Source organism: Okeania sp. KiyG1, from assembly GCF_014132355.1.
GTDB lineage: Bacteria > Cyanobacteriota > Cyanobacteriia > Cyanobacteriales > Microcoleaceae > Okeania.
The window spans coordinates 1-57,671 of the sequence record NZ_BLZO01000059.1; the positions used below are offsets into that span (position 1 = coordinate 1).

At 35.6% G+C, this 57,671-nt stretch carries 49 protein-coding genes and 5 pseudogenes (1 of these 54 running past the window's edge); 24 read left to right on the forward strand and 30 right to left on the reverse strand.

All coding sequences use genetic code 11. The features are described 5' to 3' along the window. Positions 1 to 306: 306 nt before the first annotated feature. Together SAGCYANO_RS11780 and SAGCYANO_RS11785 are read right to left on the reverse strand one after the other, a co-directional pair. The gene (locus SAGCYANO_RS11780; RefSeq protein ID WP_202220252.1) at positions 307 to 504 is read right to left on the reverse strand and encodes a hypothetical protein; all 198 of its coding nucleotides are present in this window, start codon (positions 502 to 504) and stop codon (positions 307 to 309) included. A 372-nt stretch (positions 505 to 876) separates the two neighbouring features. Further along, positions 877 to 1,743 carry a methyltransferase domain-containing protein gene (locus tag SAGCYANO_RS11785; RefSeq protein ID WP_202220253.1) on the reverse strand — a complete coding sequence of 289 codons (867 nt, stop codon included), beginning with the start codon at positions 1,741 to 1,743 and terminating at the stop codon, positions 877 to 879. A gap of 768 nt (positions 1,744 to 2,511) precedes the next feature. On the opposite strand from SAGCYANO_RS11785, the gene SAGCYANO_RS11790 reads away from it, so the two are divergent. From SAGCYANO_RS11790 to SAGCYANO_RS11820, 7 genes and pseudogenes are all read left to right on the forward strand, one after another. Beyond that, positions 2,512 to 2,703, forward strand: coding sequence for a hypothetical protein (locus SAGCYANO_RS11790; protein WP_202220254.1), 192 nt, complete (start codon positions 2,512 to 2,514; stop codon positions 2,701 to 2,703). 113 nt (positions 2,704 to 2,816) lie between these two features. Next, positions 2,817 to 4,147, forward strand: a pseudogene (locus SAGCYANO_RS11795) (TrkH family potassium uptake protein). A gap of 218 nt (positions 4,148 to 4,365) precedes the next feature. Beyond that, positions 4,366 to 4,539, forward strand: a complete 174-nt coding sequence (locus tag SAGCYANO_RS11800; protein WP_202220255.1) for a hypothetical protein — start codon at positions 4,366 to 4,368, stop codon at positions 4,537 to 4,539. Positions 4,540 to 4,754: 215 nt separating this feature from the next. Beyond that, on the forward strand, positions 4,755 to 5,453 hold the full coding sequence (locus SAGCYANO_RS11805; RefSeq protein WP_202220256.1) for a TrkA family potassium uptake protein: 699 nt from the start codon (positions 4,755 to 4,757) through the stop codon (positions 5,451 to 5,453). A gap of 632 nt (positions 5,454 to 6,085) precedes the next feature. Further along, positions 6,086 to 7,133: pseudogene (locus SAGCYANO_RS11810) on the forward strand (homogentisate phytyltransferase). Between the two features lie 205 nt (positions 7,134 to 7,338). Further along, a complete protein-coding gene (locus SAGCYANO_RS11815; protein WP_202220257.1) occupies positions 7,339 to 7,530 on the forward strand; it encodes a hypothetical protein in 192 nt (63 codons plus the stop codon). Between the two features lie 131 nt (positions 7,531 to 7,661). Continuing rightward, positions 7,662 to 7,871 (forward strand): hypothetical protein, encoded by a 210-nt coding sequence (locus SAGCYANO_RS11820; protein ID WP_202220258.1) that lies wholly within the window; start codon positions 7,662 to 7,664, stop codon positions 7,869 to 7,871. A gap of 219 nt (positions 7,872 to 8,090) precedes the next feature. On the opposite strand, the gene SAGCYANO_RS11825 is transcribed toward SAGCYANO_RS11820, so the two are convergent. From SAGCYANO_RS11825 to SAGCYANO_RS11860, 8 genes are all read right to left on the reverse strand, one after another. Then, a complete protein-coding gene (locus SAGCYANO_RS11825; RefSeq protein WP_202220259.1) occupies positions 8,091 to 8,663 on the reverse strand; it encodes an ABC transporter substrate-binding protein in 573 nt (190 codons plus the stop codon). Between the two features lie 41 nt (positions 8,664 to 8,704). Then, positions 8,705 to 11,167 (reverse strand): tetratricopeptide repeat protein, encoded by a 2,463-nt coding sequence (locus SAGCYANO_RS11830; RefSeq protein WP_202220260.1) that lies wholly within the window; start codon positions 11,165 to 11,167, stop codon positions 8,705 to 8,707. Beyond that, the gene (locus tag SAGCYANO_RS11835; RefSeq protein ID WP_202220261.1) at positions 11,164 to 11,685 is read right to left on the reverse strand and encodes an ATP-binding protein; all 522 of its coding nucleotides are present in this window, start codon (positions 11,683 to 11,685) and stop codon (positions 11,164 to 11,166) included. The genes SAGCYANO_RS11830 and SAGCYANO_RS11835 overlap by 4 nt, the downstream gene beginning before the upstream one ends. Positions 11,686 to 11,693: 8 nt before the next feature. Beyond that, positions 11,694 to 11,897: a hypothetical protein gene (locus tag SAGCYANO_RS11840; RefSeq protein ID WP_202220262.1), complete on the reverse strand. Its 204-nt coding sequence runs from the start codon at positions 11,895 to 11,897 to the stop codon at positions 11,694 to 11,696. 22 nt (positions 11,898 to 11,919) lie between these two features. After that, entirely contained in the window at positions 11,920 to 12,117 is a 198-nt protein-coding gene (locus SAGCYANO_RS11845) for a hypothetical protein (RefSeq protein ID WP_202220263.1), read from the reverse strand. Between the two features lie 9 nt (positions 12,118 to 12,126). Beyond that, positions 12,127 to 12,336 (reverse strand): hypothetical protein, encoded by a 210-nt coding sequence (locus SAGCYANO_RS11850; protein ID WP_202220264.1) that lies wholly within the window; start codon positions 12,334 to 12,336, stop codon positions 12,127 to 12,129. Positions 12,337 to 12,358: 22 nt separating this feature from the next. Continuing rightward, positions 12,359 to 12,556, reverse strand: coding sequence for a hypothetical protein (locus SAGCYANO_RS11855; protein WP_202220265.1), 198 nt, complete (start codon positions 12,554 to 12,556; stop codon positions 12,359 to 12,361). An 81-nt stretch (positions 12,557 to 12,637) separates the two neighbouring features. Continuing rightward, positions 12,638 to 13,795, reverse strand: coding sequence for an AAA family ATPase (locus tag SAGCYANO_RS11860; protein WP_237396071.1), 1,158 nt, complete (start codon positions 13,793 to 13,795; stop codon positions 12,638 to 12,640). 525 nt (positions 13,796 to 14,320) lie between these two features. Between SAGCYANO_RS11860 and SAGCYANO_RS11865 the strand changes: the two genes are divergently transcribed. The 4 genes from SAGCYANO_RS11865 (at position 14,321) to SAGCYANO_RS11880 (ending at position 18,896) form a co-directional block, all read left to right on the forward strand. After that, positions 14,321 to 14,524, forward strand: a complete 204-nt coding sequence (locus tag SAGCYANO_RS11865; RefSeq protein WP_202220266.1) for a hypothetical protein — start codon at positions 14,321 to 14,323, stop codon at positions 14,522 to 14,524. 352 nt (positions 14,525 to 14,876) lie between these two features. Continuing rightward, positions 14,877 to 17,096, forward strand: a complete 2,220-nt coding sequence (locus tag SAGCYANO_RS11870) for a LodA/GoxA family CTQ-dependent oxidase (protein WP_237396073.1) — start codon at positions 14,877 to 14,879, stop codon at positions 17,094 to 17,096. Further along, a complete protein-coding gene (locus SAGCYANO_RS11875; RefSeq protein ID WP_202220268.1) occupies positions 17,097 to 18,152 on the forward strand; it encodes an NAD(P)/FAD-dependent oxidoreductase in 1,056 nt (351 codons plus the stop codon). 210 nt (positions 18,153 to 18,362) lie between these two features. Then, positions 18,363 to 18,896 carry a hypothetical protein gene (locus SAGCYANO_RS11880; protein WP_202220269.1) on the forward strand — a complete coding sequence of 178 codons (534 nt, stop codon included), beginning with the start codon at positions 18,363 to 18,365 and terminating at the stop codon, positions 18,894 to 18,896. A gap of 364 nt (positions 18,897 to 19,260) precedes the next feature. Here SAGCYANO_RS11880 and SAGCYANO_RS11885 read toward each other — a convergent pair whose 3' ends face one another. Together SAGCYANO_RS11885 and SAGCYANO_RS11890 are read right to left on the reverse strand one after the other, a co-directional pair. Continuing rightward, positions 19,261 to 19,923 carry a hypothetical protein gene (locus SAGCYANO_RS11885; protein ID WP_202220270.1) on the reverse strand — a complete coding sequence of 221 codons (663 nt, stop codon included), beginning with the start codon at positions 19,921 to 19,923 and terminating at the stop codon, positions 19,261 to 19,263. Between the two features lie 637 nt (positions 19,924 to 20,560). Then, the gene (locus SAGCYANO_RS11890) at positions 20,561 to 23,497 is read right to left on the reverse strand and encodes an ATP-binding protein (RefSeq protein WP_202220271.1); all 2,937 of its coding nucleotides are present in this window, start codon (positions 23,495 to 23,497) and stop codon (positions 20,561 to 20,563) included. A gap of 1,395 nt (positions 23,498 to 24,892) precedes the next feature. Here SAGCYANO_RS11890 and SAGCYANO_RS11895 point away from each other — a divergent pair. The 3 genes and pseudogenes from SAGCYANO_RS11895 to cobA all read left to right on the forward strand — a co-directional run bounded on the left by SAGCYANO_RS11895 (position 24,893) and on the right by cobA (position 28,604). Then, positions 24,893 to 25,171 carry a competence protein CoiA family protein gene (locus SAGCYANO_RS11895; RefSeq protein WP_202220272.1) on the forward strand — a complete coding sequence of 93 codons (279 nt, stop codon included), beginning with the start codon at positions 24,893 to 24,895 and terminating at the stop codon, positions 25,169 to 25,171. A gap of 745 nt (positions 25,172 to 25,916) precedes the next feature. Then, positions 25,917 to 26,441, forward strand: a pseudogene (locus SAGCYANO_RS11905) (competence protein CoiA family protein); the annotation flags it as partial. A gap of 585 nt (positions 26,442 to 27,026) precedes the next feature. Beyond that, positions 27,027 to 28,604 carry a uroporphyrinogen-III C-methyltransferase gene (gene cobA, locus SAGCYANO_RS11910; RefSeq protein ID WP_202220274.1) on the forward strand — a complete coding sequence of 526 codons (1,578 nt, stop codon included), beginning with the start codon at positions 27,027 to 27,029 and terminating at the stop codon, positions 28,602 to 28,604. A gap of 487 nt (positions 28,605 to 29,091) precedes the next feature. On the opposite strand, the gene SAGCYANO_RS11915 is transcribed toward cobA, so the two are convergent. From SAGCYANO_RS11915 to SAGCYANO_RS11985, 12 genes and pseudogenes are all read right to left on the reverse strand, one after another. Continuing rightward, complete coding sequence (locus SAGCYANO_RS11915) at positions 29,092 to 29,274, reverse strand: hypothetical protein (RefSeq protein ID WP_202220275.1); 183 nt, start codon at positions 29,272 to 29,274, stop codon at positions 29,092 to 29,094. A 1,015-nt stretch (positions 29,275 to 30,289) separates the two neighbouring features. Then, positions 30,290 to 30,706, reverse strand: coding sequence for a DUF2809 domain-containing protein (locus SAGCYANO_RS11920; protein ID WP_202220276.1), 417 nt, complete (start codon positions 30,704 to 30,706; stop codon positions 30,290 to 30,292). 474 nt (positions 30,707 to 31,180) lie between these two features. Then, complete coding sequence (locus SAGCYANO_RS11925) at positions 31,181 to 31,474, reverse strand: hypothetical protein (RefSeq protein ID WP_202220277.1); 294 nt, start codon at positions 31,472 to 31,474, stop codon at positions 31,181 to 31,183. Between the two features lie 1,265 nt (positions 31,475 to 32,739). After that, entirely contained in the window at positions 32,740 to 32,949 is a 210-nt protein-coding gene (locus SAGCYANO_RS11930; RefSeq protein ID WP_202220278.1) for a hypothetical protein, read from the reverse strand. 256 nt (positions 32,950 to 33,205) lie between these two features. Beyond that, complete coding sequence (locus tag SAGCYANO_RS11935) at positions 33,206 to 33,382, reverse strand: hypothetical protein (protein WP_202220279.1); 177 nt, start codon at positions 33,380 to 33,382, stop codon at positions 33,206 to 33,208. Between the two features lie 277 nt (positions 33,383 to 33,659). Continuing rightward, positions 33,660 to 34,853, reverse strand: coding sequence for a lipid-A-disaccharide synthase (lpxB, locus tag SAGCYANO_RS11940; protein WP_202220280.1), 1,194 nt, complete (start codon positions 34,851 to 34,853; stop codon positions 33,660 to 33,662). Between the two features lie 790 nt (positions 34,854 to 35,643). Next, positions 35,644 to 36,147, reverse strand: coding sequence for a hypothetical protein (locus SAGCYANO_RS11945; RefSeq protein ID WP_202220281.1), 504 nt, complete (start codon positions 36,145 to 36,147; stop codon positions 35,644 to 35,646). Next, positions 36,125 to 36,406 carry a hypothetical protein gene (locus SAGCYANO_RS11950; protein ID WP_202220282.1) on the reverse strand — a complete coding sequence of 94 codons (282 nt, stop codon included), beginning with the start codon at positions 36,404 to 36,406 and terminating at the stop codon, positions 36,125 to 36,127. Before SAGCYANO_RS11950 ends, SAGCYANO_RS11945 begins: the two co-directional genes overlap by 23 nt. Before the next feature lie 643 nt (positions 36,407 to 37,049). Then, a pseudogene (locus SAGCYANO_RS44575) lies at positions 37,050 to 38,191 on the reverse strand (IS701 family transposase); the annotation flags it as partial. A gap of 187 nt (positions 38,192 to 38,378) precedes the next feature. Further along, complete coding sequence (lpxA, locus tag SAGCYANO_RS11975; RefSeq protein WP_202220286.1) at positions 38,379 to 39,206, reverse strand: acyl-ACP--UDP-N-acetylglucosamine O-acyltransferase; 828 nt, start codon at positions 39,204 to 39,206, stop codon at positions 38,379 to 38,381. A gap of 3 nt (positions 39,207 to 39,209) precedes the next feature. After that, complete coding sequence (gene fabZ / locus SAGCYANO_RS11980) at positions 39,210 to 39,734, reverse strand: 3-hydroxyacyl-ACP dehydratase FabZ (protein ID WP_202220310.1); 525 nt, start codon at positions 39,732 to 39,734, stop codon at positions 39,210 to 39,212. Between the two features lie 885 nt (positions 39,735 to 40,619). Then, the gene (locus SAGCYANO_RS11985; RefSeq protein ID WP_202220287.1) at positions 40,620 to 41,678 is read right to left on the reverse strand and encodes a UDP-3-O-acyl-N-acetylglucosamine deacetylase; all 1,059 of its coding nucleotides are present in this window, start codon (positions 41,676 to 41,678) and stop codon (positions 40,620 to 40,622) included. Between the two features lie 170 nt (positions 41,679 to 41,848). Here SAGCYANO_RS11985 and SAGCYANO_RS11990 point away from each other — a divergent pair, with 170 nt between their 5' ends. The 9 genes from SAGCYANO_RS11990 (at position 41,849) to SAGCYANO_RS50230 (ending at position 48,507) form a co-directional block, all read left to right on the forward strand. After that, positions 41,849 to 42,832, forward strand: coding sequence for a PstS family phosphate ABC transporter substrate-binding protein (locus SAGCYANO_RS11990; RefSeq protein ID WP_202220288.1), 984 nt, complete (start codon positions 41,849 to 41,851; stop codon positions 42,830 to 42,832). Positions 42,833 to 43,784: 952 nt separating this feature from the next. Next, on the forward strand, positions 43,785 to 44,714 hold the full coding sequence (gene pstC / locus SAGCYANO_RS11995; protein WP_202220289.1) for a phosphate ABC transporter permease subunit PstC: 930 nt from the start codon (positions 43,785 to 43,787) through the stop codon (positions 44,712 to 44,714). Between the two features lie 332 nt (positions 44,715 to 45,046). After that, complete coding sequence (gene pstA / locus SAGCYANO_RS12000; RefSeq protein WP_202220290.1) at positions 45,047 to 45,991, forward strand: phosphate ABC transporter permease PstA; 945 nt, start codon at positions 45,047 to 45,049, stop codon at positions 45,989 to 45,991. 108 nt (positions 45,992 to 46,099) lie between these two features. After that, positions 46,100 to 46,777: a phosphate ABC transporter ATP-binding protein PstB gene (gene pstB / locus SAGCYANO_RS12005; RefSeq protein WP_237396077.1), complete on the forward strand. Its 678-nt coding sequence runs from the start codon at positions 46,100 to 46,102 to the stop codon at positions 46,775 to 46,777. A gap of 251 nt (positions 46,778 to 47,028) precedes the next feature. Next, positions 47,029 to 47,313: a helix-turn-helix domain-containing protein gene (locus tag SAGCYANO_RS12010; protein ID WP_202220291.1), complete on the forward strand. Its 285-nt coding sequence runs from the start codon at positions 47,029 to 47,031 to the stop codon at positions 47,311 to 47,313. A gap of 125 nt (positions 47,314 to 47,438) precedes the next feature. Beyond that, positions 47,439 to 47,615, forward strand: a complete 177-nt coding sequence (locus SAGCYANO_RS12015) for a hypothetical protein (protein WP_202220292.1) — start codon at positions 47,439 to 47,441, stop codon at positions 47,613 to 47,615. After that, positions 47,593 to 48,111 carry an RNA-guided endonuclease TnpB family protein gene (locus SAGCYANO_RS12020; protein ID WP_202220293.1) on the forward strand — a complete coding sequence of 173 codons (519 nt, stop codon included), beginning with the start codon at positions 47,593 to 47,595 and terminating at the stop codon, positions 48,109 to 48,111. Before SAGCYANO_RS12015 ends, SAGCYANO_RS12020 begins: the two co-directional genes overlap by 23 nt. After that, the gene (locus SAGCYANO_RS12025) at positions 48,066 to 48,278 is read left to right on the forward strand and encodes a zinc ribbon domain-containing protein (RefSeq protein WP_237396079.1); all 213 of its coding nucleotides are present in this window, start codon (positions 48,066 to 48,068) and stop codon (positions 48,276 to 48,278) included. The genes SAGCYANO_RS12020 and SAGCYANO_RS12025 overlap by 46 nt, the downstream gene beginning before the upstream one ends. Positions 48,279 to 48,366: 88 nt before the next feature. Continuing rightward, positions 48,367 to 48,507 carry an RpiB/LacA/LacB family sugar-phosphate isomerase gene (locus SAGCYANO_RS50230; RefSeq protein ID WP_375339920.1) on the forward strand — a complete coding sequence of 47 codons (141 nt, stop codon included), beginning with the start codon at positions 48,367 to 48,369 and terminating at the stop codon, positions 48,505 to 48,507. A 124-nt stretch (positions 48,508 to 48,631) separates the two neighbouring features. On the opposite strand, the gene SAGCYANO_RS12035 is transcribed toward SAGCYANO_RS50230, so the two are convergent. The 6 genes from SAGCYANO_RS12035 to SAGCYANO_RS12060 form a co-directional block, all read right to left on the reverse strand. Beyond that, entirely contained in the window at positions 48,632 to 49,600 is a 969-nt protein-coding gene (locus SAGCYANO_RS12035) for a DUF1350 family protein (RefSeq protein ID WP_202220295.1), read from the reverse strand. 478 nt (positions 49,601 to 50,078) lie between these two features. Continuing rightward, positions 50,079 to 51,020 carry a RimK family alpha-L-glutamate ligase gene (locus SAGCYANO_RS12040; RefSeq protein WP_202220296.1) on the reverse strand — a complete coding sequence of 314 codons (942 nt, stop codon included), beginning with the start codon at positions 51,018 to 51,020 and terminating at the stop codon, positions 50,079 to 50,081. Positions 51,021 to 51,351: 331 nt separating this feature from the next. After that, positions 51,352 to 52,044, reverse strand: a complete 693-nt coding sequence (locus SAGCYANO_RS12045; protein WP_202220297.1) for a hypothetical protein — start codon at positions 52,042 to 52,044, stop codon at positions 51,352 to 51,354. A 14-nt stretch (positions 52,045 to 52,058) separates the two neighbouring features. Continuing rightward, positions 52,059 to 52,856 (reverse strand): DUF4795 domain-containing protein, encoded by a 798-nt coding sequence (locus SAGCYANO_RS12050; RefSeq protein WP_202220298.1) that lies wholly within the window; start codon positions 52,854 to 52,856, stop codon positions 52,059 to 52,061. 138 nt (positions 52,857 to 52,994) lie between these two features. Further along, complete coding sequence (locus SAGCYANO_RS12055) at positions 52,995 to 53,237, reverse strand: hypothetical protein (protein ID WP_202220299.1); 243 nt, start codon at positions 53,235 to 53,237, stop codon at positions 52,995 to 52,997. A 1,397-nt stretch (positions 53,238 to 54,634) separates the two neighbouring features. Further along, positions 54,635 to 56,098, reverse strand: a complete 1,464-nt coding sequence (locus SAGCYANO_RS12060; protein ID WP_202220300.1) for an NYN domain-containing protein — start codon at positions 56,096 to 56,098, stop codon at positions 54,635 to 54,637. Between the two features lie 1,269 nt (positions 56,099 to 57,367). Between SAGCYANO_RS12060 and SAGCYANO_RS12065 the strand changes: the two are divergent. After that, positions 57,368 to 57,671: pseudogene (locus SAGCYANO_RS12065) on the forward strand (UbiD family decarboxylase); it runs 1,204 nt beyond the window's last position.

A 57,671-nucleotide genomic window follows, 5' to 3' on the forward strand; every position in this document is an offset into this window, starting at 1 on the left:
ATACTTGTATAATTCTACTAGGTGTCTCTAAAAATATTATTCTGTATTCTTCGCATAAGTATTTCTAAAAAATTTATCAAAAAAACAAAAAAGTAGATAATAAAGTTTTAAATACTTAAAACTGTTTTTTGCTCACTAATTAAGATATTTTCTACACAACTCAAATCTGAGTACTATAGCTATGTTGTTTACTTTTAAGCAACATTTCAATTATTAATTCAAAGGGTATATGCACCATTTTAATCTACTGTTAATTTTCACCCTTGCTTTCCAAACAAATTACTCTAAAACTGATTTTTTGTCAGATTATTCTATACTGGCAACGCGGAAACCCATTTGACACTCATACTGATCTGGTTGAGTATCTGATAACTTAGGAACAGGATGACCACAGCGTAATTGACCACCTTTCCATCGTGGTTGACCACTTCTATCGGCTAACAAACAACCTTGACAAACTTGTTGAGGAGCAACTAGCTGATTTTCCATTAAAATAACTAACATAAATTACACCTCCAGGAATATCCTATGTGGTGTATATATTGTAAGCGATGATTATAGCAGAAGTAGGCATATTGCTACAGAATTTAACATTTACTGAATATGCAGTGATGAAATAAGCTAATGAAGTCAAAAGTTAGATGAAGTCAAAAGTTAAAAGTTAAAAGTCAAAAGTCAAAAGTCAGAAATTAACTCAAAAGTCAGATAAAGTCAAAAGTTAAAAGTCATGGGATGAAGTCAAAAGTCATGCATTAAGATTTTATAGACTCGAAACTTTAATCCCATAGTAATTTCAGGAAATTATTTCATATCTAATATATAGTATGAAAATTTTGACTCACTTCCACTGATTTAAAAAGAATTTATAGTAATCAACTATTTGCTTCCCCGCAATAGACCAAATTTTATTAATCCTCGTTCATATCCACTACTCATTAACTCTAGGGAAAGAGCAGCTTGAATTGTTGTCCAACCACTAAAGAGTAAATTCATAATCACTTTAGGGTCAAAAGCTGATTCAATCACAACATCCCAGAAAGGAGCAGCAGCAGTTGACCAGTCAGTAGTACAGATATTTTGAAAGCCGATATTTTGGGCGATCGCTTCATACTCTGGCAAAGAAATAACATAAGGCAGAGCATAGACGCGATAAATTTCGGCCAGATGTCTCCTTTCATCGTCAGTTAATTGTCCATCGGAGCCACCAACTGGACGATGACACCAAGTAGCCATAATTATAGTTCCACCTGCTTTGAGGACTCTATAGCATTCTTGCAAAAATTTCTGTTTATTAGGCATATGTTCTCCACTTTCGAGAGACCATACTAAGTCAAATGATTCATCAGCAAAGGGCATTTCTAAAGCATTTGCCACTATAAAATTAGTAGATTGACTTAAGTTGGCTACATCAGCTCGTTCTTTAGCTCTTTGGGCCTGGACGGGAGAAAGGGTAATACCTGTGGCAGTGGCATTAAACTTTTCGGCCAAGTACAATGTACTACCGCCTATACCACAACCGACGTCCAGAATAGAGGTAGGAGGCCAAAAATTTGATTTTTCATTTAATGCTCCCCATTGAAGTAGTTCTTCAATCATGTCTATTTGAGCTTGTCGTCTATTTTTTTGCTGCTGACCATCTTGTCCATAATAGCCATGGTGCATATGTTCGCCCCACGCTTGTTCCCAGAGACTGGAGGAAGCATCATAGAATTGTTGAATTTGTTCAATTAAGGTTGAGGTCATTTCAGTTATCAGTTATCAGTTATAAGTTATCAATTATCAGTACCTCTGGCTGTTTGCGCAGCATGACCTAGGAAACCCAGAGGCTTGAAATAATGAAATTTATTCTTTCTTGGTCGATTGGATATGCTGAGGGGACTTCAGCATCCCTCGACCGCTTTTCATCCCCTTCAAAGGCAGGGCTGTTTCAATAAGAGCGAAAAATAGAGAAAGAGATAGAAATATGGGTATAAATGGTAAATTTTGGCACACATAGTCAGGATTTAGGCAAAATTTATCAATTATTCTTGAAGGTCAAAAATACGAATTGTTGTAATTTGAGCCAATTGAATTAGATATTTAGCCAGAGTTTAACGATACTCCAACACTAAAAAATCGACAAATTTAGGCAAATGCGTGGTAAATTTTCCTATTCCCCTACCCCCTCATCTCCTGTTCTCCTTAAATCGTTAACTTACGATACTTTGAAACAGTCCTGCCCTTCAAAGGGGAGGCTTTGGACCTAGTTTTTTGGTCATAATTATTAATCAAGGTTAAGGATTGATTTTTTTGACTATTATATATTTAATATCATGTTCGGTTGAATACTTAATAAATAAGTGATTAGGGAGTAGGGGGTAGGGAGTGGGAAGTAGGAAAAATCAATAAATTTGCTCTGCAATTGAAATGATAGTTTTTCATAACTAATTATCTGGAAATAATATCACACAAAAGTTAAAGGTTAAAAGTTATTTTTTCTAAGGAAAAAAATTGAAATATTTGTAATTTTATATGTTAATTTATGCCATTATTAATGTACATTGCCAGAAATTATTTGTGATTAAAAGTAAGCATTTCCTGTGGAATGCTGCGCAAAAAGCTATTAACATTTTCGTTTGTCATGCTCCGCAAATAGTCTTTGAACATACAGAACTTAATAAGGTTAGTTTGTTACCTTTTTCTTTTCTGTGGAATTCTGCTTAAACATAATTTTGAATTATCCTTATAAAATAATAAGCTGATAACTGATAGCTGACTGATGTTTGCGCAGCATGACCTAGGAAATGCTTACTAAATATACATACTAAAAAATTGAAATGAGTTTAGCTAGAACTGTATGTCAGGGTTTTATTGCTGTTATTATTATTGGTGCGATATTACTCATGTTACCTATTTCCATGAGTGATGGAAATTGGAGTCATCCTGTAACTGCTTTATTCACAGCAACTTCTGCTGTTTGTGTGACGGGACTTTCTGTTGTAAATGTGGGGGAATATTATTCTTTTTGGGGACAATTTTTCCTATTATTATTGGTTCAAATTGGAGCTTTGGGTTATATGACTGCTACTACTATTCTTTTGTTGTTGCTTGGTCGTAAATTTCGTCTTCGGGAAAAAGTGGCTCTTCAGCAATCTTTGGAACAGGTAGGATTGGCTGGTGTGGAACCTTTAATTAAGTCTATTTTTGCTACAACAATTGTGTTTGAATTGACTGGTATTTTGTTACTTTTGTTTGTTTTTGTTCCAAATTATGGGTTTAAAGATGGTCTTTGGTATTCTATTTTTCATAGTATAAATGCTTTTAATAACGCTGGTTTTAGTTTATATACAGATGGGTTTATTAAATATGCAAAATCTCCTTTATTAAATTTTGTGATTACAGGCTTGATTATATTTGGAGGATTGGGTTATCAAGTGATTATGGAAATGTATTTATGGCTGAAAAGTCGTTGGCAAAAAGAGCAAGTATTTCACACTTTTTCTCTACATTTTAAAGTGGTTACTAATACAACTATTTTTCTATTGATATTTGGTTTGATTGCTTTTTTATTGCCGAATTTAATAATTTTAATACTTTGGGTAGTTTCAATCTAGGGCAAAAATTAATTGCTGTTTGGTTTCAATCTGTTACTACTAGAACTGCGGGTTTTAATACTATTGATATGGGTCAGTTGACTGATGCTGGTTTATTTATTACGATTGTTTTAATGTTTATTGGTGCTAGTCCAGGTAGCACTGGAGGAGGTATTAAAACTACAACTTTTAGAATATTATTTAACAGTACAAAAGCAGCTTTACAGGGTAGGGAAGAAGTTTTATGTTATCAACGTAAGATTCCAGTGATAGTTATTATTAAAGCTATTGGTGTGGTTTTTGCCTCAGCTTCATTAGTGGCGATCGCTACTATTTTAGCTGCTTTTGCTGACCCAGAATTAGAGTCAATTAAAATTTTATTTGAAGTTGTATCTGCTTTTGCTACTGTCGGTTTATCTACAGGTATTACTTCTAATTTTACAATTCCAGGACAGTTAGTATTGATTTTAACTATGTATATAGGTAGGGTGGGTGTCTTACTATTAGTATCTACTATTTTTGCTGAACAAAATCCTAGTGCGGTTCAGTATCCAGAAGAGAATTTATTTGTATAATTGTTTGAGTTATAGGGAGTAGGGAGTAGTTAAACAATTAATAATGAATAATTAATAATGAATAATTAATAATTAACAATTACCTCTCCTTGAAAATAATCTGAAACTAAACAATTTACAGTAATTGGTTTGGGTCGATAGGGAGTAGGGAGTAGGGAGTAGGGAGTAGAAAAGAAGAAAAATAACTTTACCTTAGTAACTTGAGAAATGCTATATTGATGCTAAAGTTAAAAAAACTAATACCATTTCTCCATGAAGTTGCACTTAATATAAAGATGAGAATAGTCAGTGCAATAATATCCGATCGACAATTCTTAAGGGCAGCTTTACAAATAATTGGTATTAAGAGAATAAATTTAGTTAGTTTTCAAAACTTTTCTCAGCATTGGTAAAATCTGAAAATAGATATTTTGGAGGCAACGTTATTTTTGCTATTTATAGCAATGTGCGCTGGCATATTTACAAATTACAGGAACTGCCCAATAGCTAAAATCTTATTATTATGAGTTTTTATTCCCCTCCAGGGAGGGGTTAGGGGTGGGTTTCCTGTTGCCTGTTGCCTACGCGCAGCGCTATACAATATAGAAGCTATAACGTTGAAATTTTAGTGAAATTATCGTCTTGGAATTTTTGGCAAAATTTAAAATCTGAAACTAAACAATTTGCAGTAATTGGTTTGGGAAGATTTGGTAAAGCAGTGTGTCTAACTCTGCATAATTTAGGTTATGAAGTTTTGGCTATTGATAGAGAAGAAAAAAGAGTAAATCAAGCCTTAACTGACAAAATATCTTCTCATGCTTTAGAGCTTGATTCAACAGAAATTAATGCTATTAAACAAGCTGGTATTTCAGATTTTGATACAGTAATTGTGGCAATTGGTAATTATTTGTCAGAAAGTATTATTACTACTCTTAATCTTAAGGAAGTGGGAGTGAAATGTGTAGTAGCTAAAGCCTCTTCAGAGACTCATGTCAAACTTTTAAACAAGATTGGAGCAGACTATGTCGTATTTCCAGAGAAAGAAATGGGTTGCGAAATAGCACGATTATTGAGTAAACCTAGAATACTCGATAAATTTGATATAGACCCAGATAATAGTATCGTAGAAATTATTGTACCAGAAAAATTTGATGGTAAAACTATTGCTGATTTAGAACTATGGAATAAATATGGTTTAAATTTACTGGCAGTGAGCGACCGGGGTGAAAAATTTCAAATTAATCCTAAGCCTAGTACAATTTTAACTAAAGGAATAATAATGATTGTACTTGGTTCTAATCAAGATATTAATCGCTTGCCAAATTAATGGGTACATCTCAATTTTTAATAAAGCCAAAAATTTATTGCTTTTAGGCAACAGGCAACAGGCAACAGGCAACAGGGAATACATAGGAAAAAGTATTTTTATAAATACTTAGATGCACTCAAATTAATAATTAAATAATTCTGGTTTAAAGCCGACCCTTTTAAGGATAAAAAAGCGGTCGATCTTCGGAGCTTCCCGAAGGGTGGGATGGATGGGTTTCCTAACCATATCCAATCGACCAAGAGAAGAAATAATGTTTCCTTATATTCAATTCCGTAACGGTTAAAACCAGAGGTAATTATCCATTATCCATTATCCATTATCCATTATCCATTATCCATTAATGAAAGCGCTTTTCATTTAAGTAAACTACAAAATTATTTTTACTTAGGGAGTAGGGAGTAGGGAGTAGAGAGTAGAAAAATGCTTTTATTACCGAAAAATTGTGGTTTAAAGTCTACCCTTTTAAGGGGATAAAAAGAAAAATTTTCCTTTTAGTCAATCCTCTACTTTAAAAGAAGAGGTAATTATTCATTATTAATTATTAATTATTAATTATTGAATGTAGTCTATCTATGTGAAAACCGCTATAAAATAATCGTAAATTCAGAGAAAAATAATTTCAGGTAGTTATGGAAGAAATTTCACATTATCAAGAAGTAAAAATAAAAACTAATTTGGTGCAAAAATATTTCCCATGGCTATACAGTTTTTGGAAGTTTGCACGTCCCCATACAATTATTGGTACAACATTAAGTGTATTGGCAATATATCTAATTGCTATGGGCGATCGCTCTGATTTTTTCAATCAATCTTTTTTATCTATAGTTTAATTCTGTTATTGGTAACTTGGATAAGTTGTCTATGCGGAAATATTTATATAGTAGGATTGAATCAATTAGAAGATGTGGAAATAGACCGAATTAATAAACCTCATCTACCTATAGCTGCGGGTGAATTTTCCCGATTTTCTGGTCAAGTAATTGTGGCAATAACGGGAATTTTAGCTTTAAGTTTGGCTCTAGTTGGCGGACCTTTTTTATTAGGTACGGTGGGAATAAGTTTAGTAATTGGTACATTTTATTCTTTGCCTCCTATTAGATTAAAAAGATTTCCTTTTTGGGCAGCGTTATGTATTTTTACTGTGCGGGGAGTAATTGTTAATTTAGGTTTATTTTTAAGCTTTGTTTGGGGATTAGAAAAAGTTGAGGAAGTTACAGGAAGTTGGCATCAATGGATAGAAGGATTAGGTGAAATAATTCTCTTCAAAAAAAGCTTGATAATTCCAGAAATTCCTCCCACAGTATGGGCGCTAACTTTGTTTGTGATAGTCTTCACTTTTGCTATTGCAATTTTTAAGGATATTCCAGATATTGAAGGAGACCGTAAATTTAATATCACTACATTTACAATTAAATTAGGAGCATTTGCTGTCTTTAATTTGGCAAGGTGGGTATTAACTATTTGCTATATCGGTATGATTATATTTGGTGTAACTTGGTTGGCAAATATTAATTTAATTTTTTGGTAATAAGTCATGTATTAGCTTTGGGTATAATGTGGTGGCGTAGTCAAAAAGTAGACCTGGAAGATAAAAAGGCGATCGCTGATTTTTATCAATTTATTTGGAAATTATTTTTCCTAGAATATTTAATTTTTCCTATGGCTTGTCTTTTGTAAGTTAAAAGTCAAAAGTCAAAATTCAAAAGTAAGAAAGTTGATAATTTTGGTAAGGTACACACATCGCCTCTTTTGTAAGTCAAAAGTCAAAAGTTAAAAGTTAAAAGTAAGAAAATTTATAATTTTGTCTGATTTTTAACAACTAAACTACCCCGAAATTTGAGATAAATATCTCGTAACAATTTGAAAAAGAATGTTATAAATTGTGCAATTACTGATTTTATTTATCGGTAAAAATGAACAATTTGACCAAAATAAACTGGTAGATATTGTTAAAAATATCCCAGGAATTGAAAATATCCGAGAAGGAGAATTTATTGGCTCTATCCAGGAGTTTGAATTTAGGGAGGGAACTCACACGGATTATGGCACATACGGATTAAGAGTCTACTACTAGACTGACACAGCTAAAACTGTGCACTCTTATTTTTATTTCTAGGTGTCTTTATCTCCCCTACTCCCCCACTCCCCCACTCCCCCACTCCCCTACTCCCTAATGCACCATTTTAGCTGTGTCGGTCCACTACAGTGGGTCTGAGTAGCGATCGCGAAACTATTAGCATTTCTGGGTTAGGAGATGCCAGTTTAAAAATTGCTTTGTCAATTCAAAAACCCTATCCTCAACCAATTATCGCCGTGGATTCCGATTACAGTTTTGAGCTAGTTTTAGATAAGATAAACTCCCTGGAAAAACTGCGTCAAAAAATCTTAGAGTCGTCTTATCAAACAGTCAATTGAGATTAATATTTTGAGTAATATCGCGATGGTTTTTTATAGTCAGGACTTACGAAATTAACCTTAAAAACGCCATATGTAGGGGCAAATGGCATTCGCCCTCACAGGATTTAGTATCCGTGCGTAAGTCCTGATAGTTCTAGTTTTATTATGCAGCAAAAAGTGAGGCCAAATAATTAATACCAAGACAAGAACGGTTAGCACGGGAGCAAGATGCTCCCACTATTGTTCTCCTACTTGACTAAAATCTAAATCAGAACAATCTGGGTTTAATGATGATTCAACAACTTCAACCAGAATAGCTTTACCTTCCCGCTTCTCTCCTGAAGAAAAGCTAAGATTTTCTCCTGACGTTTTATTAGCTGGAAGATTTACGTCTTTAACTTTTTGCAAAACTCTAGACCTACTAGGATTTTTGCCTGAATTAGACAAGGCATAAATAAAAGCCTGAGTCGCGTCATAACTGGCCGCAGTGAGCCAACTAACTTCTCCTCCCCATCTATTTTTTACTTCAGTAGAAAAATTTTCTGCTTCTGGCATCCCTTTAAACCATGGTACTGCCAAAATTAAACCTTTAACTGCTTGCTCACCTTGTTTTAAAACATTGCAATAATAAAGATCGTGACTACCAAGTAATTTTAATTGTTGTTCTTCCGGTTGTTGATGATTTTTCTTGGCAATTTTAATCACTGAGTCAACTGTTTCTGAATCTGGAAATAGTATAGCAACCTTAATTTTTTGTTCTATGGCAGACTCAACTACTAGGTCTAAGGATTGTTCTTTTAAGTCGGCCAAGTCTACTTCTTCAATCAGCTTGCTAGAGTTGGAGTTGAGGTTTAAGTAATATTTAAAATCTTTTTTATTCTTTCACTAGATAAACTTTTGCTATCATAAAATATGATAACTTTTTCTACATCTAATTGTTTAACATATTCGGCTAGCTTTTCACTTAATATCTCGTTATCAATAGTTATAAATAAAATTTCACTCAATTCTGTATTTGTACTTGTGGGAGAAATCATCGCTAAACTTTCTTCTTCATATACTTCTAATGCCTTCTTGCTAGTATTGCCTACAACCCCTAATATAGATGTATCTTTAACTATTTCGCGAGCTACTTTGAGAGATGTTTCAGGGTCATTGCTGCTACTATCGACAATTAGAATTTCTAGCGGCTTTGTTGAAAAAGATTCATTGCTGTTAAATTTATGTTGCGCCTGAGCAACACCTCGCAACATTTCTTTAGATTTTTCATCCCGATCTGCTGGGACAATTACTGCCAAGACTTGACGATTAGTAGATTGACGAGAAAGAGAATTGTTGTAGTAAATCAATGCTTCTGGTTCATCAGAATCATTTTTTACAAGTTGTCCAAAACATTCAGCAGCTTCTGAGTATTTCTTTTTTTGGAACTTTTGATTACACTTGAAAATACCTTGATTATTTTCATCAAATATTGTCCCTTCGCCACTACTAAATCTTTTTTTCTTTTCATTATCTGATAGTACTGGTTCCGGTTGAGAACTAGGAGCAGGTCGAAATTTTAACCCTAAAAAGAAAGAAATTACTATCAACATAAAAGATATCAAAATTGCTGAAAAATTTATAATATTTCTACGCTTTTTGTACAGTTCAATTTGACTATTTATCTCGCGATTTTCTTCCTGCTCCCTAAGATTATCTTCCTTACGATCAAGTAATGTCAGTTGAAGTTTAGCTTTTCTGTTTGTAGAATCAATGTCCAAAATTTTTTCAGGGAAGATTCTTACTTCCGCAATAACATCTCTATTGGTTAAATCTCTATTTTTAATTAAATAGTCGCCATAACGAACCAATGATTCTGTATATTCAGCTTTGACAGATTCAGAGTTTACTTTGTAAGCTAGTTCATATAATTTTAATTCTTCCTCAAATTCTTGATTTTTCAGGTGTGAGTTGGCTAAACCCACCAATAAATTTATGTATTCATCTTCAGCATTTTCGGGGTTTACTTCGCGATATCGTTCATATAATTCTGATGCTTCCTGAAATTTATGCTCTTCTAGATGTAACTTAGTAGCTTCCAGCAATAACTTTATGTATCCATCTTTTACACGTTCAGGGTTTACATTGTAAGCTAGTTCATAGAACTCTAATGCTTCCTTAAATTTTTTATCCTTCAGATGTGATTTGGCTAAATCGACCGATAAATTTATGTATTCATCTTTTATACGTTCGGGGTTTACTTGGAGAAATCGTCTATATAATTTTGATGCTTCCGGAAAGTTATGATCTTCTAGGTATAACTTAATAGCTCCCATCAATGACTTTATGTATTCATCTTGGGCACGCTCGGAGTCTACTTTGTAAGCTCGTTCATATAATTTTAATGCTTGGAGAAAGTCTTCTCTTATCAGATATAACTCATCTTTGTTTTCCTTCGGGTATGACTTAGTTCTTTCCAGGTGTAACTCAGCTTTGTTTAGGTATAACTCAGCTAAACTGAATAAAGCACTAAAATGATTGGGATTAAGTTCTAAAGCCTTCTCATAGTGATACAATTCATCATCTGTCTGCCTTTTATTCCGCCATATATTTGCTTTTTCGTAGTAGTCACTAGCATTTGGATCAAGTTTTTCAAATTCCCATATACTTGACTGTATTGGGTGATATTTAACCAACCAATGACGAACAAACTTAATTGTAACTTTATACCCATCTTCATCTAAAAATTTATTTTCGATCAGATTTTTGGATGCCTGATGCAGATTTCCATGCTCTACATTTCCATGCTCTACATCTACCCCAAACTCCTTGAGCAACTCTAATGGGTTTTGCACAGATGACTGATTTTTTTGTTTAGCTCTCTCTTGAGCTGTTGCCGCTGCTGAGAATACAATTCTTTCTAAAATCGGCAATCCATTCCGAAACGGTATTAACCCAGGTTCAAGAAGCTCAATAGTAGGATCTATAACTTGGTTTACATCTTCAGGAAGAATCTCAGTTTTCTCCTGATACCGTGCTTCTACAAATAGACTATAGCATATACCTTGTGTAAAATAGGGGTGGCCTGCTGACAGTTTTATAATTTCCTTGATTGCTGCTTCATTGTACTTTAGTGAAACTTCTTGATGGTTTTTTAGGAACTCTTCAAGAGGATTTGTAATCAACCTTTGAGCACTTAACTCCTCTAGTAAACCTATTCTCTGTTGAGGTTTACCCCTAAATAAGTTGTTCTGTAGTTTTGGCATATCATCTAGTCGTCTACCTACAACTGGAATGATAAAAAGCCGCTTTTCGTAATAAATAATTGATTTCAAATATCGAAAGAAATCTTCAAATTCTGATTTAGAATTTTTCCATCTAATACATCAAACTCGTCCAGTAATAATACTAATTTTTTGTCACCCAATTTCTCATATACTTGCTCCAAGAATTCCCTAAATTTAACCCCGTCTTGTTCTAAGTCTTGCTCTAAATCATCAAGGAAAGTTAAATCAATTACATCAGGATTATCTATAAATTTTTCAACAGTAAGTTTTTCAACAATATCTTTAGCAAGTCCGTGGACTACTTCACGCAACGAGCATTGGTTTTTATCTTGAAAGTCTGATAGAACACAAACAAACTCATTATCCAAGTTGACCTTATTAGGAATATGCCTTAATACAGAGGATTTACCTATACGTCTTTGACCATGGAGCAGAATAACTTGTTCATTATTTTTCAAGTTATCTTCTATAAACCCGAACAGACTTTCTCGACCGAAAAATAATTCTGGTTCATCAATAGGACGACCAATAACGTAAGGATTTCGCCTTTTTTTAGGAGATTTCATATTAATTGTCAATTCCTTAAAACTATATCTTTACTATTACTAATTATTGGAATCTCTAATTCACTATCTTCCTTGAAAAATGTAGTTAGTCCAGTAGGGTGTGTTAGGCGCTTACCATAAATTACTTTTGAACTGTCAAAGATTACATTGCGCCGTAACGCACCGTTGAGTAGTCCAGAAACATTTGGAATAGATGGTGCGTTACATTTCATTAACGCACCCTACTGGATTGTTTCACCTAAAATAGTGCAGAGCGCTTTTTTCGTCACCCCATCCCCCCATCACCCCATTTTCTAATGCAACATTTAAGATGAAACAGTCCACTACTGGCTTACCATAAATTACTGTTGAACTGTCAAAGATTACATTGCGCCGTAACGCACCGTTGAGTAGTTCAGAAACATTTGGGATAGATGGTGCGTTACATTTCATTAACGCACCCTACTGGATTGTTTCACCTAAAATAGTGCAGAGCGCTTTTTTCGTCACCCCATCCCCCATCACCCCATTTTCTAATGCAACATTTAAGATGAAACAGTCCACTACTGGCTTACCATAAATTACCGTTGAACTGTCAAAGATTACATTGCGCCGTAACGCACCGTTGAGTAGTTCAGAAACATTTGGGATAGATGGTGCGTTACATTTCATTAACGCACCCTACTGGATTGTTTCACCTAAAATAGTGCAGAGCGCTTTTTTCGTCACCCCATCCCCCCATCACCCCATTTTCTAATGCAACATTTAAGATGAAACAGTCCACTACTGGCTTACCATAAATTACTTTTGAACTGTCAAAGATTACATTGCGCCGTAACGCACCGTTGAGTAGTCCAGAAACATTTGGAATAGATGGTGCGTTACATTTCATTAACGCACCCTACTAGACTTAAGAATTATATATTTACTAATTATTGGAATTTCTAATTTGAAGATATCTAATGAAAAAATTTTATGCCAAGTATGGTGCTAGCTTACCAACCCATTTGGCAATAGATTTAATCGCCTCCTTATGCTCTGACAAATAGTTAATTACATCTTTAACTTTGTCTACTTGTTTACGACTCATAAAATTAGCAAAGACCATCTCTCTTTGCTTTAGTATTTCCGTATTAGTATTTTCAATCTCTTTAATTACCCACCACTCCATTATTGTGGAAGTAAATGAATAATTTGTTTTTTCTTGTTCTACAGTTTGTTTAATCACGCATCGTTCTTCTAAGTCCATTAATTCTCGTTCTTTCTGGCTGAAAATAACACTAATATCACTCAAATCATAGCGCGTTTTTTGTACACGACCTTTCAATTGATACAGTGCTATTAACATTAATAACGCCTGCTCTAATTCATTAGCAAGTTGCCATGTATCTTGAAAAAAATGTTCTGTTGCTTCTACAAACTCCTTGGCAAATATCTCAGCATTAAGCGTTTCTCCAGAACGTCTTTTGTTATGCAAAATAGACCCAGTATTTTGTAGCAAAGCTGGATTTCCACCTGCAATTTCTTCAATTCCATCTCGTATTTCTCTTGTCATTTGCATTCCACTAAGCAACATCCCTATTTCCTTATCATTGAGTGGCTTTAATCGTTGAAATCCAAAATGATTGTACCAAGGAGATCCATTTGGTGTAAGATTAGGACCTTTTTCATTCAAGCGCCGCAATGAAGTTACAATCATTGAAAGGTATTTTCTTTCTTCCGAGTGATACGCTAAATTGCGACATTCACTCAAAAATACTTCTACATCAGTTTCAGTATACCGAGAATGGGAGTTAAGAGTAGCATCATAATCATCTAAAAGTAGCACTAAAAATTTCTTTTGCTCACCTATTTTTCTCAAAATATAGCGTAGGTGTTCTTTAGTTGATTTGGGCTTTTGCAGTGATTTTTTTATAAGTTGTACGATAGAATCATCTTTAGTTTTTTCTCCAATTGAATAAATAATTTTGCGCCAGAAATTTGCAGGGATGAAAGGCTTAATTTCTAGGCAATTTAGATAAATAATTATGGCTTCAGATCGATCTATATTTTGTGACTGCCAGATTTGCTCAGATGTCAGTAAGTTTAGGAAAGAAGTTTTTCCCATACCAGGGCCACCCCAAACAGCCAAATTACTGCGACTGTCTATTTGGTCAAACGCTATATTTATTAAACTTTGGTGTCCTACAAAACTTTCTGGAGCAACTGGCTGGCCAACGGTGAAAGGATTTCTTTTCTGTCTTTAGTCATAATTTAAGGAATAAAGGATTTATATAATGTCCAAATAATATAGTGATATGTTTGTGGCTTAAGCAATTTCTATTATAAATGACTAAAACTAATGCTATGCTTAGAGCTGATTTGTAAACTTCGCCAAAAGTGTTATATTATCTAGCTTTTAGCAATTAAAAATTTACTTGACAAAAATCCTGGAATCTAAGTATAGCAAGTAATTCAGTGCCTTAATATTTACTTTATAAATCAGCTCTTAGGTGACACTTCAATTATTAAGTAATTAATAGAGGCAGATTAACGAAGTCAAAAGTAAAAAGTAAAAAGTAAAAAAATTATAATTTTGTCTGACTTTTAACAACTAAACTACCTCGAAATTTTAGATAAATATCTCGCAACAATTTGAAAAAGAATGTTATAAATTGTGCAATTACTGATTTTATTTATCGGCGAAAATGAACGATTCGACCAAAATCAACTGGTGGATATGGCCAAAAATATCCCAGGAGTTGAAAATATCCGAGAAGGAGAATTTGTTGGATCTATCTTGGAGTTTGAATTTAGGGAGAAAGCTCACACGGATTATGGCACGGATGTACGGATTAAGAGTCTACTACAGTGCGTCTGAGTAGCGATCGCGAAACTATGAGCATTTCTGGGTTAGGAGATGCCAGTTTAAAAACTGCTTTGTCAATTTAAATTAGTCATATATTTGAAAAATTTTATTATACCTTCATTTGTTTTGTTAGAAAAATCTTATTTTAAAGTATTATTTTTATATGAATTTTTTTCTGAAAATGTTAGTTTTTTCTGAACTTTTTTCTGAACTTTTATATGAACTTTTTTGCTTGCTTTTCTATTAGTTGTAGTTTATTCTAATTATTAGAATAGCTAGAGATTGATTATTATTATGGTGGTACTGTTTCACTTTTAGATACAGTAAGGAAATGCCATTGATAAGTTCTCTTATGTAGGTCTTGTTGGATTTTAATTGTTTTTTATCTAGTTTAAAATCTTCATTATTAGAAGTATCTTCACAAGAAAGATATTTCTTATGTACTTTTGCATCAGATTATTGTTTATTGAATATGGAAAATCCTAAATTTAGAATTTATCCCTCCATAGGGATTGCACGCCTTGGGAATGGTCCGGCTGAAAAAGACCAGGTCATCTTCAGCCCAGAAATCCCATGGGCAAATCTGTTTGAAACAGATAATGAATATTTGACCGATAAAGGCGAGATCAAAAAACAAGCCCAGCGGTTTTACATTTATCAATGTGATGAAGCAGGCAACCCTATAAAGAAGATTGACCCAGCGGAATATGACATTGAGTGGACTGCAGAAGTGGCTAATAAAAAGCCTTTTTGGTACAATTTCAACAACAGCCTAGACCTTTCTATTCAGTTGGAAAACCACCAAAACCTCAGTCCTAATTTTTACGATGAACGCATTGCTCCCGCCATTAGCACCACATACCGCAACCCCAATGTCCTGAATGAAGGTCTGCGCAAACCAGAAGGAGAAAATTTCCGGAAGGAGTTGGTCAACAGTCCTCCCCCGATTACAGTTTCTTCATCTTCCACCCGTAAGGAGATTTGCGGTATGTTCCCTTATCCACATCCTCCAAAAGATGGCGGACCCAGAATCAGCAAAATCGCTTCAAAAATGAAGAAGTCTTGTGTGAATGTGAAGTTGGGTACCGTTGAATACGATGAAGGAACCCTGATTTTTTATGGAGCAGACGGCACTTCGGCTTCTTTGAATCCTTCCGATTTGAACACTGATTTTGCCGATAACTCCAATTGGTACGATGATATTTGTGATGGTATCATCACGGCTAAAATCACCCACAAAACCACGAAAGAAAGCTATGATTTGACTGATGCCCAATCCGCTGCTTGGATCGCAACCACTCCGCCAGATTACGCTCCCCAAATCCAGCCCCTTTCTACCCTTTTTGACCTGATCGTAGGGGCGGCAGACGAGCGATTTGCTCCAGAACTGAGCCTGGTATTCCCTTTGCTATATCGCCTCTACCGCATGCAATGGGTCAATGCAAGTGATTTCCTCGCCCCTTCTTTCCGGGAAACGATCGATCAACTCTATGCTCAGAACAAATTTCATTGCATTTATTCCAACAGCCCAGAATGTGCGGAGGTTCGCCAACAAATTTTTAATCTGTTTCGGAATCCTATCTACAATTATGACAACGAACCTGTCATTCCTAGCAATCAAAAGACAGACCTCACGCAGTTGGGTACTGAAACAGACGAACTGAAATACCCAACTTATCCTGGGGACGGAATTAATTATCCTGGCAGTCCAGCCCAGTGGTTTGCCATACCTCCTTTTCTCTACGAACAATTGAAACAATGGAGAGACGGCAACTTTACTACTCCAGCCGATTTCAATTTTAAGGACATGGATGAAATGGGTCGTTTTTACCAACGTCAATTTCTGGAAGCAGCTCAAGACCCTGCCAGGAGTCCGTTGCTGATGACTAGAGCTGTTCTGGAGACTCTGTATGGAGGTGGTTTCCACCCTGGGGTAGAGCTTACCTGGCCTATGCGCCATAATCAGATGTATGCGGAAAATCGTCGCATCTATGAACTTGTAAACGAGGGCAAAGAACTCTCCTATGGAATTTATGGTTTATGGGAAGTTCGCATCAATGCCGCGAGTCCAGAACGCAAAAAAGAGATTTTCTACAATGATTTTGGATTTGAAATGGTTCCCTATGACGTCCAGGAATCTCTTGACCCATCCAATCCCAAGTATTGGCTCTGGGAAGCCACTCCTGGAGACTTGACTAAATGGATGGGAATTCCCTGGCAATCGGATGCAGGAAGTTGTCAGACTGTATTCATTGATATGCAGTATCCAGTACCTGCTTGGTGGGCTGCCAATTTGCCTGTCACCATATTGACGGCTGAAAGCCTCAAAAAAGTCCAGGATAAAAGTCTCATTCCGGAAACCCGCCGATATATTTACGCCAACCGCTTGCCCTGGCTTCATAGTGCCGATACTGGATTTGTAGGTTATCACGCTGAAGCTGGCTACCAGAATGGGTTGATTGCCATGGTATATAAATGGAAAAGCGTTGGTATGGTTACAGGTCGAAGGTCTGGCGTGGGTCCTGAACTCGAAATTCCTGATATCGTCTATGTAGCTTACGACGGAAAAGGTGGTATTCATTAGATGGCTTCGATCCATAGTGATGTTGCGATCGTTGGTGGAGGAATCGCCGGGTTGTGTCTTTCTGTGCTTTTGCAAAGAAAGGGGATTGAATATTTCCTTGTGACAAGAGAAATGCAGCAGAAAGTCATGGCGCTGGCGGAAACTCTGCCACCTTCTGCATTGGCGATGATACAGCAGCTTGGGTTGCGGGAGGTTTTTGAGGAAAGTGCCCTGGAAAAAACTTTAGGATATCATTCCCTATGGGGAAGTTCTCAGGTTCAGGACGTCAACTTTTATTTTCACCACCCCTATAATTATGGTTTGAAACTGGACAAACAGTTATTGCTGAAAAAATTGGAGAGCTGCTTGGATAGTCACAGGATTGTGCAGTGCAAGGATTGGTCTTGGGAGGAAGAGAACCGATGTATTCGGGTAAATTCAGCACAAAAGCCTTTTGATCTATACGGGCAGATTTTTGTGGATGCCACGGGAAGGAAAAAAGCGTTATTGAGGAAACTGGGAATTGGCAGCACGGTGCATGACCAACAGATCGCTTTCAGTTGTCATCTTCCTCGTATCCGACACCCTAAAATCAAGCATGGAGTATTTACAGAGGTATTTAAGGGTGGATGGGGAATTGTATCCAGTTTGGATCAAAGGACTAATGTGATGACACTTTATGCTGAAAAGGGCAGCCCTCAAAGCTTGAAAATGCGGGAATATGATCATTGGCAAACTTTGCTTTCCGAAACACAGATATTGCAAGCTTTTCTGGCTGGTGAAGTTTGGTCTCCGGTCTTTGTATCGGCTGCCAATTCGATTTGCAGTAATGAAATTGCTGGCTCGAACTGGTTGGCCTTGGGTGATGCGGCGATCGCTTTCGACCCCTTGTCCTCACATGGGATAACCAATGCGGTATACACTGCTTGGCAAGCAGCGGAGGCTATTGAAGAGCGCTTGGTTAGTGATTCGGATGTTGCATTGGGAGTCTATTCCGAAAAGTTGCGGAAAATTTTTGGCGCTTACCTGGCGACACGGTTGATTTTATTTGGAAAAAGGTTGATTTTAGGGGGTTGACAAAAATTATTCTATTATGAAGCCTAAAGCATTGGTCTTCATTGTAAAATGGTCTCATACCAATTTTAAAAAAGAATGTTACAAAACATCAAATATACAGAATATATAGATATTTGTAGCAAACATTTATCAAATTGGTATCACACTGCTCAACTTTAACGTTAGAACGCTGGTTCTATCAACACTTATGTAAAAAGGAGAGATTTGGAAATGAACAAGATTATTTCGATTGTGTTGTCACTGATGGTTGCTGTACCAGCAGTATTTTCTCCTATGCTAGGAGCCCCAGCACATGCTAGTTCACTCTGCGATTCTTGTAAAATCTTGAAGCTGACCTATGAAGGTAAGGATTTTGGTTATATGGGACTAAATGGGAAAGGCATATTTTATGGTGGTGCAGATATATCTGATGCCGTCGAATTTAAAGAGGTGAAGTATCAAAAGGCGGATGATGCATATTATTATGAAGTTGCAAAGGACAAAAACCACTACTTGGATATTAAGGGGACTTCATCGGTACTGTTCTCTGATAAGCCGATATTTTCAGTGGACACTTCGACCATAGTCGCATGGCAACTGATAGGTTCAGAGCTGCATGCAATAATTGGTGGACAGGATACACGCAAGGTTGTAAGTCGTAGTGCCACAGATGAGGACAGTAAAATTTTATATGGTAACTTCCCTGAACCACTGGGGGACGGGCATCCTTGTGGTATTAGGATATTGGAGAAAAAGAGTAGCTAGTGCGATCGTCTGAATCTTGTTTAGAGAGGTCTAGTGGTTTTAAGTTGGGAATGGTGATGGTTGTCGGTGATGAGTGGAGGCGATCGCTCTGAGGTCATTAGTAACAAACCTAGAGACTAAACTTGATTCAGAAAACTCAGAAATCGTTAAACCAACAAGAAATTCCCCGGAGGCTTATTGCCGGGGAGTTTCATTTCTTGCTATGTGGTCATTTCAGTTTAGGTTGAGATGAGTTTGAAAGGATTTCAGCTCTCCACTGCTTATTTTACAGCGCTTTTCAGATTGATGAACCACATCGTCACAGCCAGAACCTTGTAGGAGACTTTCCATGGAACGTCCCTACTGTGGTTTACCCAAATCAAAACTACTGTAAGGGCAAGATTTCACCTGTGGATTGTGCACTTCCGTTGGGAGGTGGTGGTGGTGCACCTGCACTTGCTTTGTCAGCAAGCATACGGTACTGGTGCGACCCCTTACCCGTTTGTATTTGTCCCGATAATGTGTACAAGTATAGGTTCCCAGAAACCGAGTAATCATTGGGCTCATTATTGACATAGAAATCAATGCTCACGGATGACATCTGCTGTGCTTTCGCCAAAAATGCTTCCATGAGTTGGGAAATCTGCTCTTCAGATAGACCTGCTGATTCCATGTTGTGCCGCGTTTTGCTATAAGACGCTGAGGCGCCACCTCCAAAAATAGAACCAAAAAGTGATAAATTTCCCTGAACGCTAGTTTTTGCGGTTTCTTCAACCTTTTTTCTTTCGGAAGCCTTTAGAAAAGCTAGTGCCATTTGGTTAAGATCTTCAACGTCCTTACTCGACATAGCAGAAATTTGTAGTGTTGCTTTTATTGTGCCAGATGTATGGGCTGGAACATCATAAGCTAGACCAGTTAGTTCTCCCATGCCTGATGCTTCAATATTGAAAGCATCTTTTACTTCTCCACTTGTAAAAGGGGCAGAATGAAGTACAAGTTTTGGAGTTATAAAGACCATCTCAGCAGGGTAAACCTCTATTTTGCTCATAACTTTCTCCTGTTTGTCAATTAGACCACTTCAAAAAAGATGGTGAAGCCCCTACTATTAAAGCTTCACAATAGTAATTTTTGGAGAAGTCCATTTTTTTGCTTTTTAATTTATGCAGAGTGTCATCACTGTATTTTTACTACCATCATAGATTTTACCCTGTAAAGTTTATTATGAATATAATAAAGAAAAAAACTAGCTTTTGTCATACAACTTAACTTTTAATCCTACATTTCGCACGACAAAATGTAGTATGAATGCAAGTAGTCAGTAGTCAATAGTCAGTAGTCACTAGGGAATGATTCTAGCTAATTATCTCGCTCCATCAAGTATTTATACTTAATATTTGACTGAGAATTTGACTCCACAGAAAGGTCAATGAATAGGATATCTTCAGTATAAATACTTACAAATCTCCCAATTTTTCTACTACTTTTAATACTACAACTTGACGTGCGGAATGTGGGTTTAATAAAAAAACTGATTAGAAATGTCCAAAAATACTAAGCCAAGCTTTCATACCTGAAGCATTAGCCCCACCGTTCCAAACTGTATTTTTGGAGAAGTTTAATACCTTCGCCATTTCCGGTACAAGCAACAAACCCCCAGGAAATTATCACCCGGGGGTTTTTAAGTTTTAACTAAGTTTTGGAAATGGTTCTGCTGAAAAAGATTTATTCCTAACTGGAATTTCCATAACAAAAGTTGCTCCTTGCTCAACATTCAAAAAATATAACTTTCCCCCATGATTTTCCACGACAATTTGATAACTAATTGAAAGCCCTAATCCCATTCCTTTACCAACATCTTTAGTAGTAAAAAAGGCATCAAATAATTTGGGTTGGATATGTTCGGGAATACCAGAACCATTATCTGCAATTTCAATTCGCACCCATTCAGAATCAACCAAGCAAGTTCTGATAGTAATTGTAGGAGAGTAACTTCCAGACTGGCAGTTCCTACAGAAATCATCCAAGGCATCGATCGCATTAACCAGCAAATTTAGGAATACTTGATTAATCTCTACCGCATAACATTCAACTAAGGGTAAATCGCCGTAAAGTTTCAATATCTCAATTTCTGACCGTTCTGAATTAGCTTTCAAACGGCTCCCTAAAATCACCAAAGTGCTATCCAAACCTTGATGCAAGTCTACTTTCTTTACCTCTGATTCATCCAAGCGAGAAAAAACTCGCAACGACAAAACAATCTGAGTAATTCTATCTGTTCCTACCCGCATTGACTCCAGCAATTTAGGATAATCAGCTCTAATAAAATCTACGTCAATTTCATCAAACAATTCAGCCACCATAGGCGGAGTTTCTGGAATTTCCTGTTGATAGGTGTCGATCAAAGTCAGTAAGTCCTCTATATAAGTTTTAGCGTATTGGAGATTACCATGAATAAAGCTGACAGGATTGTTAATTTCATGGGCAATTCCAGCTACTAACTGACTTAAACTAGAAAGTTTTTCTTTAATCAGTTGGGTTTGAGCTTGGCGTAAGTTTTGCAATGCTTCTGATAATTCAGCCGTCCGTTGTTCTACCCGAATTTCTAATTCCTGGGCAAGTTCTTGGAGAGCAATTTCCGCACGTTTGCGTTCAGCAATTTCCTGTTGCAATTGTATATTTTGTTTATCTAGTTCTGCCTCAGCTCGTTCACGACTTTCTTCACTTAAGACTAACCACCACACCCCTATACCAATAGGTAAGAGTAGGGAAAAGAAAACTACTTGAATGACACTCCCTACAACTTGCTTGGTGTAACTTGAGATTGCCCATAACTGTTCTATCTGTAGATAATAAAGTAATCCCAAAAATGCAGCTAGAATGCCTGCAATAGAAACAAAGATTCCCAAAAATTTGATAATTCTTTGACCTAGTAGAGGTGAAATTTTGCTCCTAATTAGTTTCTGGCTGAAGCTACTTTTCTCCTCAGCAATTTCAGGTGTTTCTTTCTTACATTGATCGTCACAGCGAGCATCTAAACTACAGCATAGTGAGCAAATATATCCGTCATAAACAGGACAAAATGCCATATCTTCGGCTTCATAGCTTTCGGTACAAATACAGCAGGTGAGTAAAGAGTCGTTGAGGTTAAGAGTCCGGACGGTGTTTTGTCGGGCAATGTAATATTTGCCTTGGGTAACTAAGGCAATTATTGGGGATAGACAGAATGCAACAGTAAGAGCGATAAAGGGGGAATAAGCTTGTAGGAATGGGCCAAAGAACCCAACAAATGCCATAATGGCAATAACCGAAGCGATCGCCATTGCACCAAAACCTACGGGATTAATGTTATAGAGGTAAGCGCGTTTAAATTCAATGTAAGAAGGACTGAGTTTGAGGGGTTTATTTACGACTAGATCGGCGACTATTGCTCCTACCCAGGCAATGGCAACATTAGAATATAGACCTAGAATAGATTCTAAGGTTTCAAATATTCCTAGTTCCATTAATAGTAGAGCGATCGCTACATTGAAAATTAACCAAACTACTCTACCTGGGTGAGAATGGGTGAGGCGAGAGAAAAAGTTAGACCAAGCGAGAGACCCTGCATAAGCATTGGTGAGGTTAATTTTGATTTGGGAAATTATTACAAATAGAGTTGCGACGAATAAGACAATTTCAGGTTGGGAAAACATATCTGCGAATCCTGCCAGATACATCTGGATGGGTTCTTTTGCTTTTGCCATAGTGTTGCCGTGGGCGATCGCTAATGTTGCTAAAAAGGCTCCTCCTAACTGTTTGGCACCACCTAAAACGACCCACCCTGGTCCTGCTACTAGCATTGCTATCCACCATTTCCTGGAATTATTTTGTTTTTTTGGGGGTAAAAACCGCAAGTAATCAATCTGTTCCCCAAGTTGAGCAATTAAGGAAAAGGAAACTGTTGCTGCCATACCAAATAAAATAGGATCGAATTGGTTTCCTGTTGGAGAATTTCCAGTAAAGTTAAACCAATCATTTAGAGCTTCTGGTTCTTTATGAAGGACAAATAAATAGGGAGAGACCATCAAAAACAACCAAATAGGTTGAGTCCACAATTGCAATTGATTAATTAAGGTAATTCCATAAAAAACTATGGGGATAATAATGATTGAAGAAATCAGATAACCCCAAGCTAAAGGAATGTGAAAATATAGTTCTAGAGCTTGAGCCATTATTGCTGCTTCTAAGGCAAAGAAAATAAATGTGAAAGAAGCATAAATTAAAGAGGTAATAGTTGAACCGATATATCCAAATCCTGCACCCCTAGTTAGTAAATCTATATCAATATTGTATTTAGAGGCGTAGTAGGCAATGGGAAGACCTGCTAAAAAAATAATTAGACTGACTACAATAATTGCCCAAAAAGAGTTAGTAAAGCCATAGTTAATGACTAAAGAGCCTCCTATTGCTTCTAATGCTAAGAAGGAAATACCCCCTATTGCAGTATTTGCTACGAGAAATTCTGACCATTTCCGAAATGATTTTGGAGCATAACGGAGAGAATAATCTTCTAGGGTTTCCGTGGCAACCCAACTGTTGTAATCTCGGCGTTCTTTAACTATTTTCCGATCTGTGCTTGTCATTATAATTTATGTGGTAAAATAATAAGCTGGATATTGCAAAGTGCTCAGTAGAAAATTAATACAAAAACTTATTACTGTCTAGTCATTAGGGCTGGCTGAATAAATCTAAAAGTCTTTACATATAAAGATTATAGTCTTTTTCAATCCCAAAAAACTGCAACTTTTCCAGCTAAAAACTACCAAAAAGTTAGGATTTTAGGGAGGTCAAGGGTAGAAAAATCAAGGAAAAATTATTCATCCTACTTTACTCTGTCTTCCCACACTTCCCACCCTCCCCACACTTCCCATTTATCAAATATAAAGCCAGTTTGGGCTACATTTGGGCTTTAATTTTGCTAAAGTCCCACTATTCAATAATTGATAATGAACAATGGATAATGGATAATTACCTCTCCTTGAAAGAAGAGGATTGAACGTAAGGAAAATATTTTATTTTTATTTTCTTCTTTGACTTGATATTACTAAACTAGGAAACTCTATATTCACTCAGAGATTACTTTGAATTCTTAAGTTGTGCGTAGTGCTATAATCGGAGAGATTATAAGTAGGTAGATGGGAAAATTTACAAGTACGTCAAATGTGGTGGCATAGTCAAAAAGTAGACCTGTAAGATAAAAAGGCGATCGCTGATTTTTATCAATTTATTGGGAAGTTATTTTTCCTATGGCTTATCTTTTATCATACTCATAATAGAAGGTAAAAATTTAGGATTTTATTTAACCATTAAAATTATGCCATTAAGAGCTATCTTAGAGCTGATTTGTAAACTTCCCCAAAAGTCTTATATTACCTAGCTTTTAGCAATTATAAATTTACTTGACAAAAATCCTGAAAGCTAAATAGAGTAACTCATTCAGCGTCTTAATATTTACTTTATAAATCAGCTCTTAGATAATCAAGAATTATTAGCCCCACTACTATCTGATGAGGAGTGGGAAGAATTAAAACGTAAAAAAGTTCAGGTTATTTTACCTTGTTGTGAAGCAAGAGGACATTTAAGAACTTCAAAATTGGGAACTAAGCATTTTGCTCATAATAAGAAAGATGGATTTCATTAATGGATAATTGATAATTGATAATTGATAATTGATAATTACCTATCCCTAAAAGGAAGAGGATTGAATAAAAGGAAAAAATTTATTCTCTTGGTCGATTGGATATGGCGCAGGTTTCGGAGCCATCCCACCCTACGGGAAGCTGCGCTACGACCGCTGTCTTGGTTGATTGGATATGGCGAGGGGACCTCGCCATCCCTCAACCGCTTTTTCCCCTTGAAAGGGGAGGTTTTAAACCTGAATTATTTAATTATTTAATTATTAATTATTCGGTAATTATAAATCAGAAACATAGCAAAATCTTTTATGCAAAACAGAAATTTCTAAAGTCTGTAAAACTATGGGTTACGATGTTAAAACTGAAGCAAGTGGAGTAGATTGGAGAGCTGATGTTTTAGCTACTAAGCAAGTAAAAAATCAATTAGTTAAACTTGCTTTTGAAGTTCAATGGAGTCCTCAAACTTTAGAAGAAACTAAACAACGTCAAGATAAGTATGCCAGAGATGGTATTCGTTGTTGCTGGTTATTTAAGAAGTTACCAACATCCGAAGAAAGACAAGATATACCGATGTTTCAATTACAGTTTGACCAATCTGAAAATCCTACGTTCATTAATTGATAATGGATAATGGATAATGGATAATTGATAATTACCTCTGGTTAAAACCACTTTTGATTGAAAACAAGGAAATATTATTTCTTTTTCCCCTTAAAAGGGAGGCTTTAAACCTGAATTATTTAATTATTTAATTATTTAATTATTAATTATTCGGTAATTTATGATAACAACATCTATCTTTTAAATAATTTTATTACTGAAATTTTATCTGGTCATTTTAAATTTTCTCAATTTTACCGATATAAAAAAACAGCAAGATATTAAAATCAGATTTTTTCCTGTCAATTGTTGGAATTGGAAGTGTCGCGGGAAATATTATATTTATCACGTTCACAATGAGTCTTATGAAACTTTATGTGGCTGTAATTTGAATTTAATAAACTACATTAGATTAACAGACAAAATTATAGGAGAGCCTCAATTTATCCCTGAAATTGTAAGTAAAGCTTATGAATGCTTGAAGACTGAAAAAACTAAACGTCAAAATATGAAAATGGGCAAAATTAAATCTCGCTATATTCAATAATTGATAATTGATAATGGATAATTGATAATTACCTATCCCTAAAAGGAAGAGGATTGACTAAAAGGAAAAAATTTATTCTCTTGGTCGATTGGATATGGCGCAGGTTTCGGAGCCATCCCTCGACCGCTTTTTTCCCCTTGAAAGAGGAGGCTTTAAACCTGAATTATTTAATTATTTAATTATTAATTCTTCGGTAATTATAAATCAGAAACATGGCAACATCTTTTATGTAAAACAGAAATTGCTAAAGTCTGTAAAACTATGGGTTACGATGTTAAAACTGAAGCAAGTGGATTAGATTGGAGAGCTGATGTTTTAGCTACTAAGCAGGTAAAAAATCAATTAGTTAAACTTGCTTTTGAAGTTCAATGGAGTCCTCAAAGCTTAGAAGAAACTGAACAACGTCAACAAAAATATATCAGAGATGGGATTCGCTGTTGCTGGTTATTTAAGAAGTTACCAACATCGAAAGAAAGACAAGATATATCGATGTTTCAATTACAGTTTGACCAATCTACAAATCCTACGGTAATTTATGATAACAACATTTATCTTTTAAATAATTTTATTACTAAAATTTTATCTGGTCATTTTAAATTTTCTCAATTTTACCGATATAAAAACAGCAAGATATTAAAATCAGATTTTTTCCTGTCAATTGTTGGAAATGTGGCAGACAATATTATATTTATCACGTTAACAATGAGTTTTATGAAACTTTATGTTGCTGTAATTTTAATTTAATAAACTACATTATATTAACAGACAAAATTATAGGAGAGCCTCAATTTATCCCTGAAATTGTAAGTAAAGCTTATGAATGCTTGAAGACTGAAAAAGATAAACGTCAAAATATGAAAATGGGCAAAATTAAATCTCGCTATATTCAATAATTGATAATTGATAATGGATAATTGATAATTACCTATCCCTAAAAGGAAGAGGATTGACTAAAAGGAAAAAATTTATTCTCTTGGTCGATTGGATATGGCGCAGGTTTCGGAGCCATCCCTCGACCGCTTTTTTCCCCTTGAAAGAGGAGGCTTTAAACCTGAATTATTGAATTATTGAATTATTGAATTATTAATTCTTCGGTAAAAAAGTTGGAAACTCATACACTTCATTCGGTTTTCCTTATTGTGATGCAATATTAGATAATCATTATTTTGACAAAATTTGTGAGGTTGAGTATGGATATATTCAACATATTGATTTTGAAACAACTGTTAATATCTTTTCTGAAAAACTAAATATTCCTCATTGGTGCTATTCTCTAACTAAAGATTTTTGTTGCAACTACTAATTTAGATTTACTTAACTCATATAAATATGACTAAATCACTAGGAAAAGTATATATTGTTGGAGCTGGACCCGGAAGTAAAGAATATTTGACTGTCAAAGCACATTCCCTAATTACTCAAGGGGAAGTCTTAATTTATGATGCCTTAGTTGATGACTCAATTCTACAATTAGCACCAGAAAGTTGTTTAAAAATAGAGATGGGTAAACGTGGTGGTAAACCGAGTATGTCTCAGTCAGAAATTAATAGCTTGTTAGTAGAAAAATGTCGTTTAGGTAAACAAGTAATTAGATTAAAAGGAGGAGACCCTTTTATTTTTGGTCGTGCTGCTTCAGAAATTCAAGCATTAATTGAAGCTGGTTGTGAATTTGAGGTTGTACCAGGAATTTCTTCTGTATTAGCTGCACCTTTACTAGCAAATATTCCTTTAACAGATGCAGTTATGAGTAGAGCTTTTGTCGTCTTGACTGCTCACGATATAGAAGCATTAGACTGGGAAAGAATTTCTCAGATTGAAACTTTAGTAATTTTAATGGGGGCACGAAATTTAGATGAAATTGTGCGTCAGTTATTAAGACACAAAAGAACATCTCAAACTCCTGTGGCAATTATTCAAAATTGTGCCACTCTAAAACAACAAATTTGGATTGGTAGTTTAGGGGATATTGTTCAACAAACCTATGCCGAATATTTGTCCCCTTGTGTGATAATAGTAGGGGAAGTAGTCAGGTTACGAGATTATTTAAAATCTCCAAATAATATGGTTAGAGAAAAGTCAGTAGCAAAAACTGAAATAGCGCCTTTAGCAAATAAAACTGTTTTAGTGACTCGTGCCGCAGGTCAGTCTAGTAAGTTTAGCGATCGCCTAGAAAAAGTAGGGGCAAAAGTAATTGAAATGCCAGCTTTAGTTATTACTCCTCCTTCAAGTTGGCATGATTTAGATGTGGCTATTAATAATATAGATAGTTTTGATTGGTTAATTTTGACTTCTACAAATGGGGTAGATTACTTTTTTGAAAGATTGGCAGATAAAGGTAAGGATAGTCGTGCTTTATCTGGTGTAAAAATAGCAGTTGTTGGTAAAAAAACTTCGGGAAGTTTGAATGCTCGTGGTTTGAAAGCAGATTTTATTCCGCCTAATTTTGTTGCTGATTCTTTGGTGGTAAATTTCCCTGAAAATTTAAGTGGAAAAAAGGTTTTATTTCCCAGGGTAGAGACTGGTGGTAGGGAAGTATTAGTGAATGAGTTAAATAGTCAAGGTGCGGAGGTAATAGAAGTAGCTGCTTATGAGTCTAGTTGTCCAGAAAGTATTCTACCGGAAGCTTTATTAGCACTACAAAATCGTCAGATAGATATTATGACTTTTGCTAGTTCTAAAACGGTGCGAAATTTTTGTTATTTGACGGCTGAAAATAAAGATAATTTACCGCAAAATTGGTTAGAAAATATTTGTATTGCTTCTATCGGACCTCAAACTTCTCAAAGTTGTCAGAGTTTGTTAGGTAGAGTAGATGTGGAAGCTGAAGAATATACTTTGGAGGGGTTGACTGAAGCTATTATTAGGTGGGTAGGAATTGAAAGTCAAAAGTCAAAAGTTAAAAGTTAAAAGTAAGAAAAAAGGAATTAAAAGTCAAAAGTCAAAAGTCAAAAGTTAACAGCAAGAAAATCCGACTCCTGACTCCTACTCTCACTCATAAGGTAAGCATTCCGCAGGAAATGCTTACCTCATAAGACTTTTTCAGCAAACCCTAATTAGTATAATAAAAGTTATACATAAATATAGTCTTATTTAGTCAAATCATGCCAAATATTTTCGTTGATTTGTACTAAGCAGCTACTAAAATATTTGACAAAACTTAATAGATTTCGACTATCTGTTTATAGTATAACGAAATTTGCTGAGAGTTCCAGACTAAATAATCATAAAAATTACTAAACCCTCGAATCCTAATATAATTTTAACTCCCGGATTTATGAAATTAGTTGAGAGACTTATGATTCAAAAAAATCATCGGTTTTATGCTGAAATTGACCGACTGTGTTTCTTGTCTAAAAATCTCTTAAACTCATGCTAATTATTTAGGGTTTGCTGATTAAATATAAAAGTCTTGATCTATAAAGGTTTTGGCCTTTAATGGTAGTGAAAAAGTACCAGGTTTTTGCCTTACGGAAGGCTCAAAAAGTGAGTATTGGCGCAAGTTAAGAGGCAGAATAATCTTGGGATAATTTTTCCTTTGTACGTCCTCTACAACTCCTGATTCCTCTTGACTCTTCACTACTCCCTACTCCCTACTCCCTACTCCCTACTCCCTACTCCCTGCCAAGCGAAAAAGACTTTTGAGCGCAAACCCTATTTAGTTCGTCAGTCTTGGATATTTGAAAAGACAAATAATTCCTACTATGACCTAAAAAAACACTCTCTACTCAAGCAGATTATCAAACAATTCCAGCTAAAGTATCTCAACAAATATTGATGATACTAGAGTCAAACTGGAGGAGTTTTTTAGCAGCGAATGAAGTTTATAAACACCAAGCCATTAAAGTTTAACGCTTGTCCTCGTCTTCCGGGATATAAAAATAAAATAACGGGAAGAAATATTGTAGTTTATACAAAACAAGCCATCAGTAAAAGGCAACTTGAAACTTGGAATTATTAATCCGAGTAAAACTGGGATTAACCTAAAAACCACTATATCTGTAAGCATTCAGCTGTCAGCTATTAGCCATAAGCTATTGCTTTTAGTTTTAGATAAAAGCTTTACTAATTTAGGCAGAATTTATACTTAAGGAGCCATGTAATAATAAGTTGTACAAATTTTATCTGGGATAAATTGTGAAATATAGCTTCCATTAAAAAACTGTTCAAGTTATTTTTACACGACTACTAACTATAAAAGCTGGCGCTCAACAGTCTATATTCATTAAAACCTCATCATGATAGCTGATAGCTGACTGCTAATAGCTGTTAGCTCCGCATTCCGCAGGAAATGCTTACCTATACCTACTTCACAGATTCAACAAGTTCATCTAGTCTCTAGACTTAACCATTATGTAATTGAGGTGATTTATGAAGCTACTAAAAAACAATACGAGCTAGAAAAAAATCGTTGCGCCAGTATTGATATTGGATTAAACAATTTAGCTACATTTTAGCTACATTAACTTTTAATCAAGCCGAAATCAAACCCAAGAGTGATAAATGGCAGACCGTTAAAATCAATCAATTTCCATTCAATGCAGACATAAAACGCCAGAATATCCCCAGATAATTCCCACTCTCATCCTTTCTTCCTACTGACTCAGTCCTCCTGACGCCTGACTCCTCTCATCATAAAACTTGAAGTAACGTAAAAATATCCAAGTCAATGTACAACCTAATATATAGTACAAAAAATCCCACCAGACAAAAGTATTTCCTAACAACAGTCTGCCAATTAAAGTAGCTCTAATAGCTTGTAAAAAAGGTGGTTTCCATAACTGCATAAATTCTAGAAAACAGGTGACAATAAATACCCAAAAAGCCACTAAACCAGGTTTAAGTCGAGGTCGAAGAAAAATAACTAAAAAAATCCAGAATGCTTCATAAAAAATTGAACTAAAAGAATTATTCAGCCATTCCGAAAATAGCCCTTCATAAAATTTAGTTGCAAAACCTAAAATTACAGTAAATATCAAACAAATTAGAATTGTAATTCTATATCTTTTCATCTTTTCATAAAAATTAGAAGTTGTAAGCTTAAGAACTTCCTTCTAAAATCCTACTCCTGGACTATAAAAAAACTAAAATAATGAAGTTCAATACCCTAGTTAACAAGTAAAACTTATTCCTTAGTCATAGTAGCTTTTATTGCTGTATTTGACTTATGAAATAGCTCAAAAAACGGAATGAAATCAATAATCAAAATTCTTCCTTTTTCCTTCTATATGTAAGCATTTCCTCCGGAATGCTGCGCAAATAGCCGTCAGCTAGACTCCTGTGGTCGGAACTGCGGACTTCAGCACTTCCCTGCGGGATGCTACGCAAACAGCTATTGCTTTTAGTTTTAGATAAAAGCTTTAGTAATTGAGGCAGAATTTATACTTACTACCAAAGTCGGCTAAAACAGTCTATATTCATTTAAACCCCCTCATAAAAGCTGAGAGCTGACAGCTAATAGCTGAATGCTTACTTTTATATTTATATTAATATGGTGAAGGTATACAAGAATAAGTCAATAGCCACCTAGTATAACCTTGTTGATAGGCATCAAGATAAATTAACTGTTCCCTTAACTCTTCGAGCCCTAATTTATTCATACCTATTTCTGGAAATTCATTCATCCCTATTTTGGCCCTCAAACAACCATCCTTAAACGCAATAGCTTGTAGCTCTAGTTCATTCTGATTAATACTCATGTATTCCCCTAAATCTATTTCAAATTGAGTATAACCTTGTAGATAAGCATCTGCATAAATGTTATTTTCAATTTTTTCCACTATGTTTAATTTTTTAAATTCTGCTTCTATAGATGGATCTAAACCGGATTTAGACCTTTGATAACCATCAATAAATCCCTTTCTTTCTAGTTTTTTTCTCAGCTCTGGAGAAATAATATTACTTCTAATTTCTCCAGCAAAAACTAGAGAATTTAAAACTATTACAGAACCTAAAAGTAGAAAAATTTTTGTGACAATAATAAATAATTTATATAATCTTTTTGCATTTTTTTATTTCTGTGTTTAGCTCATCAGTAAATACTGTCAAAATAAAGCAGAAGGAAAATATAAATAGTATTCATAAATAGTAGTAGTTAATATATTAATTCTACGAGCAACTTCTACCTTAATAAGAATTATACCAATTTAGTAAACCAGTGCCCAGGGGAGAGTTACCCTCTAAAATTGATTTACAGCACTTCCCGCTATTATGAGGTACTTATATTTATGGTTTTAGGGAAAACTTAACTGGGAACAGGGAATAGGGAATAGACAAAAAATATTCCTGACCGTCAGTTGTACCTCATTAGTACGGAATCTGATGTATCAAGAAATTGATGTATAGCAATAATCCATGAGAAATTGTATTACTTAGGGTTTGCTGAAAAAGTCTTTTAGTATGTGTAGGAGACAGGAGACAACTCACACCTAACCCCGACCGTGGAGGGGAAGACAGGAGAAATGGGAATGAGCGAGGAGGTAGGAGCTAAGTTTTGTCCCAAGATTGTTCTGCCCAATTATTGTCTAAAATACTAACTTTTTGAGCGTTTTAGACGTGATACCATGCACTTTTTAAAGGCCTCAAAAAAGCACTTGTCTTTATATGTCAATGCTTTTAGATTTAATCAGCAAGCCCTACTTAGTCCAGTTTTCCGAAAATATTTCTAATGTAAGCATTCAGCCGTCAGCTATTAGCTATCAGCTATTGCTTTTAGTTTTATACCAAGGGTGATAAATGTTCGTTACAAATGGTAGGGATGTTGCATGCAACGTCCGTACGAAAGAAAGAAGAGGGAAGAAGGAAGAAGGATTAAATTTTGAAAAAAAGGGGAAAACAATAGAAATAAATATCTAAAATCAACTGGAGCAGCTATTTTTAAGCATATCCGAGCGAGGTCTACCTTTTTGTAGCATTCTTTTTTCACGCTTGGTATTAGATTGGACTTTGGACTAAAAAAATAGTTAGCGTAATATTTACACTAACTACTGGAATTAAGGTTTAAAGATAGAATCAAATCTGGAATTATCTTCTTTTATGACATTATTTATCCCATTTGAAAATCATAGGATGGGTCTAGTTCAACTTCTCCACCGAAACAGATATCTAAATAACTTTCTTGAAGGGAATGAACAACCCTCTCTAACTCATCAATAATATCCCTTCGAGTCATTTTTTCAACTGCATCAATATGAGCTTCATTTCCCGCTTTTCCTAAATATTTATATTTAGTTTTTTTCTGACTATCAGTAGCCATAGGAAAAATCGGTGAAGCAGATTGTAATTTATAATAATAGTAAAGTTTCTGATTTCTATTGACTTGATAACGAATGATATGACAATCACGAGGAATGACCTCTCCTTCTCATCCCCGCGATAAATCGACGGGGATTCTAAAAGGATACTGCGATTGGGGGTTAAAACCGCATTGCTTCGCGTCTTTTTAGCTGACCAGAATTTTAACTTCTGGGGACTTTGTCAAAACGCCCCTAGACACTCGACTTAAATCAAAATTAAGTGTCGTGCTTACGAAGTTTGTACTTTTTACTTAATTGCTTAAATGACTTAAAAGATTCGGCAACACTTCTTAATATTTGTTGGGCTGCTTGAGAATACATAACCTGATAATGTTGGTTACTTTTATACTCTTTATCTAAGTCAAACTTACCGATAATTTTATGGGTTTTCAAATAGATTTGACGACCATAAATATTTGCCACAATTGGTAAGCTTGTTAGATTCAGAGCAAATAAATTCTAATACATCTTTTAATTCATAATTTGGATTAATTAAATTTTGTTGACAGCCATACATTTTTATTTTCACCTCCCTCAAACTATAATAGTCTTAATTAAAACAAAAAGACAAGATGGATTAAAATCCATCGAGTCGCATTTCATCCATCGCTTCAAAGACGATGGCTTTCATGCTCCCGTGTTAATTTGGTAATTTTACTAATAAGCTTGATTACGTTAAAACTGAATCGAAAATTGCTTTAGCTGCACGACCACAAACTCCTTGTTTTCCCAAAGCATGACGCATTTCCTGATAATTTATTATCATTTTTTCTCGGTACTGAGAATTTAATAGAAGTTCCAAAGCTTCAGAAACAATCTTTTCAGGAGTAGCATTTTCTTGAAATAATTCTGGCACAATAGCTTTCATTTGTACCAAGTTTGGTGGCGACATAAATGGAATTGAAAATCTCAAAATATTCCTGGCAATCCAAACAGTTATGGGATTAACTTTATAAACTACTACTTGCGGTACATTTAGCAAGGCTATTTCCAAATTCACAGTACCAGATTTAGCGATCGCCAAGTCAGCTGCAGCCAGAATTTCTAAATTTTTACTTTCTTGTATTTCTTGATTATTTTGTGGCAGAGAAGGATAAATTTTTGCCTGTAGTTGATACTTCTTAATTGCCTCTTCAATAGGATGACGATAACTCTCTAAAGAAAGAGGAATCAGAAAATAAACTTGAGGTAATTTTTCCTGAATTATTTGTGCTGCTCGAAATATTACTGGCATTAAATATTTAACTTCTTGTTGTCGAGATGCTGGTAATAAAGCGATCGCTATTGTATCTGATTTTATGCCCAAATTATGACGTGCTTTTTCTCGACTAGGAGCTATTTTTATTCTGTCAATTATGGGATGACCTACCCAAGTAACTTTAGCTCCTTTTTGTCGAAAATAATTTGCTTCTTCCGGAAAAATCGCCAAAAGTTTGTTTGCTAAATTTACGATCTTATTTGTTTTACCTTTTCCCAGAGACCAAACCCATTCTTGAGGAGCAATGTACCAAATAATTGGTAAATTCGGCCAGGTTTTACGGATATAACTACCAATACTAATATTAGGTCCCATATAGTCAATCAAAACAACTATATCAGGGGATTCATTATGTAAATATTCTTTTGCTTTTTGTTGTAGTTTCAGAGTAGGAAAAACAAAAGGCAAAGATTCAATAATTCCTACAGCACCAATTTTTGTCGTATTTCCTAATAAAGTAGCACCAGCAGCAGCCATTCTATCGCCCCCCAAGGCAACAATATCTAAGTTTAAACCTTGAAGTTGAGCTTGACGGTAGAGTGCTTCAACTAATAGAGACCCTTGTAAATCTCCAGAAACTTCACCTGTACTAATAAAAATTTTCATAAGACATAGGGGACTGGTTATTTCACTTATCAGTTATTAGTTATCAGCAAAAGAGGTACAAATATAAAAATTCAAACCTCAATTACTTCATTCCAACTGAAAGAAACTATATACCAATCGAAGCAAAGATTCAGACGTTTCTAAATGATTGAACTCAATCATAGATTATTTTTGACTTTTGCCTTGTCCATAGCGCAACAAGACTTTTAAATAATAGTATATTAATTAAATTTATAATTAATTGATTAAAATATTGATAATTTAAATTGATTTTGACAAAAAAAGTTCAAATGAGCTATTGAAAGGCAAATTTGAGGGAAAAATCGCGATTTCGCGCCTGTATGAGCAATCTTTTTATAAGCGCTACAAGTATTGATATACAGTAAATACAGGATTTTTGCCGCTCGGTCAATTTTGATGTATATTGAGTACAAGTCTGTCGCTCTGCGTAGGTGCTTATTAAAATGAGTTGAAATATTATTCATAGTAGAGCAGTTAAAGCAAATGTCGCAAAAGAACCTGAACAAGTTACACAAAAAAATTAAGCATTGTATAAATGCGGGATGATTTTAATAGTTTTGTGGAAGTGGAAGTGGAATGGGCATCTTGCCCGTTCCTAATATTTTCTGGACAGGCAGGATGCCTGCCCCCACTTACTACTTATATTCCCATTCGCCCCTCAGCAATGCCAAAAATTAAGGTTAGCCCAATGTAAAGAGGCAGCAGAAAACCCCTAGCAGGAATGGAGCGGGAATCCTGCGCTGTCTCGTAGAGAAGCGTCGGGAGGATGTCAATCCAACTTAAAGAGACTATAATTTTTGGTATAAAATGACAAATCTTGCCTCTTTTCCATAGCATTACGAAGAGCTTCAGATAAATTCACATCTTTGTCTCTGTCTATAATACCGATTATAATGATTCTACGTTGAGGAGCTGTCTCTTGTTCAGTCTTGGGTGAACATTCTCCTTTGTACTTTCCTAAGTTCAAAGTGTATCTTGGTTTGTCTTTGAGGTCGTGCTTTTCTAGAGCCTCCTGCAACCATTCATCCAACTTGCCAGCTCTAATTTTGGATCTCTCATTTTCTGTGGCTGTTCCTCCCTCGCATGAAGCAGTACCGACACTAATTAGTTCAGAAGCTTTTCTAAAGCCCAAAATCATATATTCTCCAGAAAGCAAATTACGGATACTGGCATCTTTTCCTTTCAACTGAGTTTTATCATCGCTACTAAACTCCCAGTTGTACTTGTCTGACAAGACAGTGAATTGAAACTCAGCTTTTTTTGTTGTTTTCATCTACTCCTTTAACTTCAGGTATATTTTTAAATTCATCTGCTGTTAAAATTGCCTGAAGCTTGATTGGCAATATACTAATCTTGATGAGTTCACTAAGTTCACAATCTTCCTCACTATTTAAATTTTTCTCAGAAACCTGCTTTTCCACCAAGCTTAAAATTTCTTTCCTTCCACGTTGTCCAAGTTTAGGTTCATGCTCTTTAAGTCGAGCAATTATTGCGTCATCTTTTTCTTCCTGTATTTTTTTTCCCAGAAACACTTATATCTGAAGCACAGTATGAAACTTCAAATTCTATAGGCTCAAACATCTTATCTTCAAGCTTTTGAATTGGCTTGAAATATATGCAAGACTTACCCAAATCACTCTTGCTGTTCTCATATTTTTCTTCTTCTAGAACTACAGATTCTTTGAGAATAGGAATCAGCTCTTCTCTTTTAGAAGTAGCATTATCTTTACCTATAAAATCTTTAAGTTTATTTTCTGGGAATAACTTTTCGACTGCCTCTGCCTTAGCTCCCTCACGCAAAACCGCCTTAAACTCATCAATGTTATTGTATGCTGATGGATAAGAATTCTGGCAATAACGCTCCTTATCCCCTATATCATCCTTGGAGAGAAAAAGTCTATTAATTAAAATTAGCGCTAATGCTAATTGAGATAATAGATAATGTAAGATTAGTAACGTTGTCAAAAGTCTACTTGCCTTATCTAACGTTGTCAAAGGTTTACTTGCCCTATGATTTGATAATTTTGTATTTTTTATTTTGTATGTTGAATTGTTTGGAGCGCTTTTGTATGTTGAATTGTTTGGACTACTTGTTAATATTAACTTTTCCCTGTTCCCTATTCCCTGTTCCCTATTCCCTGTAAACCTACTTTCATATTTTAATTCAGCAATGCCACTTGCCCATTGTTTTTCTAACGCTCCAGTTAACTTATGCCAAATGATAAAAGTATAAGCACAAAATACCAATATAAAATGGCGTTCTAGGCTCCATTTATCTCTAAGTTGATATTCATCTCTAAGTTCATACTCTTTTAACTCCAACCACCCTTTAGCTTCTCGGTAAAAAACCTCTATCCAATTTCTGTTTGAGTAAGTATTTACTATCCACTCAGATGTCGCTTTTGAATTCTCAACATTTGTGATAAAATAATCAATTTCTGTTGCCTCTTCTAGAGAACTAGCATTCATGACGATAGTAAAAGTTCTTTCTCCTTCGAGGGGTGAAATCGATGCTCTAAATGTGGTAACCCAAATTATTTTTGGTTTTTCTACACTTAAGATAACTGATTCAAATTTATTTGCTGGTAAGCTTTTTGCTAATTCATCTATTCTAATTTCTGTTTCTGGTTGGGATTTTTGTTTAACTATTACTTTTTCCTACGGAATGCTACGCAAACGGTTTTTTGCAATTCCTCCTAGATATTTTAATTTCCTTTCTTCTAGTTTCTTCAGAAATATTGTATTATTGCCATAGTCTGCATCAATTAAAACTATTCCCGGACGATGACCTCTGTTTAGGGTTTGGTCTATTAACTCTATTCCTATGTTTGCCTTTTCTTCTAAAGAATAGGAGTGTTGATATAATTTAATATCTAAAGGTAAACTTTTTTGCCATCATAATAATGAGTTGTTACCGTTACTATTTTATTATTTGTTTTACCAATTTCTCCAATATATTGTCGGCCTACTCCAGATGTAAAATTACCACTTTTTCTATGTCCAGAATCATTTAAAATCAAACTAAATCCTCTACAGAAATTGGTTTGAGAAAATTTGTTAATTATTTCCAAGCGACGTTTATTAATTTGATCTGTATTCCAAGAATAATCTGCGATGAAATGATGTAATCGATCATAGACTATTCCAATTGATTCATTGGCCATTTGAGATATGTTTTTCTTTTCATTCTCTCCTAGTAAACCACCTAAATAATGCCTAAATCCTGTTTTCTGGGACTGGTTTTTCCAACAATCATCAAACTTTTTACACCATGTTTCAAAGCAAGGAGGCATAGCACTAGGAGTGGTCTTTTTCATGGAAATGAATCTTTGAGATAAAATCTTTATTTTATAGGTATTATAGACTAATTTTTTTCATCTACTTGTGTAAGTCTCAATAGACAATTTAATAGAAATGATATACATAATTGAAAAAGTCTGATAATTATTGCTTTGTATCAGTTGGAGCAATTTTTTACCTCCCTCTACTTAACAAAAACGTCTATCAATTATCAACTTCCTCTAACTTCACTCCCTTCGACATTTTTCCCGGCATCGGTCCACGACGTTTAGACCCAAGAGACAAACTTAAGAACTGATGTAACTCTTGGATATACCTATTCTCTGAAAGTAACTCTAATTCCTCTAAAGCTTCACTAAAAAGTTTACCCGAACGATACAGAATCCGAAAAGCATTTTTCAATATTGCTAAATCTTCACTGGTCAAACCAGCACGCTTTAATCCTAATAAATTGAGCGATCGCACCAAACAAGGATGTCCTTCGACCAACATAAATGGTGGTACATCTCTAACGACACGACTCATACCACCCACCATTGCCATTTGACCAATATGGACAAACTGATGAATACCCAATACACCACCAATTACAGCTTTTGACTCAATTTTGACATGGCCTGCTAAAGATACAGCATTAGCTATAACTACAGAATCTTCAATAATACAGTTGTGCGCCACATGGACATAAGCCATCAGTAAATTGTCATTACCAATAACAGTACTCTCACCTGCATAAGTAGCGCGATTAACTGTAACGTATTCCCTGATTTTGTTATTGTTACCAATTTTTACCCAACTTGGAGCACCTGCATATTTCAAATCTTGTGGTTCTATACCAATAGCTGCTCCAGGAAAAATCCGATTACCAGAGCCAATTTCTGTTGGTCCTTCAATCACAACATGAGCGCCAATGGTAGTTCCCGCACCGACCTTGACCTGTTCCTCTATTACAGCATAAGGACCCACCTGTACAGTGGGATGTAGTTCGGCACTTTCAGCAATAACAGCTGTTGGGTGAATCAGAGTAGGCATACTTCAATCCATTATTGAAAACATCAAATTTCCTTCTGCGGCTTTTTGACCATCCACTTCTGCAAGACCTTGCACTTTACCAAACCTGCCAGCTTTAACAGATAATAATTCTGTCTTTAATATTAGTTGGTCTCCTGGCACTACTGGACGACGAAACTTTACCTTATCCATACCTGCAAATACAAATAATCCTTTCTGAAGTTCTGGCATTTGAGAAAAGACTATGCCTGCAACTTGAGCCATTGCTTCTATGATTAATACTCCTGGCATAATTGGTCTTCCAGGAAAATGTCCTTGAAAATGGGGTTCATTAAAAGTCACATTTTTAATACCTACTGCTCTTTCTCCTGGTACATATTCTATAATACGGTCTACTAAAGCAAAGGGATATCGGTGGGGTAATAGTTTGTGAATTTCTTCAACAGTCATAATATTTATCCCAGTAGTCGCAGCATCCTGATTTTGCTGAGTTGAAGAATTTTCTGTGGTTTGTGCTGAATCTGTTGTAGTTTTTTCAGAGGTTGACATTATGTACAGTTCTTGATTGGCAGTCTTGATTTTACCATTAGACATCTCCGAAAAAGATATAGACTTTTTGCAAGATTAGGGAATAGGGAACAGGGAATAGGGAATAGGGAATAGGGAACAGGGAACAGGGAATAGATTTTTATGGCCAAAGATTACGAAAAATGATTTTATTACAGCGCTTTTCATTTAAGTAGACTACAAAATTCTTTTGGTGCGCGGGAGTAGGGAGTAGGAACCCACCTCTAACCCCTCCCTGGAGGGGAAAAAGGGAGTAGGGAGCAAACAGTAGGAGGATGCTTTGGCCAGTGTAGTTTGTCTATTTGAAAACCGCTATAACGGTACTTTAGCAAAAAATGCCTTAAAAATAGTTTTAAAGCATTGCACAGCAAGGGTTTAAGGTCAAAATAGCCTATTTCTTAAAAAATATATCTAGATTTGAGCCATTTTTAGCCAGAGTAACGTGTTTTCCTTGCTACCGTTGAGTTTGAAGTCATTTTAATCCTAAAAAATATCAAAGTCCCGATAAGTGACTGTTACAACTCTAGCTTATGTTAAATAAAGAGCAAGTTTATTTTCTGGAGATATCTATGTATAGCAATTTGAAAAGCTTATACCAATTTCTTCAGAAGTTGCATAGGATAATTAGTTGACTGTAGATCGAGATAAACAAGTTAATAAATTTGGGGTTGCAGATTATGGAATGATATTGCCAAAAATTAATTTATACTTTGATTAAAAAAACCTAATAGATATCTCCAGAAATTAAAAATAAAATCAATTATTATCCATAATCTGTCTCACCTCACATAAAATTATGTATAACACCTACAACCTACAACCTAAAACCTAAAACCTACGACCTAAGACCTACGACCTAAAATTAGTTTAACTTACAAATAACTCAGAAATTTTTTGAGTTAATTGGATATGTAATTTATGGCTAGCTTTGTAAGCAAGATAATGAGCTTGAGGAAAACTACCTAATAAACTTAAATCTCCTACTAAGTCTAAGAGTTTATGACGTACAGGTTCATTTTCAAATCTTAAGGGTGGATTTAACCATCCGGACTCATTACAAACTAGAGCGTTATCTAGATTACCACCTTTAATTAAACCAGCTTCTCGTAATTGGTCAATTTGATGTGCTAAGGCAAATGTACGAGCTGGGGCAATAAACTCAGAAAAACTTTCTGTTTCTGGAGACCAACTATGCCATTGATTACCAATAGCTGGTAGATTAAAATCTATTCCGTAAGTAAATCGAGTTTCTGGACTAGGTAAAGCAGCCACAAAAGCATCACCTTGGTTTATCCAAATTGGTCGGTCGATCAAATTTTCGGTCCTTAGTTTTGGGTTAAGAATGTGCTTTATTGGCTGTAGGGCGTAAGTATTGTTAATGTGTGTATTTATTCCATCGTTAATATTTTTTTGCCCCATCTCCCTATCTCCCCATCTCCCTATCTCCCTATCTCCCCATCTCCCTATCTCCCTATCTCCCCATCTCCCTATTTCCCCATCTCCCCATCTCCCCATCTCCCCATCTCCCCATCTCCCTATCTCCCTATTTCCATCCTCTGGTTGAGCAACTAATCCTACAGAAGCGATCGCTTCTACCCAGACTTTAGCCGAGCCATCCAACAGAGGAACTTCTGGGCCATCAATTTCAATTCGAGCATTATCTACTCCCATTCCAGCTAAGGCAGCTAATAAATGTTCTACAGTACGAATACGAATATTTTCAATACCAAATTCAGTAGAGAGAGTAGTAGAGATTACAAAGTTTATTAGAGCTGGAATACTAGGATTATTAGGTAAGTCAACTCTCACAAAATATCTACCTGCGTTTTTGGGAGCAGGTATAACTTTAATATGAGATTTAATACCGCTATGCAGACCTATTCCCCACTGTGAAAATTCTGCTGCCAAAGTATATTGATTATCCATATTTTTGTCATAATTATTGTTAGCTATTAACCTATATTTAAACTGTGCTTAAATTTTACTTATTCTCAAAGAATTATACTGAGACGTTAAATAAAAATAATAATTTTTATATTATATAATAGATGTTAAATTGTCTAGATATTTGATAAAAACTCTAGGAAAACAATAGTATGGTAACTACCAAAGTAAAGAAATTGAAGCTGAATAAGTGGAAATTAGCTAGTGTCTTTGCTCTAGTAGCTACAACATTAGCAATAACTATTCCTGTAGTTAGGTCTCAAAGCCCGTCTATAATTAAAATTGATGGCTCTAGCACAGTTTACCCTATTACTGAAGCAGTAGCCGAAGAATTTCAAAAAGAGAAAAGAGGTGTTACGAGGGTAACAGTTGGAATTTCTGGAACAGGGGGAGGCTTTAGAAAATTTTGTTCTCAAGAAGATTCTGTTAGAACAGATATTTCTAATGCTTCCAGAATTATTCAACCATCTGAAATAGAAAAATGTAAAGCTACAGGAATTGAATTTATAGAACTACCTGTTGCTTATGATGCTATTACTGTAGTTGTTAATTCGGAAAACTTTGTTGATGCTATGACTGTGGAGGAAGTAAGAAAGATGTGGGCACCTGAGGCCCAAGGTAAAGTTATGAGATGGAATCAGGTGAACTCTAATTGGCCTGATGCAGAACTAAGAATGTATGGACCAGGTGCAGATTCAGGTACGTTTGACTATTTTACTAATGAAATAGTTGGTAAGTCTGGAGCTAGCCGTTCTGACTATACGCCGAGTGAAGATGATAATGTTTTGGTTCAAGGTGTTGCTAATGACCCTAATGCTATTGCTTATTTTGGCTATTCTTATTATGAAGCTAACCGAGACTTGGTAAAAGCAATAGCTATAGATAATGGTAATGGACCTGTTAAGCCTTCACTGGAAACAGTGCGAGGTGGACAATATCAACCTCTGGCTAGACCAATTTTTATTTATGTTAATGCTCAAGCAGCGGAGCGTCCTGAAGTTAATGAATTTGTTGAATTCTATCTCAAGAATGCTCCTCAATTAGTTAAAGAAGTAAATTCTGTACCTCTATCAGAACTAGAGTATCAGCAAGCAATGGAACGTTTTAAAAATCGTGTTATTGGCAGTGGTAGTTAATTTTTAAATCTTATAATGAAGACTTAAACCATTTTTAAATAGAATAATTATTCGATTTTTAATATCAAGCTAGAGTCAACTGGCTAAACATATTTGATTATGTAAGTTCATACTGAAAGTTAGATAGATTATCAGCTAATGTCTAAGCATAAATTTTATGTGAGGTTGCACAATTAATAATTAATTATTAATTATTAACAATTACCTCTCCTTGAAAATAAGAAGATTGACGCGGAGCGTGAAAATTTTTTCTTCTCTTGGTCCATTGGATATGGCGAGGAACTCTTGCCATCCCTCAACCGCTTTTTTATCCTTTAAAGGAGAGGCTTTAAACCTTAATTATTCTTGATTATTGTTAGTAACCATTCAAGATTTAGTCCTATAGCGGAAGGAGGAAAGAAGAAGGAAGAACCGAAATTGGAAAAATCTGGTGCTTTCTTAATTTTAAGCTTTTGATACAGCAGATGGAGTAAATATTTTGTGCTTGTTTACTACCCTAATTCCTATCTTTCCTACTCCCTAAAATCATCAACATAATTACCTCATAACGCGCGGAAAATTCTGTATGTTTGTTACCTTTACTTCAACTGCTATATAAGTAAGTGTTGAGAGAATGAGGCAGAATTAAAAGTATTAAGAAAAGCATATCGGCTAACTTTAGCTATATAACAAATTCTTACCCTAATTCATTTTTAGTAAGCATTTCCTGTGGAATGCTGCATAAACAGAGGTCAGCGCTTCCCTGCGGGATGCGCTCGCATTCAACTATTGCTTTTAGTTTTAGATAAAAGCTTTACTAATTGAGGCAGAATTTATACTTACTACCAAAGTCGGCTTTATAATCTATATTTATTTAAACCCCCTGATGAGAGCTGACAGCTAATAGATGAATACTTACCATTTTTGCTAATGAGTGCTGACCATTATTATTTACTTAATCTCTGAGTACTGAATGAAAGATAAACTTTTAAAATTAATAAAATCACCAAAATTTTCACCAAGATTAGTTCAAGATATACGAGAAAAAATAATTGAATATATTTTGTTTTTAGCAGCTTTTTCCTCTGTAGTAACTACAATAGCAATTCTGTTTATCTTAGTCAGAGAATCAGTTTTATTTTTTCAAGAAATATCTATCTTAGAGTTCTTAACAAGTACACAATGGACTCCCTTATTTCAAAATCCACAATATGGAATTTTACCTTTAGTCTCAGGAACCTTAGTAACTTCAATTATTGCTTTAATGATAGCTATTCCACTCGGCACTATAGCAGGAATTTATCTGAGTGAATTTTCTCCCATAAAATTTAGAGAAACTATCAAACCTTTCTTGGAATTATTGGCTGCTATTCCCACAGTAGTTTATGGTTATTTCGCACTCTTATACGTCACTCCACTATTACAAAAAATATTTCCAAATTTGCCAACTTTTAATATGTTGAGTGCAGGATTAGTAATGGGAGTAATGATTATTCCATTTATTAGTTCTATAAGCGAAGATGCCATGCGTTCTGTGCCAGTAGATTTACGAGAAGGATCTTTTGCTATGGGAGCAACTAGGTTTCAAACATCATTATTAGTTGTATTTCCGGCTGCTATTTCTGGTATTTGTTCGGCTTATATTCTGGGAGCTTCCCGTGCAGTAGGAGAAACAATGATTGTTGCTATTGCTGCTGGCTTACAGCCCAATTTTACTTTGAATCCCACAGACCAAGCTGCTACTATTACAGCGTATATTGTGCAGGTTAGTCTTGGTGATTTACCTCATGGTACTTTAGCTTATCAAACAATTTTTGCTGCTGGTCTAACTTTAGTATTGATAACTTTAATATTAAATATCATCGGTAATTTTCTAGCTAAACATTATCGTGAAATATATTAAAAGAAGGAAGTTAAATAATTTAGAATTTAGAATTTAGAATTTAGAATTATACCAATTTGAAAAAGAAGGTTACTAATAATAAGTGCGATAAAAATATTTTGTATGAAATGTACCTTTGACAAAAAAGAGAATTTACGACCTATAAAAACTGGTATTTAAGCAATTCCCATACGACTCCTGACTCCTGACTCCTAAGAAATAGCCTAACTATTTGTAGCAAACATTTATTAAACTGAAATGACCTGTTGCCTTTTATCTAAAAAGCGACCATGTTTTTAAAACAACTCCAATTAAATTACTATATTTCGATGAATTAGAGGAACTTAATATAGATGTCAAATCAAGATTTTACCAAGAAATATTTACTTTTCAATCATCTCCTAGATAATCTGAATAAACGAAATTTGGTTAATAGTATTTTTGCCATAATTGGTTTATTAGTAATTACGGGAGCAATATTAATATTAGCTGCTTTAATAATTAAAATGATGATTGATGGCTTACCACGCCTAAATTGGAACTTCTTATTTTCTTTCCCTAGTAGAAAACCAGAAGCAGCAGGAATTTTATCAGCCTGGGTAGGTACTTGTTTAGTGATGTTAGTAACTACATTAGTAGCAATTCCTTTAGGGGTTGCTTCTGGTATTTATCTAGAAGAATATGCTCGGAAAAATTGGATTGCCGATCTAATAGAAATTAATGTGACAAATCTTGCAGGTGTACCTTCAATTATTTATGGTTTATTAGCATTAGGATTTTTTGTTTATCAGTTAAAATTAGGGGAAAGTATTCTCACCGCAGGCTTAACTTTAGCCTTATTAATTTTACCCATAGTTATTGTAACTACTCGTGAAGCTCTCCGCTCCATTCCAAATAATTTACGAGAAGCTGCTTATGCTCTTGGAGCAAGTAAATGGCAAATGATTTGGGACCATCTTTTACCTTACTCTTTTGGTACTATTCTTACTGGTATAATTATTGGTTTATCACGGGCAATAGGAGAAACAGCTCCAGTTATTACTATTGGTGCATTGACATTTATTGCTTTTCTACCAGAATCTCCGTTGAAAAGTGAATTTCCGTTTATTTCTTTTTCCTGGCTCCAAGCTCCATTTACATTAATGCCAATTCAAATGTTTAACTGGGTTTCCCGCCCACAAAAAGCATTTGAAATAAATGCAGCAGCAGCAGGTACTATATTAACTATTATGACTTTGACAATCAATACTCTAGCTATTTATTTACGTTATCTAATTCGTAAAGGTATCAAATGGTAAATTTTGATAGAAAAAAACAAGAATCAATTACTATAAAGCCCAAAGCAAAAGTAAAAACTAAATTTTTATTATGGTTCATCCCATATTTTAAAAAATGTTAATTTGGTTGTGCCAGAAAAACAAGTTACGGCATTAATCGGACCTTCAGGGTGTGGAAAAACTACTTTATTACGCTGCTTTAATCGGATGCACGATTTGTATCCAGGAAATTACTATGAAGGGGAAATTTGGCTAGATTCTCTGAATATTTTGGCTAAAAATATTGACCCAATAGAAGTACGAATGCGCATTAGTATGGTATTTCAAAAACCCAACCCGTTTCCCAAATCAATTTATGAAAATGTAGCTTATGGTTTGCGGGTGCGTGGTGAAAAAAAACGGAGTTTAATTGATGAAAAAGTAGAGCAAGCTCTTCGAGGTGCAGCTTTGTGGGATGAGGTGAAAGATAGATTAAAAGAGATAGCTTTTAATTTGTCTGGAGGTCAACAACAACGTCTATGTATAGCTCGTGCTTTAGTAGGAGAACCTGAGATGATTTTATTGGATGAACCTACTTCTGCTCTTGACCCAATTGCTACTGCTAAAATTGAAGAATTGATGAGTCAATTAAAAGAAAAGATAACTATTTTACTTGTGACTCATAGTATGCAGCAAGCTGCAAGATTATCTGATTATACGGCTTTTATGTATTTAGGGGAATTGATAGAATTTAGTGAAACTAAAGATTTATTTGCTGACCCTAAAAATCAGAAAACAGAGGATTATTTACATGGCAGAATTGGTTAATTGAAGAAGGAAGAAGGAGTGGAGGAGTAGGGGAGTGGAGGAGTAGGGGAGTGGAGGAGTGGGGGAGTAGTTAATAATTTTTTTACCGATACAATATCTCAGTTTTATGTTACTTTTGCAAGAGAGTGAAACTTGAAGTAAAAAAATATTTAGTGAAGGAGTCAGAGAAAATGTCATCAGAATATATTATGGTAATTACGACAACTTCCAGTAGACAAGATGCGGATAACATAAAAGAGTAGTATCAAATTATGATAATTACTCATTGCTACAAAATTAAGCCCACTCATGAACAGTCAGTCAAAATAGATTATTGGCTAGAACTGTTACGAAGGCATTACAATTATGCTCTTGGTCAAAGACTAGATTGGTTAAATAGAACTAGATGTCAAATTGACCGTTGCTCATTAATTTCATGTCCTATTGGTGAAATTTCTAGTAGGCCAGATTATTATTTTCAGCAATCAGCACTCTTACAGACAAAACAGCTATTTCCTGACTACAAAGAAATCTCCATACGAAGTTCAACAAATTAACTTACAAAGACTAGATAAAGCTTGGAAACGTTTCGGCTAAGAGCCGACATGAAAGGCTAATACCCGATAAAACTGGTAAACGTGGAGGAAGGCCAAGATTTAAAAAATCAGGAAAATTAAGGTCATTGTGTTTTAGTAGAGTTAATCATCCCAAAGCAGCAGTTAAGTTTGATGGTAAACAAATAACTATTAGTAGGTTTGGTGCTATTCCAGTAATAGTTCATAGATCAATTCCAGATGGGTTTACGATGAAAACCGCAACTATAACCAAAAAAGCTGATGGTCCCGGATGTAAGTTTTAGTTTAGAAGATAAATCAGTTCCTAATCTAATTCCTACAGAAAATCTCAAAACTGCTGTAGGTATTGATGTAGGCTTAAAAGAGTTCTTAACTACCAATACTGGTGAGACTGTTTCTGTTCCTAATTTTTATAGAAAATCTCAATCTAATTTAGCAAGAAAACAACGAAAAGTATCTAGAAAAGAAGTTGGGTCTAACAACTGGAGGGTAGCGCAAAATAGAATAGCTAGACTACATCAACATATTGCCAGGCAAAGAGAAGATTTCCACTATAAGACTGCTCATAAATTAGTTAAAGAATATGAGTTAATTGCTGTGGAAAACCTTAATATTAAAGGTTTAGCTAGAAATAGCAAACTATCAAAATCAATCTATGATGTAGCCTGGGGAGCTTTTATTGAAAAATTGAATGCAGTGGCGGTAAAACGCGGTATTCATGTAAGTAGGGGCGAATGGCCATTCGCCCGTACATCCTCACAATACATCACAAAATTGTAGTCATTGTGGCCACAAAGTACCTAAAACTTTATCAGTTAGAACTCCCGAATTGTCCTAAATGTAAAACGGTTTTAGATAGAGATGAAAACGCTGCAATTAACATATTAAATAAAGCATTAAACGAGGTGGGTATCATCTTGTCTGCTTGTGGAGGCTTCAGAGATTAATCAGCCTGTGTTTCGCTCCGCGACATGTAACGCGTAGCGTTGCGCCAGCAAAACAAGAAACTTCTTTGTTTGAGAAGCTCCCGTTATAATCGCGAGATTTAACGGGAGAGAACTTCACAAATCCCGCTCAATTAATAACTCCAACATTTTAACTCTAGGAGGTTTGATTACCACTCCTCAAGTGGCCCAGGAAATCGTCAATACCTGGCTGAAGACTGAGTTTACCTAAGAATGGGAACCGCCTATTCAAGAATGGTTGCACAACTCGATGAAAGAGATTAGTCAGCTCGAACAAGAACAATTTGGAACAAATAAATAATATACAACAAGTATCGGTGTTTCTCTTCAATAGCTTAAAACTCAGATAAAGCCAGATTTTTCCTTATTTCTTTTCTTCCTTCTTCCTTCTTTCTTCTTTCTTCTTCAAGCAATAAATGTAAAGCTACTTGTTCTAAACATCTGTGAGAAATTGGCTGAATAAATTTATCTAAAGGATTCAAATCAACAATATAGTTGCCTACTTTTACTCCCACTGGTTCTAAATGTTTTCCCTGGATTTCTTGATGTAATAACCCTCGATTTTTAAAGGTATTTATTAACCAAAGTACATCACTTTTATCTTGAATTTCTTTACTTTTTTCTCCATCTGTGATACTACCTGCAACAGTATCTTTAGAAAAAGAAATCATGGAAATTAACTGAAATAAATCACTATGCTTAATCAAAGATTGGGTTTGTTTTCGACTTGGTTTTCCTCCTAAACCAATTCGGTCTATTAATTTTGCTAAAGCAGGGATAGGTATAGCACTATTTGTGTCACTAATATCTGGAGCTATTAACAAAGAATGCTGATTTAAAATAGTAGTTATACTAGGATGAATTTGATGGAAAATTCTTTCTATTTTTTCTACTTCTCCAGCATTAACATATTTTCTGAGTTTGTCTTGCCATCCATTTTCACTCAGGAATTCTAGCAGCATAATATACTTGCAGCCTAAACTATGACCAACCCAAAAATATTTTGAGGGGTCAGTATAGATATTATTTTGATAACCCAGTTTTTCAGCAAGTTCTGGCATGGCTTTTGCTAATATACTTTGTTCTTTTAATAAACTAATAGCAATCGGCCAGTGTTGGAAACTAAAGCGGAAAGGTAAAGCAATAATGCTGTATCCTTCAGCATACATTTGACTTAAGAAATGGCGATAAAAAATCGTTGGGAAACTGCCAAAAAAAGCTCCGCCGATAAATTGGATAACTCCATGAGGTTGAGGATGAAGTGCTACCCAACTGGAAGAAAGTGGTGTGAATTTTAAATTCATAGTTTTATAACAGGGAAGAATTTAGAATTTAGAATTTAGAATTTAGAATTTAGAATTTAGAAGCTGTTTTTGTCACGGGGAAGAGTAGTTATGAAGTCAGAAGTCAGAAGTCAGAAGTCAGAAGTCAGAAGTTCTTTTGATCACGGGGATTTGAGCAAGCCTCCAAGTTAAATTAAATTACTGTATAATTAGCATTTGGTGAAAAAGTCTGTGATGATAGACAACAGCTCCGGAAGGCAACAGGCAACAGTTTAGACTATCTGCTACGGCCAAATTTTCTGATAGTCAGGGGAAAAGTATTAGCATTTTGAGACTACAACAGCCAAAAACCTTGCACCCCCTCAGCAATATTGAACCCTGGAAGCCTTGACAGGTATTGATTACAATTTTATTCAGCAAGCCCTAATTAAACCTTGGTAGCTCTATAAAATCTTACTTTTGACTTTTGACTTAACTTTTAATTTTTAACTTTTGACTTTTAACTTTTAACTTTTGACTTATAAAGTCCCGATGCCAATAATCTAGCTATGGCATTACTAATAGGTTGATTTGTTTCTTGCTGATAATATGTAAATCCTGGAGAAGGATTAACCTCAAAACAGTACCACTCGCCCTCTGGAGTTTCTCGCAAATCTATGCCAGCTAAAGATAATTCCATTTCTGCAGCCATTAGTCTACATTTATTTTCTATATCTTTTGGCAAACGATAACTAAAAATTTCAGGAGCATTGGCAACTCCCGCGTAACGATAATCATCCGCAGCAGAACTAATAGCACAGGCAAATACATCTTCACCCACTACATGAACCCGATAATCTCTACCGGGTATATATTGCTGAAATTGAGTTGGACAAGAAACAACATTATCTAAACGTTTGGTATGTTCTGGTCGCAACTGAGAAACCTTACTGCGGGTACTACTAACAGATTTGTAAATCACACTGCCATGGTCTTGCCAAAACTCATGCACCGCATTGGGAGTCGTAGTAACTAAAGTGTCAGGTACTTCAAACCCAAACTTACAAATTTGCTCTAACTGATACGGTTTAGAATTATTCGCTGCCATTGCTGAAGGACGATTCAAAACTAAGGCAGAAGTCATTTCTACCCATGACAACAAAGCACTATCTACTGCAGTCGCGTGTTGCCAAGCATAACTCTCAGGTCCTGCTTCCATAATTTCTGGAAGTTTGTAGGAGTCGTGGGGACGCAAATAAACTCCTGTAACTGCACTCAAGTCTATTTTGTGAGTGGGAGTGCAGATTTCCCCTGTAATTTTTTCCCCTACAGAAAGCTTAACTTCGGTTTCAAGAATTTCTCGTTGGTTAAGCAGTACATGAGGTATACCTAAATTTTGCAATTCTTTCTGTACTGCTGCTAAAGGTGAATCTCCGGGTAGTCCCCACAACAGAATTAACATTTTTTTTCCTCGTTAAAAAAAGCGGTCATTTCAGTTATCAGTTATCAGTTATCAGTTATCAGTCATCAGTACCTCTAGCTGTTTGCGCAGCATGACCTAGGAAAGCAAAGTGAATAGAAATATTGAATATTCTCTTTCTCTTGGTCGATAAGATATGATTAGGTATCCCATCCATCTCTCGACTGCTTTTTATCGCCTTAAAAGGGGGAAGTTTGAGACCAAAAATTTTTGGTAAGCACTCAGTACTTAGCAATCAGTACTAATAACTGAAATGTCCCCGACTCAGCAATCCTGCGCCATAGCTCAAAGTACGGGCGAATGCCATTCGCCCCTATAAGTAAAAATACTCCAGAATGGCAGTAGCGATCGCTGGTTGAGAAATATCTGTCCACAAATTAGCATCAATAAATTCTGCATCAGCATCAGCTTTACTAAATTGAACAGTTAATAACTCAACTCCAGCAGCATCAGCAAGATATCTAGCTTGAGTTGCTAAAGTGGGGTCAACTTCACCAATACAACGTTTACCAACAACAGTTACTGTTGCGCAATATTCTGGAATTACTTCTGGCAAACTTTCCTTCCCTAAAGCAATATGTTGATGCAGAGGACGTACAGACATCCCCACTTGAGCAGCAGCATAGATCCATTGGGGCGATCGCCAATTCGGTCCAAGTAGACAAGTTGGTGTCGGTCGGTTGAGCATTGGGCATTTTAGTGTATTTAACCAGGAAACCAAAAATGCTGTCATTTCAGCAGCTACATAAGAGCGGTCGTTGGGAACAATATGAAAAAGTTCCTCTGGAAAAACTGCAGGGAGGCGAGTTAACACACCTGTTATTTGTGCAACTTCTATAATTTTTCCTCCCACAACCGCCGTAGAATTTTTGGTATTTCCCAGATGGTGTCGCCACCCAACCACTGATAAATCTTCAGGGGTTAGTAGCGTTACACCATCAGTTGCCGAATGTTCAACAAAAGACCGAGCAGACTTGTCATAGTTACTAGCAATAACAACAAGCACTACTCTACTCCTTTTTATTCGTTGTTGACAGCAGTTTCACCAACAGCAGGACGCTCTTCAGAAGAAATGAAAGCTTCTTGTGTTGCTAGACGTTGTCCGATGTTATCGATACTTTGAGCCATTAAAGCTAGTGTTTGTTGCACTTGATCTGTTTGGTTAGAGCGGATTAGTTCGATATCTTCTCTGGGTAGTTTGTCAATTTCTTTGGATTCTTTGAATTCTTTGAATTCTTTGGATTCTTTGGTTTCTTTAATTTCTGGTTTGACTTCTTTAAGGTCTTTTGCTACTGGTTTAAGTTCAAATAGACTACTTCCAGTAGCAGTTGGTAGGGCATAAACCAATTGGTCAAAATCAGAAGCTATAGGTATGTTTTCACTGGTAAATGTGCCTCGGTGTTCGGGAGTTAGTAGCACATTAATTTTATCATTAGGAAAGCGCAAAAAGATTTCGACAAATCCACGAATTTCGACTGTATCAACCTGTGGATTGAGAGTAGTAATATCTGGCTGTAAAATCACTAATCCTGTATCGTGGGCAGCTATTCCTACATCAAGAGTGAATTTACGAGGGTCTGGGGTGGGAGTTAAATCGCCAAATACGTTAGTACCTGATACATCACGAATAGTAATAGTATCAGCTAAGTTTAAGTTAGGTGTTGTAGCTGTAAATTGGAGCCGAAGCCTCAAGCTAGTGTTATTAGGATTAGCAATGGTTAAAAAGTAACCTTGGAGAACTTGACGGTCAGAATTAGGAATATTTCCTGTAGTAGGAGTGATAGGTTTTAAGAGTAGTTCAAATGTTGAAACTAGCATTATTTGTCCTCAACAAAAAGTAGTTATTTGTCATCAAATATGATTGATAACTTTGATTTTTTTTGGTGTTTTTTGTTCACCTGTATCTACCTTAACTTGATAATTATTGAGTGTGTAGGACAAAAACCTAAAAGTGATTTACATTTTTCGTTCGGTAATGCGATCGCGTTGCCAACGTGCCAAAATTTCTGCAGCAAGACGACGAATGGGCCGAGATGGTTGCCTTCTTTGTGCTGCCCATTTGTCTATTGTATCTCTGGTTACTCCTAACATTAAGGCTAAGGAATCTCTGGTTAAACCTTCTCGAATATAAAGTAATGTTAAAGGGTCTATTTCTTGAGTTTCTGCTTCTATTCGTGAAATCACTATGGTTTTGGACATAAAAATTTTTTCCACACTAGAATATATCATTTATACTACCCAGGACTTACCCAAAATTCCGGTGTTATTAGCCGCTGTATAGATTGTCCTGTAGGACACCATACAAGTTCAGTTGCTGTGTAAGTCCTGTTAGTTTTCATATTTCTGAGACTGCCTTATGTTATGCAGTATGATTTCAATGGTTAAATAACGAAGTTTGGCGTTGATGATTTGAGGTACGATCGGGACTTACGCACGGATACTAAATCCAGTGAGGGCAAATGCCATTTGCCCCTACATATGGTGTTTTCAAGGTAAATTTGCGTAAGTCCTGATGATATCATGTCCGGATAATTACGGACAGAACTAGGTTCCGCTTACGCGACCAAAAAATTTTCTTCTTCTACTCCTGTTTCTTCTTCTTTCTTCCCTCCTGTAGGGGCGTTAACGATAGTTATATCATGTCCGTTTGAATACTTATTATTAAGATAGTAGGGGAGTGGGGGAGTGGGGGAGTGGGGAGTAGGGGAGTAGGGAACCCACCCCTAACCCCTCCGAGGAGGGAAAAATAGAAAGATTTACTGTTTACAGCGGTTTTCATTTGGGTAGACCACAGAGGGGCGTTTGCTGACGCATAGCTCCGCTAACTCCCCTACTCCTGACTCCTGACTCCTAAGTAATAATGCAGCTTGCATATCTTTGATACCTTGTATAGTAGTCTAGACAAAGGTTAGGATATTTATAAAGGCTCAAACTTAGTCAGAAATTACTTTTAATTTTTAACTTTTAACAGGACTTACGCAAATTCTTAGGCAATAAGCTATCCGTAGAGGGCGTCATTCGGAGCTTTGCGGAGCGCAAATGCCATTCGCTATATATGGCGGTTGGTGCGTAATATCATGTCCGGTTGAACAGTTATAAATAAATAACGACGGAGGAGTCAGGAGTCAACCCACCCTCACCCCTAACCCTCCCAGGAGGTAGGGTCTATTTATTGTCACGAGAGAAAAAAGAAGTAGGGGAGTGGGGGGATGGGGAGTAGGGGATGGGGAGTAAGGTCAATTCATCGTCACGCGATCGAAAAATTGTATCCTTTGAAATTTTGAGATTTTGTGCATCTTGCTAGGTGAGTTAACCAAAAATATACAGTTGTAAATATTCTAGGCGCGACAATGAATTAGCCCTGCTCCCAGGAGGGGAGGGGAACTCAGGAGTCAGGAGTCAACCCACCCCCAACCCCTCCGGTGGAGGGGAGAAGGAAGAAGGAAGAAAGAAGAAGAAGAAGGAGAAAGTTTTTTTTATCACTAATCATCCGGACATGATATAAGTCCTGTTTTAACTTTTAACTTTTAACTTTTGACTTTTAACTTTTAACTTTTGACTTTTGACTTTTGACTTTTGACTTGCGCTATACTCCCCTACTCCTGATTCGCGATCGCCACTTGATATTTATTACCAACTTTTTTCAAATCAAAGGCGTTAGAAGACTTTAAAAAGTCGAGAAATTTACCACTTAATTTTAACTGTTTCAGGATTGTAGTAATAGAATGACGATATTGTTTTTTAAATTCTGTGCCAATAATAGAAATGCAAATGTAGCCATGAGGAGCATGAGCAGCTAAAACTTCAATAATATTCACCAACCCTTGTTCCAATTCTTTTGGAGACCTAATTATCTGTGAATTTACAGTCGGTACATTTTCAGCAGGTTCTGGAGAGCTAATTATCTGTGAATTTACAGTCTGTATATTTTGGGCAGCGATCGCCACTTGATATTCTTTAGACCTTGGTTTTTTTTTCACTCTAAATTTAGGAGAGAATTTGAAAAAATTATCCAGGTCATTGTTAATTTTTAAATCCTTTAATACCTGCCCCATATCCTCCCCAAATATTGCCATAAATTTTTCATCAACTAACTTCAAATCCACAAAAATTTGATTCTTCTTGACTGGAATATTAGAGATGATTTTCATCACTTCTTGCTCAAATTCTGCTCGAGAATTAATCTCCGGTAAATCAACCTTCTTTGACTGAATATTTTCCTCATTTTCAACTAATTTTGTAGCTATATTTTTAGCTGCAAAAATCTCCGCATCTTCCGAAACTACCTGTGATAAATTTTGTTTATACCCTCTATCTAGAGAAATTTCACATCGTTTTTCCAATAAACTAGCAATAATAGATAACTCAGAACTGCGCCGACTAATTGACTCATTTTCCACTTGTAACAACTGTTGAATTTGTTCCACAAACTCTTCTAATTGTGGAATTTCTGTTGCCATTTTCAGGGAATAATGCTTCACCTCCAAAGTACTTCGATTTTCTATACTCAGAATATTATCTGGTTGTCTTCTCACCCGATAAACAATCAAACCTTGATTTTGTAAACTATTACAAAGGTGAGTCAATAACCAATCCGAAGAACAAACAAAAACAGCTTTAGCATCAGAATATTGCCTACCAATAGCTGCCCCCATAGACATCATTTGAGCATCAGCACTATTTTTACCTTCCGGAACATGAATAAGTTGATACCCACGCTCAAAAAGTTCTGCATCATATTTGCTCAAACTAGAATTTTTCCAGTTAGCAAAAGCAATCTTAACTTGTAAAGAATATTCAGAAATATTAGCTAAAAATTTCTCTGTATTAACATCAATTTTCAGATTTTCAACATCTAATAATAAAATTGCAATTCCTGTTTTTGGAGCTTCAGTTAAAGTTGTTGGTTCAGATTTACTAACAGAAATTTTCTGCCCTATCTTTGATTTAGGGAACTTTTCCATAAACTGCCGACCACAATCCTTGCAGCGGTAGCGTTGACGATTATTAGGACGACCATTTTTGCGTAAAGATGTAGAACCACAACTGGGACATTTCATTTCTAAGTCAAAAGTCAAAAGTCAAAAGTCAAAAGTTAAAAATATCAGGACTTACGCAGGTAAACCCAGAAACCTGGTTTTTTCCTAATGTCTATTGTTAAAAACAACGATTTACCCTCAAAACCGGGTTTCTTTGCATAAGTCCTAAGTATTTGATTTCATCTTCAATAATCTTATGGTGAATTACCCATTAAATCAAAAGTCAAAAGTCAAAAGTACAGGACTTACGCAAATTCACCTTAAAAACGTAATTCAATATGTAGGAGCGAATGGCATTTGCGCTCCGCAGAGCTGCCGAATTGCGCCCTCACTTGATAAGCGTGTCCGTGCGTAAGTCCTGAAGTATTTAATTAGCAGTGGGAGCATCTTGCTCCCTTGCTCGTATCTTACTCCCATGAAGCGCCGTTGTTAATTCTCATCTACCATTACTATCAGGAATTACACATGAACACTATTGGTAGTAGACTGACACAGCTAAAACTGTGCACTCTTATTTTTATTTCTAGGTGTCTTTATCTCCCCTACTCCCCCACTCCCCACTCCCCTACTCCCCTACTCCCTAATGCACAATTTAAGGTGTGTCGGTCCAGTAGTAGACTGACACAGCTAAAACTGTGCACTCTTATTTTTATTTCTAGGTGTCTTTATCTCCCCTACTCCCCCACTCCCCACTCCCCTACTCCCCTACTCCCTAATGCACAATTTAAGGTGTGTCGGTCCAGTAGTAGACTGACACAGCTAAAACTGTGCACTCTTATTTTTATTTCTAGTTGTCTTTATCTCTTCTACTCCCTACTCCCCTACTCCCCACTCCCCTACTCCCCTACTCCCTAATGCACAATTTAAGATGAAACAGTCCAGTAGGGTGTGTTAGCGGTAGCGTAACTGAGCGAAACTCTATATCTATTGTCAGTGCATAACTGCTAACTATGCATAACTACCTTCTATTTATAAATAGATGATATATAGCAGTAGAAGGAAAGGGTGCGGACATATCAAAATCTGGAACAGGGAACAGGGAATAGGGAACAGGTAGGAATGCATGCAACGTCCCTACAGATTATTTCGTTTACGGGTTGTTCGGAAGCAAGTAATGAAAGGGGTATTCATAACTCTTATATTGATTCACCAACGCCCAAAATCTTAAAACTCATACAACACAATATTCTTCCTTCTGCTATAAAAAAACTCCTTTCTAGGTACTGACAACTGATAACTGATATGACTCCTGTGATATCATACCATTGTTTAACAAAAATTAATAAAAATATGGCCCGCGACTTAAGAGGATTCCTGAAAATTTTAGAAGACCGAGGACAACTATGCCGAATCAGAGCTTTAGTTGACCCAGACCTAGAAATAGCAGAAATCTGTAACCGGATGCTGCAAAAGGGTGGCCCAGCTCTCCTATTTGAAAATGTCAAAGGGTCTGACCACCCCATAGCAATAAATTTGTTAGGCACAGAACAACGAGTATGCTGGGCAATGAATATGGAAAAACCCCAGGAATTGGAAACCTTGGGTAAAAAATTGGGGATGCTGCAACAACCCAAACCACCAAAAAGATTTCCCA

Bases quoted from the DNA above. Each gene is read 5' to 3' on its own strand.
- SAGCYANO_RS11845 (WP_202220263.1), bottom strand. From the start codon at position 12,117: ATGAAATGTAACGCACCATCTATCCCAAATGTTTCTGAACTACTCAAC.
- SAGCYANO_RS11790 (WP_202220254.1), top strand. From the start codon at position 2,512: ATGTTAATTTATGCCATTATTAATGTACATTGCCAGAAATTATTTGTG.
- SAGCYANO_RS11875 (WP_202220268.1), top strand. From the start codon at position 17,097: ATGGCTTCGATCCATAGTGATGTTGCGATCGTTGGTGGAGGAATCGCC.
- lpxB (WP_202220280.1), bottom strand. From the start codon at position 34,853: ATGAAAATTTTTATTAGTACAGGTGAAGTTTCTGGAGATTTACAAGGG.
- pstA (WP_202220290.1), top strand. From the start codon at position 45,047: ATGTCAAATCAAGATTTTACCAAGAAATATTTACTTTTCAATCATCTC.
- SAGCYANO_RS11850 (WP_202220264.1), bottom strand. From the start codon at position 12,336: ATGAAATGTAACGCACCATCTATCCCAAATGTTTCTGAACTACTCAAC.
- lpxA (WP_202220286.1), bottom strand. From the start codon at position 39,206: ATGCCTACTCTGATTCACCCAACAGCTGTTATTGCTGAAAGTGCCGAA.
- SAGCYANO_RS11895 (WP_202220272.1), top strand. From the start codon at position 24,893: ATGGGTTACGATGTTAAAACTGAAGCAAGTGGAGTAGATTGGAGAGCT.
- SAGCYANO_RS11840 (WP_202220262.1), bottom strand. From the start codon at position 11,897: ATGAAATGTAACGCACCATCTATTCCAAATGTTTCTGGACTACTCAAC.
- SAGCYANO_RS11780 (WP_202220252.1), bottom strand. From the start codon at position 504: ATGTTAGTTATTTTAATGGAAAATCAGCTAGTTGCTCCTCAACAAGTT.
- SAGCYANO_RS11880 (WP_202220269.1), top strand. From the start codon at position 18,363: ATGAACAAGATTATTTCGATTGTGTTGTCACTGATGGTTGCTGTACCA.
- SAGCYANO_RS11885 (WP_202220270.1), bottom strand. From the start codon at position 19,923: ATGAGCAAAATAGAGGTTTACCCTGCTGAGATGGTCTTTATAACTCCA.
- SAGCYANO_RS12010 (WP_202220291.1), top strand. From the start codon at position 47,029: ATGATAATTACTCATTGCTACAAAATTAAGCCCACTCATGAACAGTCA.
- cobA (WP_202220274.1), top strand. From the start codon at position 27,027: ATGACTAAATCACTAGGAAAAGTATATATTGTTGGAGCTGGACCCGGA.
- SAGCYANO_RS12035 (WP_202220295.1), bottom strand. From the start codon at position 49,600: ATGAATTTAAAATTCACACCACTTTCTTCCAGTTGGGTAGCACTTCAT.
- SAGCYANO_RS11920 (WP_202220276.1), bottom strand. From the start codon at position 30,706: ATGAAAAGATATAGAATTACAATTCTAATTTGTTTGATATTTACTGTA.
- SAGCYANO_RS11800 (WP_202220255.1), top strand. From the start codon at position 4,366: ATGCTAAAGTTAAAAAAACTAATACCATTTCTCCATGAAGTTGCACTT.
- SAGCYANO_RS11945 (WP_202220281.1), bottom strand. From the start codon at position 36,147: ATGAAAACAACAAAAAAAGCTGAGTTTCAATTCACTGTCTTGTCAGAC.
- SAGCYANO_RS12040 (WP_202220296.1), bottom strand. From the start codon at position 51,020: ATGTTAATTCTGTTGTGGGGACTACCCGGAGATTCACCTTTAGCAGCA.
- SAGCYANO_RS11930 (WP_202220278.1), bottom strand. From the start codon at position 32,949: ATGGCTACTGATAGTCAGAAAAAAACTAAATATAAATATTTAGGAAAA.
- pstC (WP_202220289.1), top strand. From the start codon at position 43,785: ATGAAAGATAAACTTTTAAAATTAATAAAATCACCAAAATTTTCACCA.
- SAGCYANO_RS11835 (WP_202220261.1), bottom strand. From the start codon at position 11,685: ATGAAATCTCCTAAAAAAAGGCGAAATCCTTACGTTATTGGTCGTCCT.
- SAGCYANO_RS11990 (WP_202220288.1), top strand. From the start codon at position 41,849: ATGGTAACTACCAAAGTAAAGAAATTGAAGCTGAATAAGTGGAAATTA.
- SAGCYANO_RS11785 (WP_202220253.1), bottom strand. From the start codon at position 1,743: ATGACCTCAACCTTAATTGAACAAATTCAACAATTCTATGATGCTTCC.
- SAGCYANO_RS12055 (WP_202220299.1), bottom strand. From the start codon at position 53,237: ATGTCCAAAACCATAGTGATTTCACGAATAGAAGCAGAAACTCAAGAA.
- SAGCYANO_RS12020 (WP_202220293.1), top strand. From the start codon at position 47,593: ATGGTCCCGGATGTAAGTTTTAGTTTAGAAGATAAATCAGTTCCTAAT.
- SAGCYANO_RS12025 (WP_237396079.1), top strand. From the start codon at position 48,066: ATGGCCATTCGCCCGTACATCCTCACAATACATCACAAAATTGTAGTC.
- fabZ (WP_202220310.1), bottom strand. From the start codon at position 39,734: ATGTCAACCTCTGAAAAAACTACAACAGATTCAGCACAAACCACAGAA.
- SAGCYANO_RS12060 (WP_202220300.1), bottom strand. From the start codon at position 56,098: ATGAAATGTCCCAGTTGTGGTTCTACATCTTTACGCAAAAATGGTCGT.
- SAGCYANO_RS12050 (WP_202220298.1), bottom strand. From the start codon at position 52,856: ATGCTAGTTTCAACATTTGAACTACTCTTAAAACCTATCACTCCTACT.
- SAGCYANO_RS11855 (WP_202220265.1), bottom strand. From the start codon at position 12,556: ATGAAATGTAACGCACCATCTATTCCAAATGTTTCTGGACTACTCAAC.
- SAGCYANO_RS11890 (WP_202220271.1), bottom strand. From the start codon at position 23,497: ATGACAAGCACAGATCGGAAAATAGTTAAAGAACGCCGAGATTACAAC.
- SAGCYANO_RS11985 (WP_202220287.1), bottom strand. From the start codon at position 41,678: ATGGATAATCAATATACTTTGGCAGCAGAATTTTCACAGTGGGGAATA.